Here is a 56208-nt window from a genome sequence, read left to right as displayed (position 1 = left end):
GCGCGCTGCACGGCGTGATCGTGCAGTTCGGCGGTCAGACGCCGCTGAAGCTCGCCAATGCGCTCGAAGCCGAAGGCATCCCGATCCTCGGCACCTCGCCCGACGCGATCGACCTCGCCGAGGACCGCGAGCGGTTCCAGGACCTGCTGCACCGCCTCGAGCTCAAGCAACCGGTCAACGGCATCGCCTCGACTGAAGAGCAAGCCATTGAAATCGCTGAACGTGTCGGCTTCCCGCTGGTGATCCGCCCGTCCTATGTTCTGGGCGGTCGCGCGATGGAAATCGTGCGCGACATGGATCACCTCAAACGCTATATCGCCACCGCCGTGGTGGTGTCGGGCGACAGCCCGGTGCTCTTGGACAGCTATCTGGCTGGCGCGATCGAGGTCGATGTCGACGCGCTTTGCGACGGCGAGACCGTCCATGTCGCGGGCATCATGCAGCATATCGAAGAGGCCGGCGTCCACTCGGGCGACAGCGCCTGTTCGTTGCCGCCCTACTCGCTCTCGCCCGAGATCATCGCCGAGCTGAAAGAGCAGACGGTGAAGATGGCGCTTGGCCTGAACGTGTGCGGCCTGATGAACGTGCAGTTCGCGATCAAGGACGGCGTGATCTACGTGCTCGAAGTGAACCCGCGCGCCTCGCGCACCGTGCCCTTCGTCGCCAAGGCGACCGACTCGGCCATCGCCTCGATCGCCGCGCGCCTGATGGCGGGCGAGCCGATGGCGAATTTCCCCGCGCGCGCGCCCTTCCCGGCCGAGCTGACCGCCGACACGCCGATCCCGCAGGCCGATCCGCTGACGCTCGCGGACCCGAACACGCCCTGGTTCTCGGTGAAAGAGGCCGTGCTGCCCTTCGCCCGCTTCCCGGGTGTCGATACGCTGCTCGGGCCGGAAATGCGCTCGACCGGCGAGGTCATGGGTTGGGATCGCAACTTCGCGCGGGCCTTCTACAAGGCGCAGCTGGGCGCGGGCACGCATCTGCCGACCGAAGGCCGCGTGTTCTTCTCAATCAAGGATGCCGACAAGTCGGCCGATCTGGCCGAGGCCGCGCGCGAGCTGATCGCGATGGGCTTTGCCCTCGTGGCGACCCGCGGCACCGCGAAATGGCTGGCCGAGAATGGCGTCGAGGCCGAGGCGGTGAACAAGGTCTACGAAGGCCGCCCGAACATCGTCGACCGGCTGAAGAACGGCGAAGTGCAGCTGGTGTTCAACACCACCGACGGCTCGCAGGCAGTGTCGGACAGCCGCGACATCCGCGCCGTCGCGCTTTACGACAAGATCCCCTATTTCACCACCGCCGCCGGTGCCATCGCCGCCGTGGCCGCGATGAAATCGGTCGCCGAAGGCGAGATCGAGGTTCGCAGCCTGCAGAACTGAGCCGCGCTCTGATCGGATGAATGAAAAGGCGGCCACGAGCCGCCTTTTTACTTGCCCCAATCCGTCGTAATGTGACGGGCATAATATTCCGCTTTTCAATGATTTGGCCGCAGCCTAGCCTTGCGCCATGACACATGATTTCCTGATTATCGGCGGCGGCATCGCGGGGATTTCGGCGGCGGCCCGGCTGGCGCCTCTGGGCTCGGTGCTTTTGCTCGAAGCCGAGACGAACCTTGCTTACCACGCCTCGGCGCGCTCGGCCGCGCTTTACGAGCCGCGCTATGGCAACCCGGCGGTGGTCGCCCTGTCCTTGGCTTCGGATGCCGAGTTTCAGGCCTCGGGCACGCTCAGCCCGCGCGGATTGATGATCGTGGACGCGCCCGATCAGCAGGCACGGTTCGAGGCCCATGCCGAGGCCTTCGAGCTTACGCCGCTCTCGATCCCAGAGGCACAGGCGCTGTTCCCGATCCTGAACCCCGAGACGGTGGGATTCGCGGCCCATGCGCCGCATGCCTGGGATATCGACACCGACCTGCTGATCCAGACCTACCTGCGCGAGGCGCGCGCCCATGGCGCCGAGATTCGCAGCGGCGCGCCGGTGACGCAGATCACGCGCCAGCCCCAAAGGTGGGAGGTCATCGCGGGCGGCGAGGCGCATCAGGCGCGGATCGTCTTCAACGCGGCGGGCGCCTGGGCCGACCCGATTGCCGAACTGGCCGGGATCGCCCCCAAGGGCGTGCAACCGCTGCGCCGCTCGATGGCGCGCCTGCCCGCGCCGGGCGGGCGCGACACCAGCCACTGGCCGATGGTTATCGGCGGCAATGAAGATTGGTATTGCAAGCCCGACGCAGGCGCCCTGATCGTCTCGCCCGCCGAAGAGGACCTGACCGAGCCCCATGACGCCTGGGCCGATGACATGGTTCTGGCCGAGGGGCTCGCGCGCTACGAAGAGATGGTCACCGAACCGGTCACCCGGCTGCTGGCCTCCTGGGCCGGGCTGCGCAGCTTCGCCCCCGACCGCGCGCCCCTGCTGGGCCCCGACCCGGCCGACCCCACGTTCTACTGGATCGCGGGGCAAGGCGGTTACGGCTTTCAGACCTGCCCCGCCGCCAGCGCGCTGATCGCCGATCTGGTCGCCGGGCGCCCCGGCGATCTGCCGCCCGAGACGCGGCATGCCGTCGCGCCATCACGCTTCGGTTGATGCAAATCAAAGTTGGCGCGCGGCCCATACGGCAGCATGCGCCATCCCTCGAACAGGAGAAGATCAATGAGCTACAAAGAAAAAATGGACAGCATGCGCGGCGAACTGCGGGTGATGAGCAAGGCCATCCCCGAAGCGATGCGCGGCTTTGGCGCGATGGAAAAAGCCATCGGCGAGGCGGGCGTGCTCGACAAACGCCAGAAGGAATGGGTCGCGCTTGGTATGGCGATCATCTCGCGCTGCGAGCCCTGCATCAACTTCCACGTCGGCGCGCTGATGAAGGCGGGCGGCTCGCGCGAGGAACTGGCCGATATCTGCGCCATGGCGATCCAGATGGGCGGCGGCCCGGGCATGATGTATGCCGGTCACGCGATGGCCTGCTGGGACGAACTCGCGACCGAGTGAGCCCTGCGACAAATTGGCAAGCCCCCGCCGGAGTGCGGGGGCTTTCGCGTTCTACCGACAGAACTCAACCAAAGAGGCCAGCCATGAAACGCCTTGCGACTTTCACCGCCCTTTTCACGCTTGCCGCCGGCACCCTCGCCGCGCAGGACATGCCGATTCCGGGCGAACAATTCATGCTGCAATGGGATCTGGACGGGAACGGTCAGGTGACCCGCGCCGAAGCGCGCGAACAGCGCCAGAACATCTTCTACATGTTCGATCAGGATAGCGACGGGAGATTCTCGGAAGAGGAACTGACCGGGATCGACGAGCATAAGGCGCTTGAGCGCGAGGCCGGGAAAGGCCCGGGCAGCCAGCGCCCCGAAGGCATGGGCCAGGGCATGGGCCCCGGTCAGGGCAAGGGGATGGGCCAAGGTAAAGGCCCCGGCCAAGGTATGGGCCAAGGTCAGGGGATGGGAAAAGGCATGGGCCAGGGCAAAGGCGGCGGCATGGGCCAGGGCATGGGTGCCGGGCGCGGCGGTGTGGCCTTCGGGTTTGACATGCCCGCTGGCGAGGGCATGCGCATGTTCGACGCCGACCGCAACGGCACGATTACCGAGCAGGAATTCGTGGACGGCTCCGATCTGTGGTTCGGGCAGCGCGATCGCAACGGCGACGGCGTACTGACCATCGAGGATTTCGGCCCCGGTCGCTAAGCAACGCGGCTTTTCGCTTACGGCCCTGTTGTCCGCGTGACAGCCGGGCCTTTTTGCGCGACTCTGGCCGTGGGCATAATTTCAGGGGCAGTCATGAAATTTTCAGCAAAACCATTTCTTTTCATCACCTTGTCTCTCGCCTTGCTGGGCTGTGGCCCCAGCGGCCCGAGCGAGCGACCGTTGATGGAGCCGGACTGGCTTGAAGTCTCAGACTTCATCGCTCCGGGCGTTCCCGCCGATTTTGGCGACACAGATCCACATCCCTGGGCGGGCGCCACGCCAGCGCATTACCCGATCCACGGCATCGACGCCGCGCGCTATCAGGGCCTGATCGAGTTTCGCGAGGCCCGCGCCGAAGGCGTGCGTTTCGCCTGGCTCAAGGCGACCGAGGGCGGCGATTTCGTTGATCCCGGCTTCCGCCCGAATTCTGCACGCGCCCGCGCCGCCGGCGTGCCGGTGGGCGGCTATCATTTCTACTATTTCTGCCGCTCGGCCGCCGAACAGGCCGAATGGTTCATCCGCAATGTGCCGAAAACCAAGGGCGACCTGCCGCCGGTTCTGGATATCGAGTGGAACCACACCTCGCCCACCTGCCAGAAACGCCCGCCAGCCGCGCTGGTGCAATCCGAGATGCGGGTGTTCCTCGAAACGCTGACCAAGCATTACGGCACGCGCCCGGTGATCTACACCACGATCGACTTCTGGCGCGACAACGCGCTGGAGGGGTTCGCAGGCTACGAGTTCTGGCTGCGCAGCGTGACCGCGCCCCCGTCCGAGCGCTACCCCGGCACGCATTGGACCTTCTGGCAATGGACCGGCACCGGCGTGGTGCCCGGCGTGCGCGGCACCTCGGACATCAACGCCTTCCGCGGTTCGCCCTCGGCCTGGCAGGACTGGCTTGCGCGCCGCAGCCAGAAGTGACGCGCGGGGGCTCTGCCCCCGGCCTGCGGCCTCCCCCGGGATATTTTCGGCAAAATGAAGGGCCGTCGCAGGGCCATAATCCCGGGAGGCCCCGAAATGAAAAAGGCCCGGAGCGGGGTGCGCTCCGGGCCAATCATGTTCCGGTCGGGATCAAACCATCCCCGGCACGACCAGATCCGGCGGCCGGTGACCATCGGCGAAGGTCTTGATGTTGATGATGACCTTTTCGCCCATCTCGGCGCGGCCCTCGACCGTGGCCGAGCCCATATGCGGCAGCACCACGACATTGGGCAGCTCGCGCAGCTCGGGGTTCACCTCGACGCCATATTCGAACACGTCGAGCCCGGCACCCGCGATCTCGCCCGCGCGCAGCCCGCGCACCAGAGCATTCTCGTCGATCACTTCGCCGCGCGAGGTGTTCACGATCACCGCGTCGGGCTTGAGCATCTTGAGACGCCGCGCGTTCAGCAGGTGGAACGTGGAGGGCGTGTGCGGGCAGTTCACCGAAATCACATCCATCCGCGCGACCATCTGGTCGAGGCTTTCCCAATAGGTCGCGCCGAACTCGGCCTCGATCTCGGGGCGCAGGCGGCGGCGGTTGTGATAGTGGATCTGCATGCCAAAGGCCGCGGCGCGGCGCGCCAGCGCCTGACCGATCCGGCCCATGCCGATGATGCCAAGGCGACGCCCGCCGATCCGGCCGCCGAGGAAGGCGGTGGGCGACCAGCCCTGCCATTCGCCCGACTGCATCACGGCCAGCCCCTCGGGGATACGCCGCGTGACGCCGAGGATCAGCGCCATCGCCATGTCGGCGGTATCCTCGGTGACCACGCCCGGCGTGTTCGACACCAAGACGCCGCGCTGGCGGGCGGACGCCACGTCAATATGGTCGACACCGGCGCCATAGTTGGCGATCAGCCGCAGCCGATCCCCCGCGCGCGCCAGCATGTTAGCGTCGATCTGGTCGGTGATGCAGGGCACGAGCACATCGGCCCGGGTCATGGCATCGACAAGCTCGTCGCGGCTCATGCGCGCGTTATCCGGGCGCAGTTCCACGTCGAACAATTCTTTCATTCGGCTCTCGACTGCTTCAGGCAACCGTCGCGTCACGACAACACTAAGCCGCGGTGCGGGCATGGGCCGACTCTCCTCTCTTCAAAGAAATTCCCTTTTGGTGCAAACTGCCCATCAACGGGGGGAGACACAAGACCCCCGAGCAATAAAAATGGCCACAATGGGCAGTTTCGCGTAACTTTCTTGCGCGCCCATTTTGTGCAGCCATGAAACGAGGCAGATAAAAATGCGTTTCGCAAGGTCAACGAGTGCGTTTGTGATCACATTCATGCTGGCATTGGGGGCGCGCCCCCTCTTCGCCGATACCGCGGCCGTCCAGAGCGAGTCTCTGGAGACCGTCACCGAGGCCGCGCAGCCCCCGGCCTTGCCCGGACGCGGGCCGGTGACGAATCTGCCTCTGCCGCGATTCGTCACGCTCAAGGGCAGCGAGGGCAACGCGCGGCGCGGGCCGTCGCTGTCGCACCGGATCGACTGGGTGTTCAAACATCCCGGCATGCCGCTCAAGATCACCGCCGAATTCGGCCATTGGCGCCGCGTCGAGGACCGCGACGGCGCGGGCGGCTGGGTGCATTACTCGCTGCTCTCTGGCGTGCGCAATGTGATCATCCAGCAAGATATGACCGAGCTGCATTCCCGCCCCGACACGGGAGCAAATGTCGTCGCCGTCGCCGAGGCCGGAGCGATCATGCGGCTCGGAACCTGCAAGCTGGACTGGTGCGAAGTGGAGCAGGACGGGGTCGACGGCTGGGCCGAAAAGGCCACGCTCTGGGGCGTCTTTCCCGACGAAACCCGCGACTGAGCCCCAAGACATTCGCCACCGCCGCTGTTAAATCGAAGCGATGCAGACACGTGATTCCCATCTTGGCCTGAACCTTTCGGCGGGCTTTGCCTCTGTCGCCGTGGCGCTGGTGCTGGTCGGGCTGAAGCTCTGGGCGCTGGCCTCGACGGGCGCGCTTTCGGTCGCGGCATCGCTGGCCGACAACGTGATGGACCTGCTGGTGTCCAGCGCGGGGTTGGGCGCGATCCTCTATGCCGCGCGGCCCGCCGATGACGACCATGCCTTTGGCCATAGTTCGATCGAAGACATCGCCTCGCTCGGGCAGGCGGTGCTGGTCTCGGTCTCGGCCTTCGTGATCGCGGGCGCGGCCAGCCTGCGCCTGATCTCAGCCAACCCGCCCGCGCTGGCCGCCGAGGGCGAGGGCATCGTGGTGATGCTGGTCTCGGTGGTGCTGACAGGCGCGCTGGTGCTCTGGCAGTCGCGCGTGGCCGCGCGCACCGGCAACAAGGTCGTGGCCGCCGACCGGCTGCATTATCTGGGCGACCTGTTCCCGACGTTGGGCGCGATCCTGGCGCTATGGCTCTCGGCGCGGTTCGGCTGGTCGCAGGTCGACAGCGTGATCGCGATTCTTGCCGCCGCCTACATGCTGCGCGGCGCGGCGGGCATCGGGCTCGACGCCTTCCACGCGTTGATGGACCGCTCCGCCAGCCCCGAGGTTCTGGCCGAGCTGGCGGAAATTGCGGCAAACCACCCCGGCGTTCTGGGCTTTCACGACCTCAAGACGCGCACGGCGGGGTCGAAACTGTTCGTGAACCTGCATGTGGAACTGGACGGCGCGCAAAGCCTTGACGCCGCCCATGCCATCGCCGCCGCGCTGAAGGCCCGGATGACCGAGGCCTTCCCGCGCTCCGAGATCATCATCCACCAGGATGTCTGGCGCGGCTGAGCCTCAGACCGGCTCCAGCAGCCCGCGCCCCTTCAAAAGCGGCTCGACCCCCGGCATCCGACCACGAAACGCGGTATACAGCTCTTCGGGCGGGCGCGAGCCACCGGCCGAGAGGATGAATTCCTCAAGCCGCTGCGCCGTGACGGGGTCGAAGGGGTCGCCCGCCTCTTCAAACGCCGCGAAGGCGTCGGCATCCATCACCTCGGACCACATGTAGCTGTAATAGCCCGAGGAATAGCCGTCGCCCGCGAAGACATGCGCGAAATGCGGCGTCGCATGGCGCATCCCGATCGCGGCGGGCATGCCGATCTCGGCCAGCACCTCGGCCTGTTTCGCCATCGGATCGGCGGGTGCAGCGCCCTCGTGGAAGGCCAGATCCACCAGCGCCGAGCCAAGGAACTCGACCGTGGCAAAGCCCTGATCATAGGTCGCCGCCGCCAGCAGTTTTTCCAGCAGCGCCTTCGGCATCGCCTCGCCGGTCTTGTAATGGCGGGCGTGTTTCTCAAGCACCTCGGGCACTTCCAGCCAATGCTCGTAAAGCTGGCTCGGCAGCTCGACGAAATCGCGCGCCACCGAGGTGCCCGAGATGAACTGATAGGTCACGTCCGACAGCATCTGATGCAGCGCATGGCCGAATTCATGGAACAGCGTGCGCGCGTCGTCATAGCTGAGCAGCGCCGGATCGCCCTTGGCGAAGTTGCACACATTCACAACGATCGGCCGCACCTCGCCGCCGAGCTTCTTCTGCGAACGCATCGCCGAGCACCACGCCCCCGAGCGTTTCGAGGCCCGCGCGAAATAATCGCCGAGGAAAACCGCGATATGGCGGCCCTTGCGGGTCACCTCCCAGCCGCGCACGTCGGGGTGATAGAACGGGCCCGCGATCTCGCGGAACTCGAGGCCGAACAGGCGCGTCGCGGTGTCGAACATCGCACCCAGCATCGCTTCGAGCGAGAGATAGGGCTTCAGCGCCGCCTCGTCGAAATCATGCTCGGCCACGCGGCGTTTCTCGGAATAATAGCGCCAGTCCCAGGGTTCGAGATCGCCATTGATGCCGTCTTCGTGCATCATCGCGGCCAGCACCGCGCCATCGGCCTCGGCCTTGGCGCGCGCAGGCTCCCAGACCCGCATCAGCAGCTCGCGCACCCGCGCGGGCGTCTTGGCCATCTCGGGTTCGAGCTTGAACTCGGCAAACGAGCCATAGCCCAAAAGCTTCGCGCGCTCGTCGCGCAGCGCCAGCGTCTCGGCGGCGATCGCGCGGTTGTCGGTGGCGCCCCCGTTCGCGCCCCGCGCCGCCCAGGCCCGCCAGGCGGTTTCGCGCAGGTCGCGGCGCGGCGAGAACTGCAGGAACGGCACGATGATCGAGCGCGACAGCGTCACCACCGGACCGGGGCGGTCACGCTCAGCGCCCGCCGCACGCGCGGCCTCGATCACGAACTCGGGCAGGCCTGCCAGATCGTCCTCGGCAAGGTCCATGAACCACTCGGATTCGTCCGCCAGCAGGTTCTGCGTGAATTCCGTGCCCAGAACGGCGAGGCGCTGCTTGACCTCGGCCATGCGTTTCGCCGCCGCCCCTTCCAGCCCCGCGCCCGCGCGCTGGAACATCTGGCGGTAAAGTTCGAGCACCCGCGCCTCTTCGGCGGGCAGGCCGTCACGCGCCGCCCAGACCGCCTCGACGCGCGCATAAAGCGCCGGGTTCATCAGCACCTCGGACGAGAAATCCGACAGTTTCGGCGCCAGATCGCGTTGCAGCGCCTGCCGCGCGGGCGTGCTGTCTGCGCCAGCAAGGTTGTAAAACAGCCCCGACACCCGGTCGAGCGCCGCCTCGGCCCCCTCCATCGCCGCGATCGTATTGGCGAAATCAGGCGCCTCGGGGTTGGTAGCAATCGCGGCGATATTCGCGCGCGCCTCGGCGAGGGCGGCATCAAAAGCGGGGGCGAAATCTTCGTCGCGGATCTGGCCGAAGGGCGGCAGGGCAAAAGGCCCTTCCCAGGCGGAGAGGATCGGATTGGTCATTCAAGAACTCCTTTGCCCGAAATCTAGGGGTGCGCGCAGGCAAGGGCCAGAGGCAGCGGCGCGCGGCGGGTCAAACTTCTGTGGCGGGGGCCGCGTGCTGCCCGCAAACCGGGCAATCGTCGCGGCGCTTGAGGCTAATCTGCCGGCTTTCGCCCCAAAGCATGTCATGGATCAGCAAGCGTCCGCGCAGATCCTGCCCCGCGCCGGTGATCGCTTTGATCGCCTCGCCCGCCATCATCGCCCCGATCACGCCCGGCAACGCCCCCATCACCCCGGCCTCCGCGCAAGAGGGCGCGAGCCCCGGCGCGGGTGCCTCGGGGAACACGCAGGCATAGCAGGGCGCACCCCGCGCCGGATCGTAAAGCGACAGCTGCCCCTCCCATTGTGAAATCGCGCCGGACAGAAGCGGTTTGCCCTCCGACACACAGGCCGCGTTCAGCAGGTAGCGGGTGGCGAAATTGTCGGTGCCGTCGATCACCAGATCATACTCGGCGATTAGCGCGCGGGCGTCATCCTCGCCCAGCCGACGGTTATAGGGGCGAATCTGGATGAACGGGTTGAGCGCGCGCATCGCGGCCTCGGCGGAAAACACCTTGGGTTTGCCGATATCCGCGTCGCGATGGATCACCTGCCGCTGCAGGTTCGAGCTGGAAACCACATCGTCATCCACCACCCCGATCCGGCCCACACCCGCCGCTGCCAGATACAGAAGCACCGGCGAGCCAAGCCCCCCCGCTCCCACCACCAGAACGCGCGCCCCCTTGAGCCTCTTCTGCCCCGGCCCGCCGATCTCACGCAGCATGATATGGCGCGCATAACGGTCCAGCTCGGCATCCGAAAAGCTGCCGGCGGGCGGCGGATTGGCCTGCACCGGGTCAGGCGCCCGCGCGCGCAACCGCTGCAACCCCGCGCGATAGGCCAGCACGATCACGACCACCACGCCAAGCCCAAGCCAGGCCGCCAAGCTGCCGCCGATCGCGCGCGGCAACGGGGCATGTCCACCGGGAAACAGCAGGTGCACCAACACGAAGCCCGCCCAGATCACCGCCATCACCAGCAAGACCAGCCGCGCAGGCAGCCTCATCACCAGCCCGAGCACAAGGACCCCGGTCAGCAGGAACAGCCCCAGCATGGCTCAGCCCCGCCCGGTCGAGCCAAAACCACCCGCTCCACGGTCGGTTTCGCTCAGCTCTGTACCCAATTCGTAACGCATCTGCACCACCGGCGCGATCACCGCCTGTGCGATGCGCTCGCCATGGGCGATGGTGAAGGGCTCGGTTCCGAGGTTGATCAGCAACACGCCCAGCGGCCCGCGATAATCGCTGTCAATCGTGCCCGGCGTGTTCGGCAGGCTGATCCCGTGCTTCAGCGCCAGCCCCGAGCGCGGCCGGATCTGCATCTCGTAGCTCGGCGGGATTTCAACGCGCAGCCCGGTCGGAATGATCGCCCGCTGCATCGGGTAAAGCGTGAACCCGCTCGCGCGGTCTTCGGGGCGCAGGTTCGCACGCAGATCCGCGCCCGCCGAACCCGGCGTCTCATAGGCGGGCAGCGCCACGCCCGGATCGGCCCATTCCTCGCGCTCGACCTTCACCACCAGATCCGTCATGGCTCACCCCTCTCCGTTTTCGGGCCTGCGGCCCGACCGCCTCCGGCGGACGCGTATTTCAGCCAAGAAGAAACAGCCGGCTTCTTCTTGGATCAAATACGCAGCCCCCCTCTCAGCCTTCGCCCAGCGCCGCAGCGATGCGCGCGGCGAGACGCCTCGCGACCTCGTCCTTACCCATGCGCGGCCAGCTTTCGGCGCCCGCGTCGTCGATGATCGTGACCGCGTTTTCCGCGCCGCCCATCACCCCCGAAGCAGGCGAGACGTCATTCGCCACGATCCAGTCGCAGCCCTTGCGCGCACGTTTCGCGGTGGCATGTTCGACGACCGTCTCGGTCTCGGCGGCAAAGCCCACGACCAGCGGAGGGCGCCCCTCGGCCATCTGCGAAACGGTGGCGAGAATGTCCGGGTTTTCCGCGAATTCCAGCGTCGGCAGCGTGCCCTTGCCATCCTTCTTCATCTTTTGGCCATTGGCATTGGCGACCCGCCAGTCGGCGACGGCGGCGGCGAAGACCGCGGCATCGGCGGGCAGCGCCTGCGCGACGGCCTCGGCCATCTCGCGCGCGGTCTGGACACGGGTCACGGTCACGCCCGAGGGCGGCGGCACATCGGCAGGGCCGGTGATAAAGCTCACCCGCGCGCCAAGGTCGCGCAGTGCCGCCGCGAGCGCCGTGCCCTGCGCCCCCGAGGAGCGGTTGGCGATATAGCGCACGGGGTCGATCGGTTCATGCGTCGGGCCCGAGGTGACCAGCACGTGCTTACCCGAAAGCGAGCCGCCCGACAGCTCGGCCTCGATCGCGGCGACGATCTCGGCGGGCTCGGCCATCCGGCCGGGGCCAAATTCACCGCAGGCCATGTCGCCCACGTTCGGCCCGACAAAGCGCACGCCATCCCCGGCCAGCTGCGCGCGGTTGCGCTGCGTCGCGGGGTGTTCCCACATCCGCACATTCATCGCCGGGGCGATCAGCACCGATTTGTCCGTCGCCAGCAGAAGCGTCGAGGCGAGATCATTCGCGAGCCCCTGCGCCATCTTGGCCATCAGATCCGCCGTGGCGGGCGCGACCACCACCAGATCAGCGGCGCGCGAGAGCTGAATATGGCCGATCTCGGCCTCGTGGGTCAGGTCGAAGAGGTCGCTATGGGCCACCTCATTGGCCACCGACGACAGCGTCAGCGGCGTCACGAACTCCGCGCCCGCCCGCGTCAGCACCGGCGTCACCGCCGCGCCCCGCCCCCGCAAGAGCCGGATCAGCTCGGGGCATTTATAGGCCGCGATCCCGCCGCCAATGATCAGAAGTATCCGCTTGCCCGCCAGCATGGCACCCTCCGCCGTTTTCAAATGCTTAGGCCGAGGGGGCCGCGCGCGCAAGACTCAGGGCTTGGTGAAGGCCGCGCAGGGGTCTTCACGCGGGGCTGCCTCGGTGACGATCCAGAAGTCGAAGGGCTGCGCGCCTTCAGGGGGCACGCCGTCGATCTTCTCCAGCTGACCAATCGACAGGAGCTTGATCCCCGGCGCAGCCTTGCGCAGCATCGCCGGCACGCCAAGATCGGTGCGCGCATGGCCCGAGCCGGTGATAAGCACGATCGGGCCTCCGGTGGTCTTGCGCGCCCGCATCAGCGACCGGGCAAAGGCCGCATCGCGCAGGCGCTGCGCCTCGACGATGCCGGGCAGCGCAGTTTCCGGCAGGGCATTGCAGTGATTGGCCTGCGCCTCGGCCTCCAGCTCGGCCTGAAGCTCGGGCGGATAGGGCTGGTCGATGCCAAAGGCCTCGGCATCCACGCCGAAATAGCGTTCGGCACCCTCTTCCATCACCTTGAACAGCTCTTCGCGCGGCAGCGCGGCCCCCATGATGAGCGCATCTGGCGCGGCCTCGAAAATCGGCGCGTAAATCGCGAAATCGGGCCAGCCGGCTTCTTCCCAGCCGATCTCCCTGGCCAAGGCCTCGGGGTCTGCGCGCAGCGCGGGCGTGATCCGCGCCGCCTGATCGGGGGTCAGCATCTCAAAGACCATCGCGCGCGGCTTCAGCGCGGCGACCGCCGCCGCCTGATTGAGATGATGGGCGGGGTTGTCATGCACCTCGCCCAGCACCGCGATATCGGGCTGGAAGGTCTGCACCATGACCGGCAGCATCTCGGCCTGAATTTCAGAGGCCGAACCGGGCGGGGCCCAAAGCGTCAGGAACGCTGCGGCGAAAGCGAGCTTCTTCATGCGAAGAAGTTCTGCACCTCACCGTCATGGCGTGCAAGGCTCTTGCGCATCTTGTTGAAGGCCTGCGCCTCGAGCTGACGGATGCGCTCTTTCGACAGGCCCAGCTCTTCGCCAAGGCTTTCCAGCGTCCGCGGCGCCTCATTCAGGCGCCTTTCGGCCACGATATAACGTTCGCGCTCGCTCAGATCGGCCATCGCCTCACCGAGCCATTCGCGCATCCGGGCGTGATCGTGACGATCTGTCACACGCTCTTCGGGGCTCGGGCCGTCATCCTCGATCGTATCGACCCAGGACCGGCCTTCGTCTTCGCCCGACTGCGGCGCATCGAGCGAGAAATCCGAAGCCGACAGCCGCCCCTGCATCATCTCGACATCACCGACCGGCACACCGATCACCTCGGCCACGCGCTGGCGCATCTGCGCGCCATCAAGAGTGATACCCTCGGCGCCGCTCTCGCGCTCGATCTGGGCTTGCACCCGGCGCAGGTTGAAGAACAGCGCCTTTTGCGACGAGGTCGAGCCGGTCCGCACCAGCGACCAGTTGCGCATCACGAAATCCTGGATCGCGGCCTTGATCCACCACACCGCATAGGTCGAAAACCGCACGCCGCGGTCGGGGTCGAACTTGTCGGCCGCCTTCATCAGGCCCAGCGAGGCCTCCTGGATCAGGTCATTCATCGGGGCGCCATAGCGGCGGTATTTCGACGCCATCGAGATCGCAAGGCGCATGTAGGCGGTGATCAGCCGGTGCAGCGCGGCCTCGTCGCGCTCATCACGCCATGCGCGGGCCAACGCGACCTCGGTCTCCGCGTCCAGGTACTCCGCCGCCATCATTTTGCGCGGAAGCGTCTCGTCAGTCATCCCATCCTGCGTCATTCGCTGTCTCCCGGGGGCTCCCACCCCATCACGTCGAATTTCTTGCCCTACTATGCGTGCTGTTGCGGGGCTTGTCTTGCGCTTTAGAATGATTCTCACAAAAATGTTCCATTCCAGATGTACATTTGCGCATCAGGGCACAGAGACCCCTGCACAGGTGCAGAAACGAGGCGATTCAGGTTTCGTTAACCCTTCATCAACCATCCCGCGCTAGCCGTTAACCAAACGGGCAATGAGGCAGGCGATGGTCGTCAAGACCTACACAGTGGCATTCGAGGGCGTCGAGGCGCGCGCTGTCGAGGTGCAATGCGCGCTCGCTGCGGGCATGCCCGGGTTCACCGTCGTCGGTCTGCCCGACAAGGCCGTATCCGAGGCGCGCGAGCGGGTGCGCGCGGCGCTGGCCGCGATGTCGATCGCGCTGCCGATGAAGAAGGTGACGATCAATCTCTCGCCCGCCGACCTGCCCAAGGAGGGGTCGCATTTCGACTTGCCGATCGCGCTGGCGCTGATGGCCGCGATCGGGGTGGTCCCGCCCGAAGAGGTTGAAACCTGCGTGGCCATCGGTGAGCTGGCCCTCGATGGGCGGTTGATCCCGGTGGTGGGGGCGCTGCCCGCCGCATTGGCCGCCGCCGCCGAGGATCGCGCCCTGATCTGCCCCGCCGGTTGCGGTGCCGAGGCCGCCTGGGTCGGCGCCACCTCGGTTTTCGCGCCACAAACCCTCGGCGAGGCACTGCGCCACCTCACCGGTCAATCCCCCCTGCCCGCCTCCCGTCCGGGCGAGGTCCATCGCCCCCCCACCACCCGCGACCTGCGCGATGTGAAAGGGCAGGAACGCGCCAAACGCGCGCTGGAAATCGCCGCCGCCGGGCGCCATCACCTGATCATGCTGGGCGCGCCGGGCTCGGGGAAATCCATGCTGGCTGCGCGCCTGCCCGGCATCCTGCCGCCGCTTTCGGCCGAAGAGGCGCTGGAAACCTCAATGATCCACTCGCTCTCGGGGCTGCTCAGCGAGGGCGGCATCTCGCGCGAGCGGCCCTTCCGTGAACCCCATCACACCGCCTCGATGGCGGCGATGATCGGCGGCGGGCGCGGCGCGCGGCCCGGCGAGGTGAGCCTCGCACATAACGGCGTGCTGTTCATGGACGAGTTCCCCGAGTTTCCGCGCACCGTTCTGGAAACCCTACGCCAGCCGATTGAGACCGGCGAGGTCGTGGTCGCCCGCGCCAATGCCCATGTCCGCTATCCCTGCCGCTTTCTGCTGATCGCCGCCGCGAACCCCTGCCGCTGCGGCTATCTGGGCGACCCGGCCCGCGCCTGCGCCAAGGCTCCCGCCTGCGGCAGCGATTACCTCGGGCGCATCTCGGGGCCGCTGATGGATCGCTTCGATCTGCGCATCGAGGTGCCCCCGGTCAGCTTCACCGATCTCGACTTGCCCGCCAGTGGCGACAGCTCGGCCACGGTCGCCGCGCGGGTCGCGGCGGCGCGCGCGCGGCAGGGCGAGCGTTTCGCGGATTATCCGGGCCTGCGTGTGAACGCCGAGGCCGAAGGGCGAATGCTCGAGGACATCGCCACGCCCGATACCGAAGGCCGCAGCCTGCTGACCCGCGCGGCCGAGCGCTTCGGGCTCTCGGCACGCGCCTATCACCGGGTGTTGCGGGTGGCGCGCACGATCGCCGACCTGGACGAGGCGGCCGACGTGCGCGCACCGCATATCGCCGAGGCGCTCAGCTACCGGCTGACCTCGGCGCCCGGGCTTTAACCCGCGCGCTTCGCCTCGATCACCTGCCAGATCTTTTCGGCAATGTTCACGCCATCGAACCGCTCCAGCTCCTGGATGCCAGTGGGCGAGGTCACGTTGATCTCGGTGAGCCACTCACCGATGACGTCGATACCGACGAAAATCTGCCCTTTTTCGCGCAGCAGCGGGCCGATCGCGGCACAGATTTCCTGGTCCCGCTCACTCAGGCCCACCTTCTCGGGGCGTCCGCCCACATGCATGTTCGAGCGCGTCTCGCCCTCGGCCGGCACGCGGTTGATCGCGCCGACGGGCTCGCCGTTCACGAGGATGATCCGCTTGTCGCCCTTGACCACGGCGGGCACATATTTCTGCGCGATCAGCGGTTCGCGGTTGATACCGGTGAACAACTCATGCAGCGAAGCGAGGTTGCGATCGTTCGGATCGAGCCGGAACACCCCCGCCCCGCCATTGCCGTAAAGCGGCTTGAGGATGATGTCGCCATGCTCCGCCTTGAACGCGCGGATGGCTTCAAGATCGCGCGCGATCAGCGTGGGCGGCGTCAGCTCCGGGAAATTCAGGACGAGCAGTTTCTCGGGCGAATTGCGCACCCAGAACGGGTCGTTGACGACCAGCGTCTGCGGATGAATGCGCTCGAGGATGTGGGTCGTGGTGATGTAACCCATGTCGAAAGGCGGATCCTGGCGCAGCCAGACCACGTCGTAATCCGACAGATCAACCTCTGCCTCATCCCCCAGCGTGGAATGGTTGCCCTTCACGCGCCGCACCGTCAGGGGCCAGCCCCGCGCCAGCACACGGCCTTCGCGATAGATGAGCTTGTCGGGCGTGTAATAGAACAGCTCATGCCCACGCGCCTGCGCCTCTTCGGCGATGCGAAAGGTGCTGTCGGCGTCGATATTGATCGACCCGATCGGATCCATCTGGATGGCAACTTTCAAACCCATGCGCGGTCTCCTCTGATCTCTCTGGCCCTTGATGCCCCCAAGCCGGAGGCGATGCAATGACCCGCGAAGGCTCAGTTAGTCCGTGCAGAAAGCGTTTTCCAGAACTTCGATCCGCCCGGCAGCATCGACCAGCGCCAGATCGAAGCGAATATCGGCATTGGCACACTCAGGATCCCGCGCAACGAACTCGCTGGCCGAGACAAAAATGCGCTCCATCTGACGTCGCGAAAGCCGTTCCGCGGCCCATGCATGGGTCTTGGCCCGTTTGACCTCGATAAAAATCACCGTATCGCCATCACGCGCGATCAGGTCGATCTCGCCGCCATAGCGGCCGCGCCAGCGATGCGCCGCGATTTTGCGGCCGGACTGGCGATAATGCGTCGCGACCTGATCCTCGGCCGCGAGCCCGGCATAATAGGAAACCGCGCCACTCATTCCTTGTCCTCCAGCGCAAGGCCCAACTGATACACATCCCGCTTCGGCAAGCCGAATTCCTCCGCAACCTCGCGCGCCGCGTCCTTGAGGCGCATCGTTTCAAGCCTCTGTCGCAGCGCCGCCTCAACCGCCGCCGGGTCCGCCTTGCGATTCCGTTCGCGATCGACCAGCACCACGATTTCACCTTTGACCGGCGCCTCTTCGAGACCCTGCAGCAGCTCTTGCAGGCTGCCGCGGCGCACCTCTTCGAAGCGTTTGGTCAATTCGCGGCAGAGCGCAGCCTGACGTTCTGGGCCCAATTCTTCCACCAGATCGCCTAACATTTCCCTAACGCGCTTGGGGCTTTCGTAGAAAATCAGCGTCGCCGGCACCGGGGCGAATTCGCGCAGCCACTTGCGGCGCGCGGATTGGGTATTGGGCGGGAAGCCCGCGAACAGAAACCGGTCCGACGGCAGGCCCGACACCGTCAGCGCACACAGCACCGCCGAAGGCCCGGGCGCGGCATGCACCGGAAACCCCGCCTCGATCGCCGCGCGCCCAAGCTGATAGCCCGGGTCGGCGACCAGCGGCGTGCCGGCTTCAGAGGCGTAAACCACCGTCTTGCCCTCTTCGAGGGCGCGCAGAATGCGCGGGCGGGCGGCCTCGCCGTTATGGTCGTGATAGGCGACCAGCGGACGCCCGGCCAGCGGCACGCCATGGATCTCCATCAGGTGACGCAACGTCCGCGTATCTTCGGCCGCAATCACATCCGCATCGCGCAAGATATCGAGCGCGCGCAAGGTGATATCGCGCGCCGCTCCGATCGGTGTGGCAATGAAATGCAGCCCCGGCGGCAAGGTTCCGCCCGCGCGTTCGCGATCGTGCATCTGCTGTCCTTTCTGACCCGGCTGTGTCGTTTACTTCGACGCGCGAAAGGCATAGGGTTCGCGCGTCTCGGGTCTTCCCGACGCCCCCTGAACCGTTCCAGAGGACGCCGTCATGTTTGCCATTTTCCGTATCCCTCGCAACCCTTTGCTGCGAATCGGCGCGCTTCTTTCGGCGGGCTGGCTTGCCGCCTGCCAGCCGATGGGGGGCTTTGGCCCCAATTCCGGCCCGAGCATCGACACCTCGGCCCCGGTGCCGGTCGCGCTGCTGGTTCCGGGTGGCTCCGGCAAGGAAGGCGAAGAGACCCTCGCGCGGGCTTTGCAGAATGCCGCGCAGATGGCAATCTCGGACCTGCAGGGCGTCAAGATCGACCTGCGCGTCTACCAGACCGGCGGCAATGCCCAACTGAGCGCGCAGATGGCCACGAAAGCCGTCGATGAGGGCGCCAAGATCATTCTTGGCCCTGTCCATGCCGAGAACGCCAATGCCGCAGGCGTTGCCGTGGCAAGCCGTGGCGTCAACGTGCTTTCCTTCTCGAACAACACCGCGATTGCAGGCGGCAATGTCTTTGTTCTCGGCTCGACCTTCCCGAACACCGCGAACCGCCTGATGCGCCATGCCGCGAGTCAGGGCAAGAAACGCACCATGATCGTCTCGGAAGAGACCACCGCCGGGCAGGTTGCCGCGCGCGCGATCGAGGGTGCGGCCGCGCGCGCGGGCGTGTCCATCGTGGGCCGCGCGAGCTACGCGTTTTCGCAGCAGGGTGTGGCGACGGCGGTGCCGCAGATCGCCGGCCGGATCAAGGCCGGGGATGTCGACAGCGTGATCCTGACGGCGGATGCCGCAGGCGCGCTTCCGCTGCTGGCGCAGATGCTCCCCGACAGCGGCGCCGGCCCCGACAAGGCGCAGTTCATCGGCCTCGCGCGGTGGGATATCCCCCCGGCCACGCTGAGCCTGCCCGGTCTGCAAGGCGGCTGGTTCACCCTGCCCGACCCGGGCCTGAGCCGCCAGTTCGAGGCGCGCTATCAGGCCGCTTATGGCGAGGCCCCGCATGTTCTGGCCGGGCTGGCCTATGACGGGGTGGCGGCGATCGGCGCACTGGTGCGCTCGGGCAACCCCGACGCGCTGACCAAGGCGGGCCTGACGCAGAGCCAGGGCTTCGCGGGTGTCAACGGCGTGTTCCGCCTGCTGCCCGACGGCACCAACGAACGCGGGCTGGCCGTGGCGCAGGTGCGCAACGGCGAAGCGATTATCGTCGATCCGGCCCCGCGCAGCTTCTCGGGGGCGGGTTACTGACCCGCCACCTTTCCTCGCCCATCGGACAGACCAGACGTGACGACCCAGACGCAGCCCTCCGCCCAGACCCCGCAATCGCACTCCGTTGCTTCGGAGGCCGGGCGGCTTCCGCTGCTGATGGAGCCCGAACGGCTCTTTGCCGCCCTTGATGCCTGCTGCACCGAAGAACATGACGAGCGCGACATCCGCCGCGCCGTGGTCACCTTTCTGAACGAGGAACGCACCAAGGCCACCGCCTATATCGAAGCCGATTTCCGCGGCCATCCGCGCGCCGCGCGCTCCACCGTGCGCGCCTATGCCGAGATGACCGACGGTCTGGTGCGCTCGGTTCTGCGAGTCGCGACCCAGCGGCTGCATCGCAACCCGAACCCGACCGAGGCCGAGCATCTTTCCGTGCTGGCGGTAGGGGGCTACGGCCGCGCCGAGATGGCGCCGCATTCCGATGTCGACCTGCTGTTCCTGACGCCCTACAAGATCACCCCCTGGGCCGAGAGCGTGATCGAGTCGATGCTCTATATGCTGTGGGACCTCAAGCTGAAGGTCGGCCACAGCTCGCGCACGCTCGACGATTGCATCCGGCTCGGCCGCGAGGATTACACGATCCGCACCGCGCTGCTGGAACATCGGATGATCGACGGCAACGAGGCCCTCGCCGCGACGCTGACCAAACGGCTGCGCAGCGAGCTGTTCAAGAACACCGGCGCCGAGTTCATCGAGGCGAAACTGGCCGAGCGCGCCGAGCGCCACCGCCGCCAGGGCGGGCAGCGCTATGTGCTCGAACCCAATGTGAAAGAGGGCAAGGGCGGGCTGCGCGACCTGCAGACGCTCTATTGGATCGCGAAATACATCCACACCGTCGAGCGTGCGCAGCAGCTTGTCGACCTGGGCGTGTTCACCAGGGAGGAATACGCCAATTTCCGTGACGCCGAAGATTACCTCTGGGCGGTGCGCTGCCATCTGCACCTGATCGCAGGGCGCGCCTCGGATCAGCTCAGCTTCGACGCCCAGGTCGAGGTCGCCGCGCGCATGGGCTATAGCGACACTGCCGGGCGCCGTGCCGTTGAGATCTTCATGCAGGACTACTTCCGCCACGCCACAGTCGTGGGCGAGGTTACGCGGATCTTCCTGACCAAACTCGAGGCCGTGCACGTCAAATCCGCGCCGGTCCTGCAGCGCTTCTTCCGCCGTCGAAAGAAACTGCGCCCGCCCTTCGCGGAAAAGAACGGCCGCATCAACGTCGGTGACGAAAAGGCGTTTCTGGCCGACCGCGTGAACATGCTGCGGCTGTTCGAGGAAGGGCTGCGCACGGGGATGCTCATCCATCCCGACGCGATGCGCCTTGTCACCGCCAATCTCGACCTTTTCGACGACGAGCTGCGCGAAAACCGCGAGGCGCGCCGGATCTTCCTCGATCTGCTGCTCAAGCATGGCAACCCCGAGCGCGCCTTGCGGCGGATGAACGAGCTGGGCGTGCTCTCGGCCTTCATCCCCGAGTTCGAACCGATCGTGGCGATGATGCAGTTCAACATGTATCACAGCTACACGGTGGACGAGCACACGATCCAGGTGATCTCGTCGCTGGCGCAGATCGAGCGCCACGAGCTGGTCGAGGAACTGCCGCTGTCCTCGGACATCCTCGACAAGGGCGTGAACCGCAAGGTGCTTTACGTGGCGCTTTTGCTGCATGACATCGGCAAGGGCCGCCCCGAAGACCATTCGATCCTCGGCGCGCAGATCGCCCGCAAGGTGGCGCCGCGGCTGGGGCTCACGGCCAAGGAATGCGAGCTGGTCGAGTGGCTGGTGCGCAACCACCTGCTGATGTCCGACGTGGCGCAGAAACGCGACCTCTCGGACCCGCGCACGATCCGCGATTTCGCCAAGCAGATGAAGTCGCGCGAGCGCCTCGACCTGCTGACCGTGCTAACCGTCTGCGACATTCGCGGCGTCGGCCCGAACGTCTGGAACAACTGGAAAGCGACGCTGCTGCGCAAGCTGCACACCGACACCGCGCAGGTGCTTGAACATGGCATGGAGGCGGTCAATCGCGAGCTGCGCTCAAACGAGGCCAAGAAAGAGCTGCGCGAGCGGCTGGCAAGCTGGGACCCGAAAGACCTGCGCACCGAGCTTGCGCGCCATTACGACCCCTATTGGCAGGGCCTCACCACCGAGGCGCACCGGGTCTTTGCCGAGCTTCTGCGTAACCTGTCCGATGACGAGATCCGCATCGACCTACACCCCGACCTCGATCACGACGCGACCCGCGCGGCCTTCGCGCTGGTCGACCATCCGGGTATCTTCTCGCGGCTGGCCGGCGCGCTGGCGCTCGTGGGCGCGAACGTCGTGGACGCGCGCACCTATACCTCGAAGGACGGTTACGCCACTGCCGTGTTCTGGATTCAGGACGCCGAGGGCCACCCCTACGAAGCCGCCCGCCTGCCGCGCCTGCGCACGATGATCGACAAGACGCTCAAGGGCGAAGTGGTCGCGCGCGACGCGCTGAAGGACCGCGACAAGGTCAAGAAACGCGAGCGCGAGTTCAGGTTCCCGACCCATATCACCTTCGATAACGAGGGCTCGGATCTCTACACGATCATCGAGGTCGATACCCGCGACCGCCCCGGCCTGCTTTATGACCTGACGCGGGCGCTGGCCTCGAACCACATCTACATCGCCTCGGCCGTGATCGCGACCTATGGCGCGCAGGTGGTCGACAGCTTCTACGTCAAGGACATGTTCGGGCTGAAACTGCACTCCAAGCCGAAGCGCGAGCAGCTTGAGAAACGCCTGCGCGAAGCGATTACCCGCGGCGCCGAACGGGCGGGCAACTGATGCAACCGATCCGCCTGATCAAGGGCTTCCTGACGGTCGGCATCTGGACATTGGCAAGCCGCATCCTCGGCTTCGCGCGCGACGTGATGATCGCCTCCTACCTCGGCGCGGGCCCGGTGGCCGAGGCCTTCCTGATCGCCTTCTCGCTGCCCAACATGTTCCGCCGCTTCTTCGCCGAGGGCGCCTTCAACATGGCCTTCGTGCCAATGTTCTCGAAGAAGCTCGAGGGCGGCGAGAACGCCGAAGGTTTTGCCCGCGAGGCGATGTCGGGGCTGGCCACGGTGCTGATCGGGCTGACGCTGGTGGCGCTGGCCGCGATGCCCTGGCTGGTGTTGGCGATGGCCTCGGGCTTTGCCGAAGACGAACGCTTTGCGCTGGCGACGGGCTACGGCCGCATCGCCTTTCCCTATATCCTGTTCATCTCGCTTGCGGCTTTGCTCTCGGGGGTGCTGAACGCCTCGGGGCGCTTTGCCGCCGCCGCTGCCGCACCGGTTCTTCTGAATGTGGTGTTCGTTGCCGCGATGGTCCTTGCTGATGCGGCGGGCTGGCCGATTGGCGACGCGCTGGCCTGGGCGGTGCCCGTCGCGGGCGTGGCGCAGCTGGCGCTGGTTTGGGTAGCCGCGAAACGCGCGGGGTTCACCATCCTTCCGGGCCGCCCCACGCTCTCGCCCGAGATGAAACGCCTCGCGCGCATTGCCGCGCCCGCGATGCTGGCGGGCGGCGTCGTGCAGATCAACCTGCTGGTCGGGCGCCAGGTCGCCTCGCATTTCGAGGGCGCCATCGCCTGGCTCAACTATGCCGACCGGCTCTATCAGTTGCCCTTGGGCGTAGTGGGGATCGCGATCGGCGTGGTGCTCTTGCCGGACCTCTCGCGCAAGCTGCGTGCGGGGGACGAGACCGGCGGGCGGCATTCGTTTTCCCGCGCGGGCGAGTTCGCGCTGGCGCTGACCGTGCCGTCTGCCGTGGCACTGGCGGCGATCGCTCTGCCGATTACCTCGGTGCTCTATCAGCGCGGCCAGTTCGGCGCCGAAGACAGCCTCGCCACGGCCTGGGCTGTCGCGATCTACGGCCTCGGCCTGCCCGCTTTCGTGCTGCAAAAGGTGCTGCAACCGCTGTTCTTTGCCCGCGAAAACACCCGCTCGCCCTTCTATTACGCGCTCATTGCAATGGTGGTGAACGCGGGCATCGCGATCGGGCTGGCGCCAGTGATCGGCTATCTCTCGGCGGCGATTGCCACAACGCTCGCCGGCTGGGCGATGGTGTTTCAACTCTGGCGCGGCTCGCGCACGATGGGCGAGGCCGCCCGCTTCGACACCCGTTTCCTGACCCGCCTGCCCCGGATCGTGGCGGCGGCGGCGATCATGGGCGCGGTGCTTTGGGCGGCGGCCTGGGCGCTTGAGGGTGCATTGCAGGCGCCGGGGCTGCGCTATCTGGCGCTGACCGGGCTGATCGTGCTGGGCATCGTGACCTATTTCGGCGCGGGCGGGCTGATCGGCGCCTTCCGGATGGCCGATTTCAAATCCGCCCTGAAACGCACGCCGCGCGGCTGATCCTAGCGGCGGCGCAGGCGTTCGAGCGCCCGCGTCCAGCCGCCGGGCGCGACCAGAAACGACAGCAGGAACCCCGCCGCAGCGCCCGCCACCTCGGCCATCCAGTCGGGACGCGCGCCGAAAATCAGCCCGAACACAAGCTGAATGAACAGCAAGAAGCCGATCAGGCTGAAGGCGCGCATCCGGCCCTCGCTGCGCTCGCCCAGGCGGGTCCAGAGGATCCAGGTAAAGGCCCCGACCAGCCCGTAAACCGCCGGGTAGCCGCCATAGATCGCCTGATCCTGCCCGAGCGCGGTATAGACCAGCGCCCCGATCACCGACGAGCCGAGGAACACCACCGCCACGGCCCAGCCGGCAAAGGCCTCGGCCACCATCTTGCCCAGCGCCAGAATGAACACCATCACCATCAGCGAATGCATGAAGCTCGCGTGGACAAAGGCGTAGGTCACGATCCGCGCGACCTGCTTCGGCGGCCAGGTGTTCTGCTCGATCATGGTGCGCAGGATGCCGGGATCAAAGGCGAAGCGCTGCAGCGCATCCAGCCGCCATCCCATCGCCAGATCGCCCGCCAGCCCCGAACCGCCCAGCGCGAACATCACCTCGCCGATCACGACCGGCGCCAGCAAAATCCACACGATCACGGGCAGCGGATTGATCGGTTGTTCGTTGAATCCCTCGCGCATGATGCCCCCGTGATCCCCGGGCATCGGTTGACGCCCCTCCGGCTTTAGCGATAAGCGAGCGGGAAGCAGATTTCCAGCCTGCACGACAGGAGCCCACGATGACCGACGCCCAGCCCAACCCCAACGCCAAGTTCAAACGCCGGATTTTCTCGGGGATCCAGCCCTCGGGCAACCTGACGCTGGGCAATTACCTCGGCGCGCTGCGGCGTTTCGTGGAGAAGCAGGATGAGGGGATCGAGACGATCTATTGCCTCGTCGACCTGCACGCGATCACCGTCTGGCAGGACCCCGACGCGCTGCGCCACCAGACCCGCGAGGCTGCCGCCGGCTTCATCGCCGCCGGGATCGACCCCGAGCGTTCGATCCTGTTCAACCAGAGCCAGGTCGGCGGCCATGCCGAGCTTGCCTGGCTGATGAATTGCGTGGCGCGGATGGGCTGGATGAACCGCATGACGCAATGGAAGGACAAGGCCGGCAAGAACGCGGAAAAGGCGAGCCTCGGGCTTTTCGCCTATCCGTCTTTGATGGCCGCCGACATCCTGCTCTATCACGCGACCGAAGTGCCCGTGGGCGAGGACCAGAAGCAGCATGTGGAGCTGACGCGCGACATCGCCGCCAAGTTCAACCATGACTACAAGGTCGATTTCTTCCCGCAGCCCGATTCGGTGATCGAGGGCGCCGCGACCCGCGTCATGAGCCTGCGCGACGGCACCAAGAAAATGTCGAAATCCGACCCTTCGGACGCGAGCCGCATCAACCTGACCGACAGCCCCGACGCGATCGCCAAAAAGATCCGCAAGGCCGTGACCGACCCCGAGCCCCTGCCCGAAACGCTTGAAGGCCTTGAAGGCCGGGCCGAGGCGCGCAACCTCGTCAATATCTACGCGGCACTGGCGGGCAAGACCCCGGCCGAGGTTCTGGGCGAATATGGCGGCGAGGGCTTTGGCAAATTCAAGCCCGCGCTGGCCGATCTGGCGGTCTCGGTGATGGAGCCGATCAACGCCGAGATGAACCGCCTGATGCAGGACCCCGCCGAGATCGACCGCATCCTCGGTCGCGGCGCCGAGCAGGCCGATGCCATCGCCCGCCCGATCCTCGAGAAGACCTACGAGATCATGGGCATGGTGCGCTCGCGCTGAGCGCGGGCGGTCCGGCGTGCGCCTCACGCGGATCTGCGCCGAGGGGCCGATCACGGTCGATTTTTGCGATGGCGTGGGCGGCGATCTGGTCATCGCCTTCGCCTCGGTCGGGCATGACCCGGGCCGCGCGCCCTCGCCCGAATTCGTGGCCACAGCCACCGGGCGCGGCACCGCAGCCGCCCCGCGCCGGGCGCTGTTTGTCTCGGACGCGAGCCGCAGCTGGGCCAATGCGCCCGAATTCGGCCCCGCGCTGATCGCGGCGCTGGGGCAGGTCACGGCCCGCGCGCCCGTTACCCGGATCGCCACGCTGGGCCTGTCGATGGGCGCCTATTGCGCGCTGGTCGCGGCGCAGATCCTGCCCGTGGATGTGGTGCTGGCCTTTTCGCCGCAGGTCTCGATCCGCCCCGGCGCCGTGCCGGGCGAGACCCGCTGGGCGCGCTGGACCAAAGCCTTGCCGCCGCTGCTCTGGCCTGACGCGCCGCTACCCGCGCGGGGCCATGCCTGCCTGTTTCACGGCGCCGCCGACGACCTGCCCCATGCGCTGCGGTTCGCCCCCAAGCCCGGCACCGACCAGTTGATCTTCCCGGGGCTCGGCCATTCCGATCTGGTGCCGCATCTGAAGGCGCGCGGCGCATTGGCGGGGCTTGTGCAGGCGGCGCTTGAGGGCGACCGGAGGCGGGTCTTGCGCATCACCGCCTCGGCCGGAGGCGTCCGGCGCGAGCGTTTCGCGCCCTAACCGCCCGCCTTCGCCTCGGCGCGCGGATAAAGCCGCGCCATGGTCAGCCCGCGCACCCCGTTCAGCACCATCAGCGCGGCCCAGAGCCCGTGATTGCCGAAGGCCGGGATCAGCACGACCAGCGCGCCCACATAAACCGCGACCGAAACCAGCATCGCGTTGCGCATCTCACGCGTGAGCGTCGCGCCGATGAAGATGCCGTCCAGCATCCAGCTCGCGATGCCGATCAAGGGCGCGACGATCATCCAGGGCAGGAAGGCCCGCGCGGTGTCGCGCACCTCGGGGGCGGTGGTCATCAGGTCGATGATCGCCGGGCCCGCCATCCAGAACACCGCACCCAAGAGCGCCGCGCCGCCCACGCCCCAATCCGTCGCGACCCGCGCCGCGCGCCGCAGCCGCGGAGCCGAGCGCGCCCCCACCGCCTGCCCGACCAGCGTCTCGGCGGCAAAGGCGAAACCGTCGAGCGCATAGGCGGTGATATTGAGGAATTGCAGCAGCACCTGATTGGCCGCGAGCGTCACATCGCCCTGACCCGCGCCAAGGAACAGGAAGGCGGTGAAGCTCGCCTGCAACAGCACCGAGCGGATCATGATGTCGGTGTTCACCCGGGCCATCTCGGCGAGGCGGCTGCGCTCCCAGATCGCGCGGGCGCGCCAGAGGCCGCCGGCGAATGCCCCCCGCGCCAGCCACAGCGCCAGCGCCGCGCCCGAAACCTCCGAGATCAGCGTCGCAACCGCCACGCCGGGCACGCCCCAGCCCAGCCCCAGCACGAACCACAGATCCAGCGCCACATTCAGCCCGTTCATCCAGAGCTGCACCACCAGCACCGCGCGGGTTCTTTCCTGCGCGATCAGCCAGCCGGTCAGCGCGTAAAGCGAGATCGTCGCGGGCGCGCCCCAGATGCGAATGGAAAGGTAGTCACGCGCCAGCGCCTCGACCTCAACGCTGGCAGACGCAAGCTGGAACGCGGTCCAGACCAGCGGGCCTTGCAGCACGATCAGCCCCAGCCCGGCCAGCCCCGCCACGATCAGCGCGCGCATCAGCCCGGCGGAAACCTCGCCTGCATCGCCCTGCCCATGCGCCTGCGCGACAAGCCCGGTGGTGCCCATCCGCAGGAACCCGAAAATCCAGTAGAGCGAGGCGAGGATCACCGCGCCGATACCCACCGCCCCGATCGGCGCGGCGGCGCCCAACTGGCCCACCACCCCGGTATCGACCGCGCCCAGAATCGGCACGGTCGCGTTGGAAATCACGATCGGCGCGGCGATGCGAAACACCCGCGCATGGGTGATCTCAGCCATTCGCTTCGGGTTCGGGCATCAGGAAATGCCCCGTCGCCTGCGCGAAAAGCCGCGAGCGATTGTCTTGCCAGGCCTCGACATGAACGGAGGCATAACGCCGCCCCGAGCGGTTCACCCGCGCCCGCGCATAGGCGTCGCGCGGCAGGCCCGAGCGCAGGTAATCGACGGTGAAGTCGATGGTCTTGGGCAGGCGCGGCAGGTGAAGCGGGTCGAGGCTCGCGGGGTCGATCCGCCTGGCCTCCATGTCTTCCCACAGGAACGACCAGCCCAGCTCGATGATCGCCGTCACCTCGAGGAAAGCCGCCGTCACCCCGCCATGGAGCGCGGGCAAGAGCGGATTGCCGATCAACTTCTCGTCGAAGGGCAACAGCCCGGTCAGCTCGTCGCCACGGCGCTCGAACTGGATACCGAGGAACTGGATGTAGGGCACGCCCGACACCAGCGCGCGCAAGGCCGCGTCACGGCGCTGCTTGACCTGCTGGACGGGCTCGGGCTTCGGGCGGTTCATTTCGCACCCCCTTTCGGACGTTCGACAGTGAAGGTGCCGACGGCGACAGCGACGGGCAGGCCTTCTTCCTCGTCATGGGCGGTGGCGCGCACGAAGGCAACGTTACGGGTGATGTGATGACATTCTGCGCGGGCGGTGATGCTCTGCCCCGGGCGTGCCGCGCGCATGTACTCGATGCGCAGGTCGATGGTCGCGGTACCCGCGGGCGCGTCGGGGTGGCTCATGACCGCAGCGCCGCAGCAGGTATCCAGCAACGCCGAGACCGCACCGCCATGAATGACTCCGGTACGCGGGTCACCGACCAGCCGCAGATCATAGGGCATCGAGATCGTCGCGCCGCCGTCGCCGATCGCGGCGAGATGCATGCCCAGCGCATGTGCATGCGGCACCGCCTCGATGAATTGCCGGGCGAACTCCAGTTTGCTCTCGTCCATGGCCTTCCCCTTGTGGAACGCGCCCCGCAGGGCTTTCCAGATCATTCCCCACCGCCCCGGCGCGCGCAAGCGGGCTAAATTCTGCCGTGGCGGCATTTCTTGCGAGAAAATGAAAGTGAACCGATTCGTGCAGTTGAAGCCCCGCGCCGTTCACGCTAGCTTCGCCTCAAGGAGAGACCCGCATGAACGATCGTCTGAGCTTCAAGGAGATGTGCGAGAAATTCGAGGTGACGCCCCGAACCTTGCGCTACTACGAGTATATCGAGTTGCTCTCACCTCAGAAGGAGGGGCGCGCGCGGTTCTACGGCCCGCGTGAAGTGGCACGGATGACGCTGATCCTGCGGGGGCGCCGGTTCGGGTTCAGCCTCGAAGAGCTGCGCCAGTGGCTGCTGATCTACGACCAGCAAGGCACCGAAGAGCAGAACCGCGTCTGGATCGAACTGGCGGACCGCCAATTGAGCATCCTGCAGCAGCAATATGATGAGCTGGGCGTGACCATCGCCGATCTGCGCCAATTGCGCGACCAGGTCGCCGAGACGATCTGAGACGCCCGTCTTTGGCCGTGTCGAATCTGTGAAACAGCGCCGCCCATCGGGCGGCGCAGGCATTTTTGGACTGTCGAAGCGTGAAACAATATTGCTTTACCTTACGGTAATTATCTCTGACATTACGTCAGGAAAGATATGACGCCACGTTATGATGACGCGAACGTAAACTTGGATTGTAATGTGAGGCAGATCAGTGATTTGCCTCTCTGCGTTACCCAAGGGAACACGAGGGGGTGAAAATGAGTGAAGAGGTAATGACGATCCGCGAGATGTGCGACGCCTTCGGCGTCACGCCACGCACCTTGCGGTTCTATGAATCGAAGGACTTGCTGTTTCCCATCCGGGAAGGGCAGAAGCGGTTGTTTACCCGGCGCGACCGGGCCCGGCTCAAGCTGATTTTGCGCGGCAAGCGCTTCGGCTTCAGCCTCGAGGATATCCGCCAGCTGCTTGACCTGTATGCGATGGGCGACCAGCAGAAGACACAACTGGCCGAGACGCTGCGCATCGCGCACGACCGGCTGAACGACATGACGCAGCAGCGCGATGAGCTGACGCAGGCCATCGCCGAGTTGCAGGAACAGATTGAATGGGGCGAGAAGGAGCTTATCGCGAAGGCGTGAGGCTACCGCCCCTGAAAAGGGAGAGAGACCATGCCGAGTTACACCGCCAACACCAAGGATATGCAGTTCCTGCTGCATGACCTGCTCAAGATCTCCAGTGCCGGCATCCCCGGTTACGAAGAGATGGAGCCCGACTTTACCGAAGCCGTCCTCGAGGCCGCCGGCAAGGTCGCTTCCGAAGTCCTGGCCCCGCTGAACGAAGTGGGCGACAAGGAAGGCTGTGTGCTGGAAAACGGCGTGGTCCGCACCCCGAAAGGCTTCGACGCGGCCTTCGAGGCGATGAAAGAGGGCGGCTGGACCGCGCTCGATTGCGACCCTGAATATGGCGGTCAGGGCATGCCCTACCTGCTGAACTGCGCCGTGGGCGAGATCTTTGTCTCGGCCAACATGGCCTTCAACATGTATCAGGGCCTGACGCATGGCGCCTATTCGGCGATCCACGCGCATGGCACCGACGAGCAGAAGGCCAAATACCTGCCCAAGATGGTGTCCTGCGAATGGACCGGCACCATGAACCTGACCGAGCCCCATTGCGGCACGGATCTGGGCATGATGCGCACCAAGGCCGACCCGCAGGCGGATGGCAGCTACAAGATCACCGGCCAGAAGATCTTCATCTCGGCGGGCGACCATGATCTGGCCGAGAACATCATCCACCTCGTGCTGGCCAAGGCGCCGGGCGGCGGCGAAGGCACCAAGGGCATCTCGCTCTTCATCGTGCCGAAGTTCCTGGTGAACGACGATGGCAGCCTCGGCGACCGCAACGCGGTCTCGGTCGGCAACATCGAAGAGAAGATGGGCATCCACGGCAACTCGACCTGCGTGATGAACTATGACGGCGCGACCGGCTGGCTCCTGGGCGACCTGCACAAGGGCATGCGCGCGATGTTCACCATGATGAACGAGGCGCGTCTGGGCGTGGGCCTGCAAGGCTACGCTGTGGCCGAGGCCGCCTATCAGAACGCCGTGGCTTACGCCAAGGACCGCCTGCAGGGCCGCGCCGTGACCGGCACCGAGAACCCCTCGGGCCCCGCCGATCCGCTGATCGTGCACCCCGACATCCGCCGCTCGCTGATGGATCAGAAATCCTTCCTCGAGGGCGCCCGCGCCTTCACCTTCTGGGGCGCGCATCTGATCGACCGCTCGCACAAGGCCGATGACGCGGCGGCCGAGGGGCTGATCTCGCTGCTGACGCCGGTGCTCAAGGGCTTCCTGACCGACAAGGGCTTTGACACCTGCGTGCTGGCGCAGCAGGTCTATGGCGGCCATGGCTACATCGAGGAATGGGGCATGTCGCAATTCACCCGCGACGCCCGCATCACCATGATCTACGAAGGCGCGAACGGCGTGCAGGCGCTGGATCTTGTCGGGCGCAAGCTCGCGCAGGACGGCGGCAAGCACGTGATGGCCTTCTTCGAGATGGTGAAAGCCGAGTGCAAGGCCCATGACGGCGACGACCGCATGAAGTCCTTCACCGACGCGCTGAAAGCGGCCTCGAAGCAGCTGCAGGCGGCGGGGATGTTCTTCATGCAGAACGGCATGACCAACCCGAACGCGGCGCTCTCCGGCAGCTATGACTTCATGCACATGATGGGCCATGTCTGCCTCGGCCTGATGTGGACCCGCATGGCGGCGGCGAGCTATGCCGCGCTGGATGCCGGCGCCTCGGACACGGCCTTCTACGAGACCAAGATCGCCACCGGCCGCTACTACATGGCGCGCCAGATGCCGGCCTGCGCGATGCACCTCGCGCGCATCGAGTCGGGCGCCGATCCGGTGATGGCCTTGGCCGCCGATCAGTTCTAAACTCTTCCGGGCGGAGCTCCCCCGCCCGGAGGTTTCGATGAACGACGCAAACAACTGGCAGCCCCTTCCCGCCTTCACCGGCAGTTGCCAATGCGGGGCCGTGCGCTACACCGTGGCGCCCGGCCCTTCCTTTGCCAGTATCTGCCATTGCCGGATGTGCCAGCGCGCCACCGGCAGCCCCTTCGCTGCACTGCTGAAGGTCGCCACTGATCGCGTCACCTGGCAGGGCGAGCCGGGCGTCTTCCAAAGCTCCGGCATCGCCGCGCGCGGGTTTTGTTCGGCATGCGGCACGCCCCTGTTTTACCGCAAGACCGGCTCCGACTGGATCGAGTTCACCTCGGGCTCGCACCCCGCCGACCTGCCCTTCACGCCAGTGCGCCAATGGGGCCTTGAGGCCCGCCACGACTGGCTCTCGGGGCTTGCCATTCCCGGCGCCGAGACCGTTGAGCGCGACCTGATTTCCTACCAATCCAAGGACGAGTGATGCCCAAACGCCTGCGCCTGACGCGCCGCTTTCCGGTGGCCATGACCAATGACGCCTACCGCCGCCTGCAAAGCTTTGCCCGCGAGGCCGAGCTGACCCAGGACGAGGCGCTGACCTTCCTGTTCGAACATTTCAACTCGGTCACGAACCACGAGAACCTGACCGCGCGGCTACGCCTGTTCAGGGCGGAACTCGAGGCGCGCAAAGCCTGAGCGCCGCGCCCGCGGCGGGGGCGGTATTCGCGTATTTTCGCCAAGAAGAAACAGGCGCCCGAAAAGGCCAGAAGGTGCGCCCCGGCTGACGGGGACCGGTCCGGTCCCGAAGGAAGCGCTTTCCACGCGCCGGGGCGGCTTCTCCTTGGGCGGTCATCGGCGCGCCCGCCTGTACCGCCCGCCGATCCTGACGCAGCGTCGTTAACAGGCCCCTAACGGCTGTTTCTTCTTGGCAAAAATACGCGATGCTCCACCATAGACGCGACGGAACGAGAATATGACGTTGCGCCATTACGGGCCCCGGCCCCTTACCTGCGCGTCAATTCATGGCATGATGCAGGCGTCTTGGGAGGACATCGATGACAGCGAAACTCTATTGCTTTGGCGAAAGCGGCAACGCCTATAAGGCGGCGTTGACGATGAGCCTTGCGGGCTACGACTGGGAGCCCGTCTTCGTCGATTTCTTCCGTGGCGAGACCCGCAGCCCCGACTACCTCGCGCTCAATGAAATGGGCGAGGCGCCGGTGCTGGTGGAGGGCGATCGGGTGATCAGCCAGTCGGGCGTGATGCAGATGATGGTGGCCGAAAAGACCGGCCGCTTCATGGGCCCGCCCGAGGATCGCGACGAGGTTCTGCGCTGGCTGTTCTGGGACAATCACAAGGGCTCGTCGCAATTCGGCGCGCTGCGGTTCCTGATGAACTTCCTGCCCGAGGACAAGCGCCCAGCCGCCGCCATCACCTGGCTTTCGGGCCGGGTGCAGGCCGCGCTCAAGACACTTGAGGCACATCTGCAGGGGCGCGACTGGATGGTGGGGCAAGGCCCCACGATCGCGGACTTCGCCTGCTGCGGCTATCTCTACTACCCCGAGCCCTTCGGGTTCGAGCGTGAGAATTTCCCCGCGATCAGCCGCTGGCTCGATCGCATCGCCGCCCTCGAGGGCTGGCGCCATCCCTACGACATGATGCCCGGAAACCCTTCGGACCGGGCCTGAGGAGGTAAGATGACTGAAGCTTATATCTACGATGCCTGTCGCACCCCGCGCGGCAAGGGGCGCCCCGACGGCAGCCTGCACGAGGTAACCTCGGTGGCGCTTTCGGCGCGGCTGCTGAACGCGGTGAAAGAGCGCAACGGGCTCGAAGGGCATGCGGTCGAGGACGTGATCTGGGGCAACGTGACCCAGGTGATGGAACAGGGCGGCTGCCTTGCGCGTTCGGCGGTGCTCTTGTCGGATCTGAATGAAAGCATCCCGGGGCTCTCGATCAACCGCTTCTGCGCGTCGGGCATGGAGGCGGTGAACCTGGCCGCCAACCAGGTGAAGGGCGGGGCCGGTCAGGCCTATATCGCGGGCGGCGTCGAGATGATGGGCCGCGTGGCGATGGGGTCGGACGGGGCGGCGATTGCCGTCGACCCGAGCCTGACCTTCAAGACCTATTTCGTCCCCCAAGGCATCTCGGCCGATATCATCGCGACCGAATATGGCTTTAGCCGCGAACAGGCCGACGCGCTGGCCGTTGAATCGCAGCGCCGCGCCGCCGAGGCCTGGGCCGAGAACCGCTTTGCGAAATCCATCGTGCCGGTCCTCGACCAGAACGGCCTGACCATTCTGGACCGCGACGAATACATGCGCCCGGGCACCAAAGTGGAAGACCTTGCCAAGCTGAAGGCCAGCTTCAAGGACATGGGCGAAATGATGCCCGGCTTCGACAAGGTGGCGATGCTGAAATACCCGCATCTGACCTCGATCAACCACATCCACCACGCCGGCAACTCGTCGGGCATCGTCGATGGCGCCGCCGCCGTGCTGATCGGCAACAAGGAATTCGGCGAGGCCCATGGCCTGAAGCCGCGCGCGCGCATCCGCGCCACCGCGAAAATCGGCACCGATCCGACGATCATGCTGACGGGCCCGGTGCCGGTGACCGAAAAGATCCTGAAGGACTCGGGCATGTCGATCTCGGACATCGACCTGTTTGAGGTGAACGAGGCCTTTGCCTCGGTCGTGCTGCGCTTCATGCAGGCCTTCGACGTCGACGCCTCGAAGGTCAACGTGAACGGCGGCGCGATGGCGATGGGCCACCCGCTCGGCGCCACCGGCGCGATCATCATCGGCACGCTGCTTGACGAGCTTGAACGGCGCGACCTGTCCACCGGCCTTGCCACGCTGTGCATCGCATCGGGCATGGGCGCCGCCACCATCATCGAGCGCGTCTGAGGGAGAGAAGAGAATGGCTGATTTTAAATACGAACTCGGCGCCGATGGCGTGGCCGTCATCACCTGGGACGTGCCGGAAAAATCTATGAACGTGATGAGCCTTGAGGGCTTCGCGCTGCTCGACAGCTTCATCGACAAAGCGCTGGCCGACGATGCGGTCAAGGGTGTGGTCATCACCTCGGGCAAGCCCGATTTCGCCGGCGGCATGGACCTGAACGTGATCGCCGAGATGCGGGCGGGCGGAGCGCAGGCGATCTTTGACGGCGTGATGCGGATGCACACGATCCTGCGCAAGATTGAACTGGCGGGCATGGACCCGAAAACCAAGAAGGGCGGCAAGCCGATTGCCACCGCCCTGCCCGGCACCGCGCTGGGGATCGGGCTGGAACTGCCGCTGTCGACGCACCGGATCTTTGCCGCCGATAATCCGAAGGCCAAGATCGGCCTGCCGGAAATCATGGTCGGCATCTTCCCGGGCGCGGGCGGCACCACGCGCCTCGTGCGCAAGATGGGCGCGATGGTCGCGGCGCCGTTCCTGCTGGAAGGCAAGCTGAGCGATCCGAAGAAGGCGCGCGCTGCCGGCATCGTCGACGAGGTGGTCGAAGACCCGCTGGCCGCCGCCAAGGCCTGGGTGCTGGGCGCGACCGACGCCGATCTGGTGAAACCCTGGGACGCCAAGGGCTACAAGATGCCCGGCGGCGCCCCCTATCACCCCGCGGGCTTCATGACCTTCGTGGGCGCTTCGGCGATGGTGCATGGCAAGACCATGGGCGTCTATCCGGCCGCGAAGGCGCTGTTGTCGGCGGTTTACGAAGGCGCACTCGTGCCCTTCGACCAGGCGCTCAAGATTGAGGCGCGTTGGTTCACCAAGGTGCTGATCAACCCCTCGGCAACCGCGATGATCCGCTCGCTTTTCATCAACAAGGGCGCGCTGGAAAAAGGCGCGAACCGCCCCGATGTCGCCGATCAACGCGTCAAGAAAGTCGGCGTTCTGGGCGCGGGCATGATGGGCGCGGGCATCGCGCTGGTCTCGGCGCTGGCCGGCATTCAGGTGGTTCTGATCGACGCCGCCCAAGAGGCCGCCGACCGCGGCAAGGCCTATAGCGCGGCCTATCTCGACAAGGGCATGGCGCGCAAAAAGGTGACGGCCGAGAAGAAAGAGGCCGTGCTGGGCCTGATCACCGCCACCACCGATTATGCCGCGCTGGACGGCTGCGACCTGATCGTCGAGGCCGTGTTCGAGGACCCGGGCGTCAAGGCCGAGGTGACCGCCAAGGCCGAGGCCGTGATCCCCGAGGACGCGATCTTTGCCACCAACACCTCGACCCTGCCGATCACCGGCCTCGCCAAGGCCTCGAAACGGCCCGAGCAATACATCGGCATCCATTTCTTCTCGCCGGTCGAGAAGATGCTGCTGGTGGAAATCATCAAGGGCCGCGAAACCGGCCCGGTCGCGGTGGCCAAGGCGCTCGATTACGTCCGCCAGATCAAGAAGACCCCGATCGTCGTCAATGACGAGCGCTTCTTCTACGCCAACCGCTGCATCATCCCCTATATCAACGAGGGCATCCGCATGGTCGCCGAAGGGGTGAACCCGACGCTGATCGAGAATGCCGCGAAGATGGTGGGGATGCCGCTCGGGCCGCTGCAGCTGGTCGACGAGACCTCGATCGACCTCGGCGTCAAGATCGCCAAGGCGACCAAGGCCGCGATGGGCGATGCCTATCCGGACGAGGCCGTGGACGAGGTGGTGTTCTGGATGGCCGATCAGGGCCGTCTGGGCCGCAAGACCAAGTCGGGCTTCTACGACTATGACGAAGCCGGCAAGCGTCAGGGCATCTCGGCGGTGGTGACCGATCACTACCCGCAGGCCACCGATCAGCCCGAATTGACCCATGTGCAGCACCGTCTGCTGATGGCGCAGGTGCTGGAAGCCGTGCGCGCCTTCGAGGCCGGTGTCCTCGAGGACATCCGCGAGGGCGACGTGGGCGCGATCCTGGGCTGGGGCTTTGCGCCCTGGTCGGGCGGCCCCTTCGCTTGGCTCGACATCATCGGCGCGGGCCGCGCGGTCGAGATCTGCGAGGCACTCACCGCCGAGTATGGCGCGCGCTTCGAGACGCCCGCGCTCCTGCGCGATCTCGCTGCAACCGGCGAGACCTTCTATGGCCGCTACGGCGAAGGTCAGGCGGCGACAGCGGCCTGACCTCCCCCGAAAACACAGAAACGCCGGACTTAAGGCCCGGCGTTTCCATTTGCCCCTGTGGGGCTTGCTCAACAGGTCGCTGCTTCTTCCTCGATCAGCGCCTCGACCACCATCCGCGCCGCCTCCCGCGGCAACAGCGGATAGGCCGGTGCCTCGACCTCGACCGGGGCGACCGCACCGCCGCCGCAGTGGATCAACCCAAAGCCATTCGCATAGACCACCTCGGGCGCCGCGAACTGCAGGCGGAAGATTTCAAGCTCGCGATCGGGCGCCACCGCCTCGATCCCGCGAAACCCTTCCAGAACCTCGGAGGGCACCAGCACGAAGGGGTCGCCAAACGCCGCCTCGGCCAGATTGCTTTCGACCATCACGCTCTGATCCCCCAGCAGCAACAGCGCCGTGGCATTGCCCAGCGCCTGCTGCGGCACAAGGATCGCGCGCGGCACAGCCCCCAGCCGGATCCGCTCGATATGCAGCACCTCCTGCACGCCATGATCGAAGGTCATCACCCGATCGCCCGGCGCCAGAGCCTCGACAGGGCGCCAGCCCGCTTCGGTGGCAATCCGGGTGCCCGCGACGATCCCGTCGGAGGGCAGCGCTTCGGCATAACTCTCCACGAGCGCATCAGCGGCAAGCGCCCCCTCGACAGGGCTTTTCCGCGCAGTCCAGAAGTCTTGCAGCTTGAGACCAAACATCGCACTTATCCCGTTTCAAACCCGTTGGCATTCCGCCCCACGCCCCACACACGGTTAAAGTTGGGACAGGAGTCGCGAAAAATTCGCGGCAAGATTGCGGCAACATCATGGCGTATCGCGCTGGCCCTCCAGCAATGGTGCCGAGGATGCCCGACTATCCCGCCTTACGAAACAATGTGCCGGCAAAGCATGGCGCATGAATGGCAAGAAGCGGACAAAAACCGCACAAATCGCAACACGCGTTAAGGTTGATTCGCGATTGCCCCGCTCCCCTCGACCTGCGGGCCAAGCCGGGCAATCGCCAAAATGTCACTGCTGCCCCCTTCCCTTTTCCCGCGCCCAAACAGATGATCGCGCCACCTGCGACCGAAGAGGAGGACATCATGGGTTGGCTGCCGGATGAAACAGGTCTTGAGAAATGCGCTGCGAATTACGTTCCGCTCACGCCGCTCTCGCATCTCAATCGCGCCCTTGAGGTCTTTCCCGAACGCACCGCCGTCATCTACGGCACGCGGCAAATCAATTACGTCGATTTCCATGCCCGCGTCAGCCAGCTCGCCTCGGCGCTCGCCGCGCGCGGCGTGAAGCCCGGCGATGTGGTGGCGACGATCCTGCCCAACACCCTGCCCCAGGTCGAGGCGCATTTCGGCGTGCCCGCCTGCGGCGCGATCCTGAACGCGATCAACACCCGCCTCGACAGCGACACCGTCGCCTATATCTTCGAACATGGCGGCGCGCGCGTGGTGCTCTGCGACACCGCCTTCCTGCCGCTCGCCGAAGAGGCGATCAAGAAGATGCACGGCCCCGCGCCGCAGATCATTGAGGTGGCCGACCCCGAGCACGGGTTCGAACCCGGCGGCCACTACCTCGAATACGAGGCGCTGGTGGCCGAGGGCGACCCGATGGCCGACTGGGTGATGCCCGAGGACGAATGGGAAAGCATCGCGCTGAACTATACCTCGGGCACGACCGGGCGGCCGAAAGGCGTGGTCTATCACCATCGCGGCGCGTACCTGACGACGATGGGCAACGCGATTTCCTGGCGGATGCAGCTGTACCCGGTCTATCTGACGATCGTGCCGCTGTTCCACTGCAACGGCTGGACGCATCCCTGGATGGTGCCGCTAATGGGCGGCACGACCGTGTGCTGCCGCGACATCACCGCCAAGGCGATCTATGACGCCATCGCCGACCATGGCGTGACCCATTTCGGCGGCGCGCCCATCGTTCTGAACACGTTGATCAACGCGAAACCCGAACACCGCCGCGACTTCGACCATATCGTCGAGGTCTTTACCGCAGGCGCCCCGCCCCCCGCCGCGACGCTCGCCGCGATCGAGCCGCTGGGCTTCAACGTGACCCAGGTCTACGGCCTGACCGAGGTCTACGGCCCCGCCACCGAATGTACCTGGAAACCCGAATGGGCCGGGATCGAAGGCGAGGCGCGCGCCGAACTCAAGGCCCGCACCGGCGTTCTGATGCCGATGATGGAGACCATCACCGTCCATGATCACGGCCACGAAGTCGCCCGCGACGCCCAGCACCTCGGCGAAATCGTGATGCGCGGCAACGGCACGATGAAGGGCTATTACAAGAACCCGCAGGCCACGCGCGAAGCCTTCCAGGGCGGCTATTTCCGCTCGGGCGACATCGCCTTCATGCACCCCGACGGTTACATCAAGATCACCGACCGCGCGAAAGACATAATCATCTCGGGCGGCGAGAACGTCTCTTCGGTCGAGGTCGAGGGCGTGATTGCCGCGCATCCTGCGGTGTCGCTCGCCTCGGTCGTGGCCAAGCCCGACGAGAAATGGGGCGAAATCCCCTGCGCCTTCGTCGAGCTCAAAGAGGGCGCCGAGGCCACCGAGGCAGACATCATCAAGTTCTGCCGCGAGCGCCTCGCCGGCTTCAAGACGCCCAAGCGCGTGATCTTCACCGACCTGCCGAAAACCTCGACCGGCAAGATCCAGAAGTTCGAGCTGCGCGCCGTGGCCAAGCTGCTCGACTGACCCTTTCATCGAGCGACAAATACTCTCGGGGGTCCGGGGGCAGACAGCCCCCGGCCTCTTCCATCCGCCGCGCCAGATTGACCAAGGGCGCGGATCGGCTATCCTGTTGCGATAACAGAACGAGCAGCCTTAACCAGTATGACCGCGCTTCCCGAATATCAGCGGCTCGAAGCCCAGGGCCTCTGGCGTGAAACCCCCGAGGCGCAGCGCCAGCAGGTGATCCTGTCCTTTGGCGATGCCACTTTGGTGATCTCGGACGATCGCGCGGTGAAGGCACTGGCGCATTGGTCACTGCCCGCGATGATCCGGCTCAACCCCGGCAAACGCCCCGCACTTTACGCCCCTTCCGACGAGCCTGGCGAAGAGCTGGAGCTGGACGACGACACGATGATCGCCGCGATCGAGAAGGTCCACGCCCTGATCGAGGCCCGCCGCCCCCATCCCGGGCGCCTGCGCACGGCACTGTTCGGAGGCTTGGGCGTTCTGGCGGCGCTCCTGATCCTGTTCTGGCTACCCGGCGCGCTGATCGACCAGGCCGCGCGCGTGGCGCCGCTACCCAAGCGCACCGAGATCGGCCGGGCGGTTCTGGCCGAGCTGACGACGCTGACCGGCGCGCCCTGCCGCAGCCCGGCGGGCAATTCCGCCCTGCGCGCGCTGGCGCGGCGGCTGAATGGCGCCAATGAAATCGTCGTCCTGCCCGGCACGCTGCGCGGCGCGCGACTTTTGCCGGGACGGATCGCGGTGATCGGCGCCGATGCGATCGAGGGCCCCGACACGCCCGAGGTCGCCGCCGGCCAGTTGATCGCGCTGCATCTGGCCAGCGCCGGGCGCGACCCGCTGCAAGACCTTCTGGACTGGGCCGGGCCGCTCGCGGCGCTGCGCCTGCTGACCACGGGCAACCTTTCACCCGAGTATCTCAAGGGCTATGGGCGCGAGCTTTTGGAAACGCCGCCCGCGCGCCCCGCCGACGAGCCCTTGCTGCAGGCCTTCGCCGAAGCGGGCGTCTCGGCCACGCCCTACGCCTTCGCGCTAGATCCGTCCGGCGAGAGCGTGCTCGGCCTGATCGAGGCCGACCCGTTCAAGGGCGCCCCCGCCCCCGAACCGGTTCTGGCCGACGGCCAATGGGTCGCGCTGCGCGACATTTGCAGCGACTGAGCCGTTATTTCGTGCCGAACATCCGGTCGCCCGCGTCGCCCAGACCCGGCACGATATAGCCATGCTCGTTCAGGTGATCGTCGAGAGCGGCGGTGACGATCGGCACATCGGGATGCGCCTCCTGCATCCGCGCCACGCCTTCGGGCGCGGCCAGCAGGCACAGGAACCGGATGTCGCGCGCGCCCTTGGCCTTCATCAGGTCCACCGCCGCGACCGAGGAATTCCCCGTCGCCAGCATCGGATCCACGAGGATCGTCAGCCGCTCCTCAAGCCCCTGCGGCAGCTTGCAGTAATATTCCACGGGCGTCAGCGTCGCCTCGTCACGGTAAAGCCCGACAAAGCCCACCCGCGCCGAGGGCACCAGCTCCAGCACCCCGTCCAGAAGCCCGTTCCCCGCCCGCAAGATCGACACCAGCGCCAGCTTCTTGCCGCCAAGAATCGGCGCCTCCATCTCGCACAGGGGCGTCTCGATGCGCTTCGTCGTCATCTCGAGCCCGCGCGTGACCTCATAGGCCAGCAGCAGGCTGATCTCGCGCAGGAGCCTTCGGAACGTCGCGGTCGAGGCATGTTTCTCACGCATCAAGGTCAGCTTGTGCTGCACCAGAGGGTGATCGACGACGGTCAGCTGCGGGATCATGGCGTACTCCCAGATTCGGTTGCAAGAAGGTCGCGGCCCGGCCCCCGTTCGGGCAGGCCGAGATGGGCGGCGACGGTGGCCGCCACGTCGACAAAGGCGCATTGGCCCAGCGCGCGCGGCGAAGCACCCGGCATCGCGCCCAGCACCGGCACGCGTTCGCGCGTGTGATCGCCGCCGGTCCAGGTCGGATCGTTGCCATGGTCGGCGGTGAAGATGGCAAGGTCTCCGGGACGGAGCCGGGCCAGAAATTCCCCCGCCTGCCCGTCAAACCATTCCAGCGCGCGCGCATAGCCCGAGACATCGCGGCGGTGGCCGTAGAGGCTGTCGAATTCGACGAAATTGGCAAAGGTCAGGCTGCCCTCTTCGGCCTCCTCCGCCAGCCGGATCAGATGCGCGGCCAGATCGGCGTCGCCCTTGCCCTTGTGCAGCGCGCCGACGCCGCGATGGCTGAAGATATCCCCGATCTTGCCGATTGCATGGGTCATCCGCCCCGCCTCCGCCGCCCAATCCAGAAGCGTCGGCGCGGGCGGCGCGATGGCGAAATCGCGCCGGTTCGGCGTGCGCGCGAAATGGCCCGGCGTGCCAAGGAAGGGACGCGCGATCACGCGACCCACCCGCATACCATGCAGAAGCGGCGCGATGTCCTGACAGAGCCGCAGCAGGCGATCGAGCCCGAAGGCCTCTTCGTGGGCGGCAATCTGCAGCACGCTGTCGACCGAGGTGTAACAGATCGGCCAGCCGGTGCGCAGGTGCTCGGCGCCCAGATCCTCGATGATCTGCGTGCCCGAGGCGTGGCAATTGCCCAAGATCCCCTCGGTCCCGGCGGCGGCCTTGATCGCCGCGACCACCTCGGGCGGGAAACTGTTGGTCAGGTCGGGGAAATAGTGCCAGTCCCAGGGCACGGGCACCCCGGCCAGCTCCCAATGGCCCGAGGGCGTGTCCTTGCCTTTTGAGACCTCGGTCGCGGCACCCCAGAGGCCTTTCGGCGCAGCACCCAGCCCAGGCGGCGCCAGCCCCGAGGCCAGCTGCACCGCCGCGCCAAACCCCAGCGCGTCCAGATGCGGCAGGCGCAGGGGCCCCAAGCGGCCCTGCTCCGCGCGACCCGCAGCACAGGCCTCGGCGATATGGCCCAGCGTGTTGGCGCCGGTATCGGGCGTGGTGCCGTTAAAGAAGCGGTCAGCATCCGGCGCGCCGCCGATGCCCACGGAATCCATCACGATCAGGAAGGCGCGCGCCATCAGCCCAGCCTTTCCACGATCAACTCGGGCGGTGAAACCGGCCCCTCGGTCAGTTCATAGGCCGCGATCACCTCGGCCGCCGCGCGCTCGGCCGCCGCCGCATCGGCGGCATGGACCAGCGCAAGCGGCGCGCCCGCCTCGAACGTCTCGCCAATCTTGGCCAGATGCGACAGGCCGACCGAAGGGTTCACCTTATCGCTGCCAACAAGCCGCCCGCCGCCCAGCCGCACCACCGTAAGCCCGAGGCTTTCCGCATTCACCCCCGAAACGATCCCCGCCCGCGGCGCGGCCACCAGATAGGTCACCGGCGCCGAGGGTAGCCTATCGGGATATCGTTCAACGAAATCCATCGGCCCGCCCAGCGCCGCGACCATCCGCCCGAAAACCTCAGCCGCGCGCCCCGATTCCAGCGCGTTGTCGATACGCGCGCGCCCCTCGTCGGCATCGCCCGCCAGCCCCGCCAGCACCAGCGCCTCGCCGCCCAGTGCCGAGGTCACCGCCCAGAGATCGGGGTTCACCTCGGAGCCGGTCAGCAGTTCGAGCACCTCCATCACCTCCAGCGCATTGCCCGCCGTGCGCCCCAGCGACTGGTTCATGTCGGTGACCAGCGCGACCGTCTTGCAGCCCGCACCATTCGCCGTCTCGACCAGCGCCTGCGCAAGATCATGCGCCGCGGCGCGGGTCTTCATGAAGGCGCCCGTGCCCCATTTCACATCGAGCACCAGCGCCTCCAGCCCGGCCGCCAGCTTTTTCGACAGGATCGAGGGGGTAATCAGATCAATGCTCTCGACCGTGCCCGAGATATCGCGGATGCCGTAAAGGCGACGGTCGGCAGGCGCAATGTCATCGGTGGCGCCGATGATCGCGCAGCCCACATCCCGCACCACCTTGTGCAGAAGCTCCGGATCGGGCGCGGTGCGATAGCCGACGATCGCCTCCATCTTGTCGAGCGTGCCGCCGGTGTGGCCCAGCCCGCGCCCCGAGATCATCGGCACATAAGCGCCGCAAGCCGCCAGCGCCGGCGCCAGCAGCAAGGACACCGAATCTCCGATGCCGCCCGTCGAATGTTTGTCGATCACGGGGCCGGGCACGTCCCAGCGCATCACCTTGCCGGAATCGCGCATCGCCTCGGTCAGCGCGACGCGCCCCTCGCGGCCAATGCCGCGCAGAAACACCGCCATCGCGAAGGCCCCCGCCTGCGCGTCCGAGACCGAACCATCCGCCAGCCCCCGCGCAAACCAGCGCGCGGCCTCGGGGGTAAGCCCCTTGCCGTCGCGCAAGGCCGCGATGATCGCCCGTGCTTCCATCAAGCCTTGTCCATATGCGACATGTCGAACCGACCCGGCAGCAGATCACCGATCGTGGTTTCAAGCCGGTCGCCATCAGTCGTGGCCAGCGTCACCGGCGTTTCGGCGCGGCCAAACTCGGCCAGCTTCTGGCGGCAACCGCCGCAGGGCGGCACTGGCGTCGGGCTGTCGGCGATCACCGCGACCTCGATCAGCTCGGTCTCGCCCGCCGCGATCATCGCCGCGATCGCGCCCGCTTCGGCGCAGGTGCCTTCGGGATAGGCCACGTTCTCGACATTGACCCCGCGATAGATCACGCCCGAGGCGCCGCGCACCGCCGCGCCGACCTTGAACTTCGAATAAGGGGCATAAGCATTCTCGCGCACCTCGCGCGCCGCCTTCAGAAGGGACATCGCTTCCTCCGTTGGTTGCGACCGTGTTTTGTCCATCCGGTCGATTTTTCTCGATCCTGCGCCGGGATCACGCGCGATGCAAGAGGGCCACGACCGGCCCTTTTCCGCCGAAAACCGAGGTGGTGGCGCAACCAGCCCCTTCAAACCGGATTCGATATAGTTTAAAGCTAAACCAGTTTCGGGAGGGCCAGATGGACGAAGCAAGACAGGACAGCGCGCGTCAAGCCGCACTTGATTATCACGAATTCCCCAAGCCGGGAAAACTCGAGATCCGCGCCACCAAGCCGCTGGCGAACGGCCGCGACCTGAGCCGCGCCTATTCCCCGGGCGTCGCTGAGGCCTGTCTTGAGATCAAAGCCGACCCGACCGCCGCCGCCCGCTACACCGCGCGCGGCAACCTCGTTGCGGTGGTCTCGAACGGCACCGCGGTGCTGGGGCTGGGCAATATTGGCGCGCTGGCCTCGAAGCCCGTGATGGAGGGCAAGGCCGTCCTGTTCAAGAAATTCGCCAATATCGACTGTTTCGACATCGAGCTGAACCAGCCCGACCCGGTCAAGCTCGCCGAGATCGTCTGCGCGATGGAGCCCTCGTTCGGCGCGATCAACCTCGAGGACATCAAGGCCCCCGACTGCTTCATCGTCGAACAGATCTGCCGCGAGCGGATGAACATTCCGGTCTTCCACGACGACCAGCACGGCACTGCCATCGTGGTGGGCGCGGCGGCGACCAACGCGCTGCATCTGGCTGGCAAGAAATTCGACGAGGTCAAGATCGTCTCGACCGGCGGCGGCGCGGCGGGCATCGCCTGCCTGAACATGCTGCTCAAGCTGGGCGTCAAACGGGAGAATGTCTGGCTCTGCGACATTCACGGGCTGGTCTACGAGGGCCGCGAAGTCGACATGAACCCGCAAAAGGCGGCCTATGCGCAGAAATCCGACCTGCGCACGCTGGACGAGGTGATCGACGGCGCCGACATGTTCCTCGGCCTCTCCGGCCCGGGCGTGCTCAAGGCCGAAATGGTCGCGAAAATGACCCCGCAGCCGATCATCTTCGCGCTGGCGAACCCGACCCCGGAAATCCTGCCCGACGAGGTGCGCACCGTCGCCCCCGACGCGATCATCGCCACGGGCCGCTCGGATTTTCCGAACCAGGTCAATAACGTGCTCTGCTTCCCCTTCATCTTCCGCGGCGCGCTCGACGTGGGGGCCACGCAGATCAACGACGAGATGCAGCTGGCCTGCATCGACGGCATCGCGGCACTGGCCCGCGCCACCACCTCGGCCGAGGCGGCGGCGGCCTATCGCGGCGAAAAGATGACCTTCGGCGTCGATTACCTGATCCCGAAACCCTTCGATCCGCGGCTGATCGGCGTGGTCTCGTCCTCGGTGGCGAAGGCCGCGATGGACACCGGCGTCGCTACCCGCCCGATCGAGGACCTCGCCGCCTACAAACGCAAGCTCGACGGCTCGGTGTTCAAATCGGCCCTGCTGATGCGCCCGGTTTTCGAGGCCGCCGCCACCGCCGAGCGGCGCATCATCTTTTCCGAGGGCGAGGACGAGCGCGTGCTGCGCGCCGCCAACGCGATGATAGAGGAAACCACCGACCGCCCGATCCTGATCGGCCGCCCCGAGGTGATCGAGCACCGCTGCGAACGCGCGGGCCTGCCGCTGCGCCTGTCGGACCTGGAAATCGTCAACCCCAACGACGACCCGCGCTATCGCGACTATTGGGGCACCTACCACGAGCTGATGGCGCGCCGTGGCGTGACGCCTGACCTCGCCCGCGCGATCATGCGCACCAACACCACCGCGATCGCCGCCGTGGCCGTGCATCGCGGAGATGCCGACAGCATGATCTGCGGCACCTTCGGGCAGTATCTGTGGCACCTCAGCTATGTCCGCCAGCTGCTGGCGCGCGGCGGGCTGCACCCGGTCGGCGCGCTCAGCCTGATGATCCTGGAAGACGGGCCGCTGTTCATCGCCGACACCCATGTCCACCATGAGCCGACGCCCGAGCAGATCACCGAGACCGTGCTCGGCGCCGCGCGCCACGTGCGCCGCTTCGGCCTGCAGCCCAAGATCGCGCTCTGTTCGCACAGCCAGTTCGGCAACCTCGACACGGATTCGGGGCGCCGGATGCGCGCCGCGCTCGAGATGCTCGACATGCGCCAGCCCGATTTCGCCTATGAGGGCGAGATGCATATCGACGCGGCGCTGGACCCGAACATCCGTGAACGGCTCTTGCCGAACTCGCGCCTCGACGGTCCCGCGAACGTGCTGGTCTTTGCCAATACCGATGCCGCCTCGGGGGTGCGCAACATCCTCAAGGCCAAGGCCGGCGGGCTCGAGGTCGGGCCGATCCTGATGGGAATGGGCAACAAGGTGAATATCGTCACCCCCTCGATCACCGCGCGCGGGCTTCTGAACATGTCCGCGATCGCCGGCACGCCGGTCGCGCATTACAGCTAAAGCCACCGCCTGCGTCTCCGACCGGGGCGCGCAGGCGGCATTTTGCAAAGATCGCAAATTCTCCAGAGAATTTTGAATACGCGCCGACACTTTGCAAACATTTGCACGGCAATTTTACGCCGATATGCAAATTTCTTACCGATCGCCGGGATTCAATCTTGTAACAATCTTGCGAGAATCTTTCAGCCTGCCTAACAAGCATGCAAGCATGGAGGAGGCACACATGTCGTATGATCAGGTTTATTCCGCCTGGAAGGCGGATCCGAATGGGTTCTGGATGGATGCTGCCAAGGGCATCGACTGGGACCAACAACCCTCGAAAGCGCTGTTCGAAGAGAACGCTCCGCTTTACGAGTGGTTCTCGGACGGCATGGTGAACACCTGCTGGAACGCGGTTGACCGCCACGTCGAGGCCGGTCGCGGCGACCAGATCGCGATCATGCACGAAAGCCCGATCACCCATTCGACCAAGGGCATCACCTATCGCGAACTGCGCGACCGTGTTGCCTCGCTCGCCGGTGCGCTGCGCATGCGCGGCGTCGAAAAGGGCGACCGCGTCATCATCTACATGCCGATGATCCCCGAGGCGCTCGAAGCAATGCTCGCCTGCGCCCGGATCGGCGCGATCCACTCGGTGGTGTTCGGCGGTTTCGCCGCGCATGAGCTTGCCGTGCGCATCGACGACTGCCAGCCCAAGGCAATCATCGCGGCGTCCTGCGGCCTCGAGCCGAACCGCGTCGTGCATTACAAGCCGCTGCTCGATGCCGCCATCGAACAGGCCGAGCACAAACCCGAATTCTGCGTCATCTTCCAGCGTGAGCAGGAAGTGGCGAAACTGGTCGAAGGCCGCGACTTCAGCTGGCACGGCTTCCAATACGGCGTGAAGCCCGCCGAATGCGTGCCGGTCGAGGGCAACCATCCCGCCTATATCCTTTACACCTCGGGCACCACCGGCCAGCCGAAAGGCGTCGTGCGCCACACCGGCGGCCACCTCGTGGCGCTGCACTGGTCGATGAAGGCGATCTACAACATCGAGGCGGGTGACCGCTTCTGGGCCGCCTCGGACGTGGGTTGGGTCGTGGGCCACAGCTACATCTGCTACGGGCCGCTGCTGGCCGGCGCGACCACCGTCGTGTTCGAAGGCAAGCCCGTCGGCACGCCCCACCCGGGCGTGTTCTGGCGGATCATCCAGAACCACCGCATCAAGTCCTTCTTTACCGCACCGACCGCTCTGCGTGCGATCAAGCGCGAAGACCCGACCGGCGAATGGATCAAGCGCTACAAGCTGCATGACCTGCAGGCGCTGTTCCTCGCGGGCGAGCGCGCCGACCCCGACACCGTGAAATGGGCGCAGGAGCACCTGGGCGTGCCGGTCGTCGACCACTGGTGGCAGACCGAGACCGGCTGGGCCATCGCCGCGAACCCGATCGGGATCGAAGTGCTGCCGACCAAGATCGGCTCGCCGACCGTGCCGATGCCGGGCTATGACGTGCAGGTCCTGGACGAGGGCGGCCACCCGGTCGAGCCGGGCCAGTTCGGCGCCATCGCGATCAAGCTGCCGCTGCCTCCGGGCACGCTGCCGACGCTGTGGAACGCCGAGGCGCGCTATCGCAAATCCTACCTTGAGCATTTCCCCGGCTATTACGAGACGGGCGACGCGGGCTACATGGATGAAGACGGCTATGTCTACATCATGGCGCGCACCGATGACGTGATCAACGTCGCGGGACACCGCCTTTCGACCGGCGCGATGGAAGAGGTTCTGGCCTCGCATCCCGACGTTGCCGAATGCGCCGTGATCGGCGTATCCGACGACCTCAAGGGCCAGTCGCCGGTGGGCTTTGTCTGCCTCAACAAGGGTGCGACGCGCGCCCCGGCCGATGTGGTCAAGGATTGCGTGAAGCTGGTGCGCGACCAGATCGGCCCGGTTGCGGCCTTCAAGCTGGCCGTCGTCGTCAACCGCCTGCCGAAAACCCGCTCGGGCAAGATCCTGCGTGGCACGATGGTGTCGATCGCCGACAACAAGCCCTACAAGATGCCCGCGACCATCGACGATCCGGCGATCCTCGACGAAATCAAGGTTGCGCTGCAGTCGATCGGCTACGCCAAGGGCTGATCACGCACCTAAGAACTGAAAAGGCGGGGGCCGGGCGACCGACCCCCGCCTATTTTCTTGCGCGATCCCACCAAAGCCTTATAAACCTTAGGCATTATACCAATCCTTTTTGTTGAATCCATTTTCAGTTCGACCCTTTGATCATGACCCCCAGCAACGCCGAGACAGACGACCCACCCCATAGAGGCAGCCCGCTCGGGCTCTTTTCGCAACGGCAGCACGCCCGCCACCAGACACCGACAGACAGCACCGCGGCGCGACCACAGCGCAAAGCTTCGGTTCAAATACATATTCTCGCTTTTCAGCCGCGTTTCAGACATGATGCGCCGATGAGGACCGACGCGCTGGAAAGGATATCGTGATGTTCGGTCAGAACGATCCACGATACCCGCTGCCTGATCTGGATGTGCTGCTTGTCGAAGATGCCGCGAGCCTTCGCGCCATCTACGAACCGCATCTGCGCCGCGCAGGCCTCGACACCCATTGCGCCGCCACCGCGTCAGACGCCCTTTCGCTGTTTCAGCGCCACCGCATGAAGTTGGTGCTGATTGACCTGTCGCTCCACGACCGCGACGGCTTTGACCTGCTGGCCGATATTCTGGCGCTTCAGCCCGAGACCGCCGTGGTGGTCATCGCCGCCGAGCGCTCGACCGAGCAGGCCGTGCGCGCGATGCGGGCCGGCGCGCTGGATTTCCTAGTGAAGCCGATCAGCGAAGAGCGGCTGGGCGAAGTGATCGAGACCGCGCGCCAGCTTGCCCAGCAACGCGCGGATCTCGACAGCCGGTCGGGCGGCGCCCCGCTTGGCGAATTCATCGGGCGCTCGCCCCGGATGCAGCAGGTCTATGGCCATATGCGCGCCGCCGCCCGCTCGCAGGCGCCGCTACTGATCTCGGGCGAGATCGGCACCGGCAAGAAGCTGGCCGCACAATGCATCCATGCCCTTTCGGCCTATGGCTCGGACGGGTTCCAGGCGCTCGATTGCGCCGCGCTCACCCCCGAGCTGCTGGAAGAGGCGACGCTGACGGCTCCGCGCGCCCAACGCCCGGATGGGGTCGGCCTGATCGGCGGGACACTGTTTCTCGATAATATCGACGAGATGAGCGCCCCGACCCAGTCGCGCCTGCTCGACATCATGCAGAACCATGGCGACGGCAAGACCGGCCTGCCCCACGGGCGGCGGCTGATCTCGGCCTGCGCGGCATCGCCGACGGCGCTGGTCACGGAAGCCGGGCTGCGCCGCGACCTGTTCTACCGGCTCAACGTGCTGACGCTGACGATGGTGCCCTTGCGCCTTCGCCGCGAGGATATCACCCCGATCGCGCGCACCCTGCTGCATCGGATCGCCATGCAGGAAGGCCGTCCTAGCATGGAACTGTCCTCCGCGGCCGTCAACGCGATCGAGGCCTATGACTGGCCCGGCAACGTGCGCGAGATGATCAACGCGCTGCGCTCAGCGCTGGTGCTGAATGACGGCCCCGAACTGACGCCCGAGATGCTGCCCGGCGAGATCGGCAACATGCCCGCGCACCCCTATCCCGAAACTCCGGCGCATAAATCGCTCTCGGGCCTGACGCTGGCTGAGGTCGAAAAGCTCGCGATCCGCGACGCGCTCGCACGCCATAATGGCGCGGTGGCCAAGGCGGCGGCCGAGCTGGGCGTGGCCCCCTCGACGATCTATCGCAAACTTGGGGACTGGCGCAAAGCCTGAGCGATCAGGCGAATTGCTCGCGCATCAGGCGCTCTTCGAGCCCGTGGCCCGGGTCGAAAAGGATGCGATGCTCAACGCCCGGCTCCGAGCGCACCTCGACCCAGCGCACCGGCTTGACCGAACGCGAATCCGCATCCGCCATGACCGGGCGTTTTTCCGGATCGAGCACGTCGAACCGAACCAGCGCGGAATTCGGAATGATCGCGCCCTGCCAGCGCCGTGGGCGGAAGCTCGCGATGCCAGTCAGCGCCAGCACATCCGAGCCGATCGGCAGGATCGGCCCATGCGCCGAGTAATTATAGGCGGTCGAGCCCGCCGGCGTCGACAGGATCGCGCCGTCGCAGACCAGTTCTTCCATCCGCAGCTTGCCGTTGATCGAGATCTGAAGCTTCGCCGCCTGAGGCCCGGCACGCAGCAGCGACACCTCGTTGATCGCCAGAAGCTCGTGAATCTCGCCATCCATCGTCTCGGCGCGCATCGCCAGCGGGTTGATCACCGCCTCTTCGGCGCCCGCCAGCCGCTCGGGCAGGTCCTTGGGCTCGTAATCGTTCATCAGGAAGCCGATCGTGCCGCGGTTCATGCCATAGACCGGCAGGCCGGAACCGTCGTGCAAAGTCTGCAGCATGAAGCCATCGCCGCCGAGCGCCACGATCACCTCGGCGGATTCGCGCGGCACCTGGCCGTAGCGCCGCACCAATTGCTCCAGCGCGATCTGCGCGCTCTCGGCGTTCGACGCGGCGAAATGGATCAGCTTTCCCTTGCCCACGGCCCGATTTCCCTTCGTTTTCCAAGATGTGACAAGCACGGCCCCGAAACACAAGCGTCGATCCCCGCGAAATGGCGCGCCAAAATGCCCGTTCGTCGTTTTGAACGCTTTCAGAGCCGCAAATTCTGCGATAAACGACCGACAAACCCCATGCCGCACCTTGCAGGAGACCGCCACATGACCGGCCAGCGCGACGAAGGCTTCTTCACCGAGAAACTAGCCACCCGTGACCCCGAGCTTTGGGGCTCGATCACCGATGAACTCGGTCGCCAGCGCGACGAGATCGAGCTGATCGCCTCGGAAAACATCGTGTCCGCCGCGGTGATGGAAGCCCAAGGCTCGGTGCTGACCAACAAATATGCCGAAGGCTACCCGGGCAAGCGCTATTATGGCGGCTGCCAGTTCGTCGATGTCGCCGAGAACCTCGCGATCGACCGTGCCAAGCAGCTGTTTGGCTGTGACTTCGCCAACGTGCAGCCGAACTCGGGCTCGCAGGCGAACCAGGGCGTGTTCAACGCGCTCCTGCAGCCGGGCGACACCATCCTCGGCATGTCGCTCGACGCGGGCGGCCACCTGACCCACGGCGCCAAGCCGAACCAGTCGGGCAAGTGGTTCAACGCGGTCCAGTACGGCGTGCGCAAACAGGACTCGCGCCTCGACTACGATCAGGTCCGCGCGCTGGCGCAAGAGCACAAGCCGAAGCTGATCGTGGCTGGTGGCTCGGCCATCCCGCGCCAGATCGACTTTGCCGAATTCCGCAAGATCGCGGATGAGGTCGGCGCCTGGCTGATGGTCGACATGGCGCATTTCGCGGGCCTCGTGGCCGGCGGCGCGCATCCCTCGCCCTTCCCCTATGCCGACGTGGCCACCACCACCACGCACAAGACCCTGCGCGGTCCGCGCGGCGGCATGATCCTGACCAACAACGAAGAGATCGCGAAAAAGGTCAACTCGGCGATCTTCCCGGGCATTCAGGGCGGCCCGCTGATGCATGTGATCGCGGCCAAGGCCGTGGCCTTCGGCGAAGCGCTGCGCCCCGAGTTCAAAGTCTATGCGAAACAGGTCATCGCCAACGCGCAAGCGCTGGCCGACGAGCTGATGAAGGGAGGCCTCGATATCGTCACCGGCGGCACCGATACCCACGTGATGCTGGTCGACCTGCGCCCGAAAGGCGTGAAGGGCAACACCACCGACAAGGCACTGGGCCGCGCGCACATCACCTGCAACAAGAACGGCATCCCCTTCGATCCGGAAAAGCCGACCGTGACCTCGGGCATCCGTCTGGGCACGCCCGCCGGCACCACCCGCGGCTTCAAGGAAGAAGAGTTCCGTCAGATCGCACGGATGATCATCAAGGTCGTCGACGGTCTGGCCGCGAATGGCGAAGACGGCAATGACGCCGTCGAGGCCGAGGTGCGCGCCGAAGTGGCCGCGCTCTGCGCCAGCTTCCCGCTCTACCCGAACCTTTGATTTCGCAAAGGCTTGCGCTATCTCAAGGGGGCCGCGAGGCCCCCTTTCGCTTGGAGAGACTATGCTCAACCTGATCGACCAAGGCAGCCACCCCGCGCAGCCGCCGCTCCTGATCGCGCCCGGCCTGTTCGGCTCGGCCCGCAACTGGGGCGTGATCGCGAAGCGTCTGTCGCAGGACCGCCGCGTGCTGTCTCTGGATATGCGCAACCACGGCGACAGCTTCTGGTCGGACGATCACAGCTATGCCGCGCTGGCGGGCGACCTGGCCGAGGTGATCGAGGCCAATGGCGGGCGCGCCGATGTGATGGGCCATTCGATGGGCGGCAAGGCCTCGATGGTGCTGGCGCTGACCCGGCCGGATCTGGTGCGCAAACTGGTCGTGGCCGATATGGCGCCGGTGCGCTACGGCCATGCCGCCACACATGGCGGGCTGATCGCGGCGATGCAGGCGCTCCAGATCGACGACCTGACCTCGCGCTCCGAGGCCGACCGGCGCTTTGCCGAAAGCGTCGCCGATCCGGGCACCCGCGCTTTTCTGCTGCAATCGCTGGAGTTGCGCGACGGACCTGTGCGCTGGAAGTTCAACCTCGATGCGCTCAAGGCCAATCTCGAAGGCATCCTCGGCTGGCCCGAAGACCTGCCGTTTGCGCCGTTCGAAGGCCCGGCGCTCTTCGTGCATGGCGCGAAATCGCCCTATGTGAAGGACGAGATGCACGCGCGCATCCGCGGTCTCTTCCCGGAGGCCGAATTCACCGCGATCGAAGGCGCGGGCCATTGGCTGCATGCCGAACGCCCCCGCGAATTCGAGACCGTCGTCGCCGAGTTTCTCGCGCGCGACTGAACCCGCAAAAGGCAAAGCCCAATCCCCCGTGGGGATCGGGCCTCGCAAGACGTGCTGATCCGGTCAGGCGTTCTCGTTAATCATCTTGGCGACATACCAAGAGATCGGCAGCGCGACGACAAAGCCGATCGCGGCGGTGACGATCATTGCCTTGACCGTGAACATGTTCATCACCAGCGCGGCGGTGATCAGGATGCCCGCAAGGGTCGGGCCGGCGAGAGCATAGATGATACTCATCAGGCGGATCATAGGGTCCTCCGAAGGATTAAGACGCGTTCGCAGGCAAGGGACACCCTTTCCGATCACCAAACCTTGATCTGCATCATATCTTTGCTCCAGCAGGGCGCGGCGGGTTGTCGCGGTCAGCAGGACATTTTGAAACGCGCCTCGCCGGTATCGCCGGGCAGCGAGGGCGAGGCCCAGAGCCCACGCGCGGGGCCCGCGACGGCACACCCCGCCGCCGTTTCCGCCGCACGGATCATCAGCGGCGGCACCCGGTCACGCTCGGCGCGGGAGAGGTACCCGTGCCGGATCACCTCCGCCTGCCCGTCCTTTAAAAACACGGTGAAATCAATACCTTCGATAATCATGTCGTGACGCTCGGCGCCAAAGAACTGTGGCGCTGGCGAAGCCCCACAGGCGGCGAGCACGAGGGCAAGGCTCAGAGCAAGACGGGGGGCGTGCGGTCTGGTCATGAAATCAGCGTGGTGGGCTTTGATTAACGAAGCGTTAAAATCCAGCTTTCGTCTGGTTTTTCGTCTGTTTCACGCCCGATACCTCGCCCCCGCACGGCGCATGAAAAAGTGCTTAACGCCCTCCGCGCAAGACTGCCCCAAACGGAACATTCCAGACCGGAGACCACCATGCCCAACCCGAACCGCCCGCTGACCGCCTCGCAGCGCGAACACCACTACTACATGGCCGATGCCATCCGCCGCCTGGAATGGGACCTGCACAACACGATCGACGTGGGCGGACGGATCCCGGCGGAATGGCACGAGATCGCCCGCGCGCGGCGCCCCAGGCGCAAGGTGAAGGTGACGCTGTGGCTCGATGAGGCGGTGCTGCGCTTTCTGAAATCGCAAGGGCGCGGCTATGGCGAGCGGGCGAATGCCGTGCTGGAAGCCTTCATGCATGCGCGGTTGGCCGGGCTGGTGAAAGGCGCGGACACGATCGACCCCTATCGCGACAACGGCTTCGACGCGCCCGAGCGCCCAGCCTGGGGCCTGACCGACCATGAGATGACGGGCGGAGACGGCCCGGCGCCAAGGATCGGGGCGAAGGAACGGATAAGGATCAAGCGGCGGTGACGGGGCGTGGTGACGGGGCGCGGCGCGGCGGCGCTCGGGAAGGTGGAGCGCTCTATGGCCGCCAGATCCGCGAAAGGCCGGAGCGAGACGCTTTCCACTCCCGCGGGGAAGGGACAGCTTGCAGGGAAAGCGAACCCGCTAAGAAATTTGGCCAGAAATCAATCGATCAATTTTTACTGCATAGCGATCAGTCATCCCCGAAACATAATCAGTCAAAGCGTGCGCTGCCGAATACGGATCAGATACATCCCGCAGATCAATTTGCGTCATCCCAACGAGCTGCCTGTGATATTCTGAGAGTTTGGACTTGTCCCATTTCTTTTCTTGCAACTCCTCGAAAAGAGGAAGAAGCCCCGACAAAACCCTGTGCAAAATTGCACGTCCAGCAACATCAAGTTTCGTTTTTCTGGGAGCAGTAAAAATTTGATCCCGAGCAACGCCTTTAATGTCTCTAAACTTCTCAGAGAGATTGCTGGCAGATACAAGAGACGCAGAAAATTCTCCACGCATGATCTTATCATAGTTACTCTTAAATGCTTCAACGCAGGCGGGGATCGCGGCGTTTATTGCACGCGCACGATAATAGGAAACTTCTTCATTCCTTGAATCAAAAGTCTGATTTGATCCCCCAAACAAATCCGAGAGAAGATCCTTGACCGCCTCAAAAGGCAAGTCACCCGCCGTATAGGCATCCTCCAAGTCCATGATATTATAGCAAATATCATCAGCAGCCTCGACCAGAAAAACCAGCGGGTGTCGACACCACCAGATTTCGCCGTCGGCATCGCCCCCCACCAAGAGTCCTAGCCTTTCCGAAATCTTCTTAAATATATCATACTCGGATATAAATACCCCGAACTTATCAAGGCCTTTGTATACATTGCCGCCAATTTTTTCGGCCGCATCCTTTTCTCTTTTCGACGAGATTGCAAGGGCAGGATACTTCGTGAACGCCCCATAGGTTGCATGCGTCAAGCGCATCCCACCGTCGCTGCGATACATTTCGAGGCGCGCAAGCAAACGGAAACCCTGCGCATTCCCTTCAAACTTCTTCAGCTCCTCTTTCTGAGCATCGGTGAGGTCGGAGAACATACTCCGGGAGTTGTCGAGTTCTTTAGAGAACCACCCTCCAATCGCGTTTTCTCCTGAATGCCCGAAAGGAGGATTTCCAATATCATGCGCCAGAGCCGCAGCCTGCACGACTCCGGACACGACATGACGTTTTCCTTTTTCTATAAATTCCTTTTCCTCGAGCCAGTGACCGACCGCCAACCCTAATGAGCGCCCGACACTACTGGTCTCGATGGGCATTGTTGCAGAACTCTGGCTGCGAAGGATTCACATCGCGAATCCATGCAGTTAGACGCGTGGTATGAGCAAGCCCAAGCCCGCCCGCTATCGCACGACGAACTGGTCCGACTACAACGCTGCGC

The 56208-nt window shown here is 65.7% G+C and carries 52 protein-coding genes (1 of these 52 only partly in view); 29 read left to right on the top strand and 23 right to left on the bottom strand.

The features are described 5' to 3' along the window. The 5 genes from carB to CLN94_RS09995 all read left to right on the top strand — a co-directional run. On the top strand, positions 1 to 1379 hold the 3' portion of the coding sequence (gene carB, locus CLN94_RS10015) for a carbamoyl-phosphate synthase large subunit (protein WP_096433771.1). 1954 nt of this gene lie to the left of the window's left edge; only the last 1379 of its 3333 coding nucleotides appear in the window; its start codon lies off the left edge, out of view; it ends in the stop codon at positions 1377 to 1379. 127 nt (positions 1380 to 1506) lie between these two features. Further along, positions 1507 to 2580, top strand: a complete 1074-nt coding sequence (locus CLN94_RS10010; RefSeq protein ID WP_096433769.1) for an NAD(P)/FAD-dependent oxidoreductase — start codon at positions 1507 to 1509, stop codon at positions 2578 to 2580. 66 nt (positions 2581 to 2646) lie between these two features. Further along, positions 2647 to 2985, top strand: coding sequence for a carboxymuconolactone decarboxylase family protein (locus tag CLN94_RS10005; RefSeq protein ID WP_096433767.1), 339 nt, complete (start codon positions 2647 to 2649; stop codon positions 2983 to 2985). A gap of 83 nt (positions 2986 to 3068) precedes the next feature. Then, positions 3069 to 3680 carry a penta-EF hand family protein gene (locus tag CLN94_RS10000; protein ID WP_096433765.1) on the top strand — a complete coding sequence of 204 codons (612 nt, stop codon included), beginning with the start codon at positions 3069 to 3071 and terminating at the stop codon, positions 3678 to 3680. Positions 3681 to 3773: 93 nt separating this feature from the next. Continuing rightward, the gene (locus tag CLN94_RS09995) at positions 3774 to 4601 is read left to right on the top strand and encodes a glycoside hydrolase family 25 protein (protein ID WP_096433763.1); all 828 of its coding nucleotides are present in this window, start codon (positions 3774 to 3776) and stop codon (positions 4599 to 4601) included. Positions 4602 to 4751: 150 nt separating this feature from the next. Here the strand turns inward: CLN94_RS09995 and CLN94_RS09990 are convergent, their stop codons facing one another. Then, the gene (locus tag CLN94_RS09990) at positions 4752 to 5738 is read right to left on the bottom strand and encodes a 2-hydroxyacid dehydrogenase (protein WP_096433761.1); all 987 of its coding nucleotides are present in this window, start codon (positions 5736 to 5738) and stop codon (positions 4752 to 4754) included. A 193-nt stretch (positions 5739 to 5931) separates the two neighbouring features. Between CLN94_RS09990 and CLN94_RS09985 the strand changes: the two genes are divergently transcribed. Beyond that, entirely contained in the window at positions 5932 to 6474 is a 543-nt protein-coding gene (locus CLN94_RS09985) for an SH3 domain-containing protein (protein WP_245845188.1), read from the top strand. A gap of 40 nt (positions 6475 to 6514) precedes the next feature. After that, entirely contained in the window at positions 6515 to 7399 is an 885-nt protein-coding gene (locus tag CLN94_RS09980; RefSeq protein ID WP_096433757.1) for a cation diffusion facilitator family transporter, read from the top strand. A gap of 3 nt (positions 7400 to 7402) precedes the next feature. Here CLN94_RS09980 and CLN94_RS09975 read toward each other — a convergent pair whose 3' ends face one another. The 6 genes from CLN94_RS09975 to CLN94_RS09950 form a co-directional block, all read right to left on the bottom strand. Beyond that, a complete protein-coding gene (locus tag CLN94_RS09975) occupies positions 7403 to 9415 on the bottom strand; it encodes a M3 family metallopeptidase (RefSeq protein ID WP_096433756.1) in 2013 nt (670 codons plus the stop codon). Between the two features lie 70 nt (positions 9416 to 9485). Next, positions 9486 to 10547, bottom strand: coding sequence for a HesA/MoeB/ThiF family protein (locus CLN94_RS09970; RefSeq protein ID WP_096433754.1), 1062 nt, complete (start codon positions 10545 to 10547; stop codon positions 9486 to 9488). 3 nt (positions 10548 to 10550) lie between these two features. Then, the gene (gene dut / locus CLN94_RS09965; RefSeq protein WP_096433752.1) at positions 10551 to 11021 is read right to left on the bottom strand and encodes a dUTP diphosphatase; all 471 of its coding nucleotides are present in this window, start codon (positions 11019 to 11021) and stop codon (positions 10551 to 10553) included. Between the two features lie 112 nt (positions 11022 to 11133). Continuing rightward, a complete protein-coding gene (gene coaBC / locus CLN94_RS09960; RefSeq protein ID WP_096433750.1) occupies positions 11134 to 12336 on the bottom strand; it encodes a bifunctional phosphopantothenoylcysteine decarboxylase/phosphopantothenate--cysteine ligase CoaBC in 1203 nt (400 codons plus the stop codon). Between the two features lie 54 nt (positions 12337 to 12390). Beyond that, positions 12391 to 13227 carry a ChaN family lipoprotein gene (locus CLN94_RS09955; RefSeq protein WP_245845186.1) on the bottom strand — a complete coding sequence of 279 codons (837 nt, stop codon included), beginning with the start codon at positions 13225 to 13227 and terminating at the stop codon, positions 12391 to 12393. Next, a complete protein-coding gene (locus CLN94_RS09950; RefSeq protein ID WP_096433748.1) occupies positions 13224 to 14102 on the bottom strand; it encodes an RNA polymerase factor sigma-32 in 879 nt (292 codons plus the stop codon). The genes CLN94_RS09955 and CLN94_RS09950 overlap by 4 nt, the downstream gene beginning before the upstream one ends. 244 nt (positions 14103 to 14346) lie before the next feature. Here CLN94_RS09950 and CLN94_RS09945 point away from each other — a divergent pair, with 244 nt between their 5' ends. After that, positions 14347 to 15861: a YifB family Mg chelatase-like AAA ATPase gene (locus tag CLN94_RS09945; protein WP_096433746.1), complete on the top strand. Its 1515-nt coding sequence runs from the start codon at positions 14347 to 14349 to the stop codon at positions 15859 to 15861. Here the strand turns inward: CLN94_RS09945 and gshB are convergent. The 3 genes from gshB to rsmI form a co-directional block, all read right to left on the bottom strand. Further along, complete coding sequence (gshB, locus tag CLN94_RS09940) at positions 15858 to 16802, bottom strand: glutathione synthase (RefSeq protein WP_096433744.1); 945 nt, start codon at positions 16800 to 16802, stop codon at positions 15858 to 15860. The two genes, CLN94_RS09945 and gshB, sit on opposite strands and share 4 nt — an antisense overlap. A gap of 75 nt (positions 16803 to 16877) precedes the next feature. Continuing rightward, the gene (locus CLN94_RS09935) at positions 16878 to 17237 is read right to left on the bottom strand and encodes a YraN family protein (RefSeq protein ID WP_096433742.1); all 360 of its coding nucleotides are present in this window, start codon (positions 17235 to 17237) and stop codon (positions 16878 to 16880) included. After that, entirely contained in the window at positions 17234 to 18103 is an 870-nt protein-coding gene (rsmI, locus tag CLN94_RS09930; protein WP_096433740.1) for a 16S rRNA (cytidine(1402)-2'-O)-methyltransferase, read from the bottom strand. Before rsmI ends, CLN94_RS09935 begins: the two co-directional genes overlap by 4 nt. A 112-nt stretch (positions 18104 to 18215) precedes the next feature. On the opposite strand from rsmI, the gene CLN94_RS09925 reads away from it, so the two are divergent. From CLN94_RS09925 to murJ, 3 genes are all read left to right on the top strand, one after another. Beyond that, the gene (locus CLN94_RS09925) at positions 18216 to 19397 is read left to right on the top strand and encodes a penicillin-binding protein activator (protein ID WP_096433738.1); all 1182 of its coding nucleotides are present in this window, start codon (positions 18216 to 18218) and stop codon (positions 19395 to 19397) included. Between the two features lie 117 nt (positions 19398 to 19514). Continuing rightward, a complete protein-coding gene (locus CLN94_RS09920; RefSeq protein ID WP_096433924.1) occupies positions 19515 to 22226 on the top strand; it encodes a [protein-PII] uridylyltransferase in 2712 nt (903 codons plus the stop codon). Then, positions 22226 to 23776 (top strand): murein biosynthesis integral membrane protein MurJ, encoded by a 1551-nt coding sequence (gene murJ, locus CLN94_RS09915; RefSeq protein ID WP_096433736.1) that lies wholly within the window; start codon positions 22226 to 22228, stop codon positions 23774 to 23776. Before CLN94_RS09920 ends, murJ begins: the two co-directional genes overlap by 1 nt. Positions 23777 to 23778: 2 nt before the next feature. Here the strand turns inward: murJ and CLN94_RS09910 are convergent, their stop codons facing one another. Beyond that, positions 23779 to 24459 carry a rhomboid family intramembrane serine protease gene (locus tag CLN94_RS09910; RefSeq protein WP_096433923.1) on the bottom strand — a complete coding sequence of 227 codons (681 nt, stop codon included), beginning with the start codon at positions 24457 to 24459 and terminating at the stop codon, positions 23779 to 23781. Between the two features lie 98 nt (positions 24460 to 24557). On the opposite strand from CLN94_RS09910, the gene trpS reads away from it, so the two are divergent. Further along, a complete protein-coding gene (trpS, locus tag CLN94_RS09905) occupies positions 24558 to 25598 on the top strand; it encodes a tryptophan--tRNA ligase (protein WP_096433734.1) in 1041 nt (346 codons plus the stop codon). A 16-nt stretch (positions 25599 to 25614) separates the two neighbouring features. Continuing rightward, a complete protein-coding gene (locus CLN94_RS09900) occupies positions 25615 to 26334 on the top strand; it encodes a hypothetical protein (protein WP_096433732.1) in 720 nt (239 codons plus the stop codon). Here the strand turns inward: CLN94_RS09900 and CLN94_RS09895 are convergent. The 3 genes from CLN94_RS09895 to CLN94_RS09885 are packed head-to-tail and all read right to left on the bottom strand — an operon-like array spanning position 26331 to position 28577. Next, positions 26331 to 27635, bottom strand: a complete 1305-nt coding sequence (locus CLN94_RS09895) for an MATE family efflux transporter (RefSeq protein ID WP_096433730.1) — start codon at positions 27633 to 27635, stop codon at positions 26331 to 26333. The two genes, CLN94_RS09900 and CLN94_RS09895, sit on opposite strands and share 4 nt — an antisense overlap. After that, positions 27628 to 28143 carry a PaaI family thioesterase gene (locus tag CLN94_RS09890; protein WP_096433728.1) on the bottom strand — a complete coding sequence of 172 codons (516 nt, stop codon included), beginning with the start codon at positions 28141 to 28143 and terminating at the stop codon, positions 27628 to 27630. Before CLN94_RS09890 ends, CLN94_RS09895 begins: the two co-directional genes overlap by 8 nt. Next, on the bottom strand, positions 28140 to 28577 hold the full coding sequence (locus CLN94_RS09885) for a PaaI family thioesterase (RefSeq protein ID WP_096433922.1): 438 nt from the start codon (positions 28575 to 28577) through the stop codon (positions 28140 to 28142). The genes CLN94_RS09890 and CLN94_RS09885 overlap by 4 nt, the downstream gene beginning before the upstream one ends. A gap of 182 nt (positions 28578 to 28759) precedes the next feature. Here CLN94_RS09885 and CLN94_RS09880 point away from each other — a divergent pair, with 182 nt between their 5' ends. From CLN94_RS09880 to CLN94_RS09845, 8 genes are all read left to right on the top strand, one after another. After that, the gene (locus CLN94_RS09880) at positions 28760 to 29122 is read left to right on the top strand and encodes a MerR family transcriptional regulator (RefSeq protein ID WP_096433726.1); all 363 of its coding nucleotides are present in this window, start codon (positions 28760 to 28762) and stop codon (positions 29120 to 29122) included. Positions 29123 to 29364: 242 nt separating this feature from the next. Further along, complete coding sequence (locus CLN94_RS09875; protein WP_096433921.1) at positions 29365 to 29745, top strand: MerR family transcriptional regulator; 381 nt, start codon at positions 29365 to 29367, stop codon at positions 29743 to 29745. A 30-nt stretch (positions 29746 to 29775) separates the two neighbouring features. Next, positions 29776 to 31551, top strand: a complete 1776-nt coding sequence (locus CLN94_RS09870; protein WP_096433724.1) for an acyl-CoA dehydrogenase C-terminal domain-containing protein — start codon at positions 29776 to 29778, stop codon at positions 31549 to 31551. 37 nt (positions 31552 to 31588) lie between these two features. Further along, complete coding sequence (locus CLN94_RS09865) at positions 31589 to 32035, top strand: GFA family protein (protein ID WP_096433722.1); 447 nt, start codon at positions 31589 to 31591, stop codon at positions 32033 to 32035. Continuing rightward, the gene (locus tag CLN94_RS09860; protein WP_096433720.1) at positions 32035 to 32247 is read left to right on the top strand and encodes a hypothetical protein; all 213 of its coding nucleotides are present in this window, start codon (positions 32035 to 32037) and stop codon (positions 32245 to 32247) included. Before CLN94_RS09865 ends, CLN94_RS09860 begins: the two co-directional genes overlap by 1 nt. A gap of 359 nt (positions 32248 to 32606) precedes the next feature. Further along, positions 32607 to 33239, top strand: coding sequence for a glutathione S-transferase family protein (locus tag CLN94_RS09855; protein WP_096433718.1), 633 nt, complete (start codon positions 32607 to 32609; stop codon positions 33237 to 33239). A 9-nt stretch (positions 33240 to 33248) separates the two neighbouring features. Next, positions 33249 to 34460: an acetyl-CoA C-acetyltransferase gene (locus CLN94_RS09850; RefSeq protein WP_096433716.1), complete on the top strand. Its 1212-nt coding sequence runs from the start codon at positions 33249 to 33251 to the stop codon at positions 34458 to 34460. Positions 34461 to 34473: 13 nt separating this feature from the next. Further along, positions 34474 to 36663, top strand: a complete 2190-nt coding sequence (locus tag CLN94_RS09845; protein ID WP_096433714.1) for a 3-hydroxyacyl-CoA dehydrogenase NAD-binding domain-containing protein — start codon at positions 34474 to 34476, stop codon at positions 36661 to 36663. Between the two features lie 68 nt (positions 36664 to 36731). On the opposite strand, the gene CLN94_RS09840 is transcribed toward CLN94_RS09845, so the two are convergent. Next, positions 36732 to 37358, bottom strand: coding sequence for a Hint domain-containing protein (locus CLN94_RS09840; protein ID WP_096433712.1), 627 nt, complete (start codon positions 37356 to 37358; stop codon positions 36732 to 36734). 383 nt (positions 37359 to 37741) lie between these two features. Between CLN94_RS09840 and CLN94_RS09835 the strand changes: the two genes are divergently transcribed. After that, on the top strand, positions 37742 to 39367 hold the full coding sequence (locus CLN94_RS09835; RefSeq protein ID WP_096433920.1) for an AMP-binding protein: 1626 nt from the start codon (positions 37742 to 37744) through the stop codon (positions 39365 to 39367). A 138-nt stretch (positions 39368 to 39505) separates the two neighbouring features. After that, positions 39506 to 40522 carry a hypothetical protein gene (locus tag CLN94_RS09830; RefSeq protein WP_096433710.1) on the top strand — a complete coding sequence of 339 codons (1017 nt, stop codon included), beginning with the start codon at positions 39506 to 39508 and terminating at the stop codon, positions 40520 to 40522. 4 nt (positions 40523 to 40526) lie between these two features. Here the strand turns inward: CLN94_RS09830 and upp are convergent, their stop codons facing one another. The 4 genes from upp to CLN94_RS09810 are packed head-to-tail and all read right to left on the bottom strand — an operon-like array spanning position 40527 to position 44132. After that, complete coding sequence (upp, locus tag CLN94_RS09825; RefSeq protein WP_096433708.1) at positions 40527 to 41159, bottom strand: uracil phosphoribosyltransferase; 633 nt, start codon at positions 41157 to 41159, stop codon at positions 40527 to 40529. Next, the gene (locus CLN94_RS09820; RefSeq protein ID WP_096433706.1) at positions 41156 to 42397 is read right to left on the bottom strand and encodes a phosphopentomutase; all 1242 of its coding nucleotides are present in this window, start codon (positions 42395 to 42397) and stop codon (positions 41156 to 41158) included. The genes upp and CLN94_RS09820 overlap by 4 nt, the downstream gene beginning before the upstream one ends. Further along, positions 42397 to 43704, bottom strand: a complete 1308-nt coding sequence (locus CLN94_RS09815) for a thymidine phosphorylase (RefSeq protein WP_096433704.1) — start codon at positions 43702 to 43704, stop codon at positions 42397 to 42399. The genes CLN94_RS09820 and CLN94_RS09815 overlap by 1 nt, the downstream gene beginning before the upstream one ends. Continuing rightward, positions 43704 to 44132, bottom strand: coding sequence for a cytidine deaminase (locus tag CLN94_RS09810; protein WP_096433702.1), 429 nt, complete (start codon positions 44130 to 44132; stop codon positions 43704 to 43706). The genes CLN94_RS09815 and CLN94_RS09810 overlap by 1 nt, the downstream gene beginning before the upstream one ends. A gap of 155 nt (positions 44133 to 44287) precedes the next feature. On the opposite strand from CLN94_RS09810, the gene CLN94_RS09805 reads away from it, so the two are divergent. The 3 genes from CLN94_RS09805 (at position 44288) to CLN94_RS09795 (ending at position 50388) form a co-directional block, all read left to right on the top strand. Beyond that, positions 44288 to 46564, top strand: a complete 2277-nt coding sequence (locus CLN94_RS09805; protein ID WP_096433700.1) for an NADP-dependent malic enzyme — start codon at positions 44288 to 44290, stop codon at positions 46562 to 46564. 223 nt (positions 46565 to 46787) lie between these two features. After that, on the top strand, positions 46788 to 48680 hold the full coding sequence (locus tag CLN94_RS09800; protein ID WP_096433919.1) for a propionyl-CoA synthetase: 1893 nt from the start codon (positions 46788 to 46790) through the stop codon (positions 48678 to 48680). Positions 48681 to 49041: 361 nt separating this feature from the next. Further along, positions 49042 to 50388, top strand: coding sequence for a sigma-54-dependent transcriptional regulator (locus tag CLN94_RS09795; RefSeq protein ID WP_096433698.1), 1347 nt, complete (start codon positions 49042 to 49044; stop codon positions 50386 to 50388). 4 nt (positions 50389 to 50392) lie between these two features. Here CLN94_RS09795 and CLN94_RS09790 read toward each other — a convergent pair whose 3' ends face one another. Continuing rightward, a complete protein-coding gene (locus CLN94_RS09790; RefSeq protein ID WP_179300284.1) occupies positions 50393 to 51154 on the bottom strand; it encodes an NAD kinase in 762 nt (253 codons plus the stop codon). Positions 51155 to 51331: 177 nt separating this feature from the next. On the opposite strand from CLN94_RS09790, the gene glyA reads away from it, so the two are divergent. Beyond that, complete coding sequence (gene glyA, locus CLN94_RS09785) at positions 51332 to 52624, top strand: serine hydroxymethyltransferase (RefSeq protein WP_096433917.1); 1293 nt, start codon at positions 51332 to 51334, stop codon at positions 52622 to 52624. A 61-nt stretch (positions 52625 to 52685) separates the two neighbouring features. After that, on the top strand, positions 52686 to 53465 hold the full coding sequence (locus CLN94_RS09780) for an alpha/beta fold hydrolase (protein ID WP_096433696.1): 780 nt from the start codon (positions 52686 to 52688) through the stop codon (positions 53463 to 53465). A 63-nt stretch (positions 53466 to 53528) separates the two neighbouring features. Here CLN94_RS09780 and CLN94_RS09775 read toward each other — a convergent pair whose 3' ends face one another. Further along, positions 53529 to 53714 carry a CTP synthetase gene (locus tag CLN94_RS09775; RefSeq protein ID WP_096433694.1) on the bottom strand — a complete coding sequence of 62 codons (186 nt, stop codon included), beginning with the start codon at positions 53712 to 53714 and terminating at the stop codon, positions 53529 to 53531. Between the two features lie 113 nt (positions 53715 to 53827). Next, positions 53828 to 54160: a hypothetical protein gene (locus tag CLN94_RS09770; RefSeq protein WP_143598903.1), complete on the bottom strand. Its 333-nt coding sequence runs from the start codon at positions 54158 to 54160 to the stop codon at positions 53828 to 53830. A gap of 168 nt (positions 54161 to 54328) precedes the next feature. Between CLN94_RS09770 and CLN94_RS09765 the strand changes: the two genes are divergently transcribed. Then, the gene (locus CLN94_RS09765; protein ID WP_096433690.1) at positions 54329 to 54775 is read left to right on the top strand and encodes a BrnA antitoxin family protein; all 447 of its coding nucleotides are present in this window, start codon (positions 54329 to 54331) and stop codon (positions 54773 to 54775) included. Positions 54776 to 54913: 138 nt separating this feature from the next. On the opposite strand, the gene dgt is transcribed toward CLN94_RS09765, so the two are convergent. Beyond that, the gene (gene dgt, locus CLN94_RS09760) at positions 54914 to 56086 is read right to left on the bottom strand and encodes a dGTP triphosphohydrolase (RefSeq protein WP_096433688.1); all 1173 of its coding nucleotides are present in this window, start codon (positions 56084 to 56086) and stop codon (positions 54914 to 54916) included. Positions 56087 to 56208 lie beyond the last annotated feature (122 nt).

Origin of the sequence: Pseudothioclava arenosa (assembly GCF_002358085.1) — a bacterium.
GTDB classification, from domain to species: Bacteria; Pseudomonadota; Alphaproteobacteria; order Rhodobacterales; family Rhodobacteraceae; genus Pseudothioclava; species Pseudothioclava arenosa.
Note: the sequence above shows the minus strand (reverse complement) of the source record. Positions and strands in the feature narration are given on the sequence as shown.

Bases quoted from the DNA above. Each gene is read 5' to 3' on its own strand.
- CLN94_RS10010 (WP_096433769.1), top strand. From the start codon at position 1,507: ATGACACATGATTTCCTGATTATCGGCGGCGGCATCGCGGGGATTTCG.
- CLN94_RS10005 (WP_096433767.1), top strand. From the start codon at position 2,647: ATGAGCTACAAAGAAAAAATGGACAGCATGCGCGGCGAACTGCGGGTG.
- CLN94_RS10000 (WP_096433765.1), top strand. From the start codon at position 3,069: ATGAAACGCCTTGCGACTTTCACCGCCCTTTTCACGCTTGCCGCCGGC.
- CLN94_RS09995 (WP_096433763.1), top strand. From the start codon at position 3,774: ATGAAATTTTCAGCAAAACCATTTCTTTTCATCACCTTGTCTCTCGCC.
- CLN94_RS09990 (WP_096433761.1), bottom strand. From the start codon at position 5,738: ATGCCCGCACCGCGGCTTAGTGTTGTCGTGACGCGACGGTTGCCTGAA.
- CLN94_RS09980 (WP_096433757.1), top strand. From the start codon at position 6,515: ATGCAGACACGTGATTCCCATCTTGGCCTGAACCTTTCGGCGGGCTTT.
- CLN94_RS09975 (WP_096433756.1), bottom strand. From the start codon at position 9,415: ATGACCAATCCGATCCTCTCCGCCTGGGAAGGGCCTTTTGCCCTGCCG.
- CLN94_RS09970 (WP_096433754.1), bottom strand. From the start codon at position 10,547: ATGCTGGGGCTGTTCCTGCTGACCGGGGTCCTTGTGCTCGGGCTGGTG.
- dut (WP_096433752.1), bottom strand. From the start codon at position 11,021: ATGACGGATCTGGTGGTGAAGGTCGAGCGCGAGGAATGGGCCGATCCG.
- coaBC (WP_096433750.1), bottom strand. From the start codon at position 12,336: ATGCTGGCGGGCAAGCGGATACTTCTGATCATTGGCGGCGGGATCGCG.
- CLN94_RS09955 (WP_245845186.1), bottom strand. From the start codon at position 13,227: ATGAAGAAGCTCGCTTTCGCCGCAGCGTTCCTGACGCTTTGGGCCCCG.
- CLN94_RS09950 (WP_096433748.1), bottom strand. From the start codon at position 14,102: ATGACGCAGGATGGGATGACTGACGAGACGCTTCCGCGCAAAATGATG.
- CLN94_RS09945 (WP_096433746.1), top strand. From the start codon at position 14,347: ATGGTCGTCAAGACCTACACAGTGGCATTCGAGGGCGTCGAGGCGCGC.
- gshB (WP_096433744.1), bottom strand. From the start codon at position 16,802: ATGGGTTTGAAAGTTGCCATCCAGATGGATCCGATCGGGTCGATCAAT.
- CLN94_RS09935 (WP_096433742.1), bottom strand. From the start codon at position 17,237: ATGAGTGGCGCGGTTTCCTATTATGCCGGGCTCGCGGCCGAGGATCAG.
- rsmI (WP_096433740.1), bottom strand. From the start codon at position 18,103: ATGCACGATCGCGAACGCGCGGGCGGAACCTTGCCGCCGGGGCTGCAT.
- CLN94_RS09925 (WP_096433738.1), top strand. From the start codon at position 18,216: ATGTTTGCCATTTTCCGTATCCCTCGCAACCCTTTGCTGCGAATCGGC.
- CLN94_RS09920 (WP_096433924.1), top strand. From the start codon at position 19,515: ATGGAGCCCGAACGGCTCTTTGCCGCCCTTGATGCCTGCTGCACCGAA.
- murJ (WP_096433736.1), top strand. From the start codon at position 22,226: ATGCAACCGATCCGCCTGATCAAGGGCTTCCTGACGGTCGGCATCTGG.
- CLN94_RS09910 (WP_096433923.1), bottom strand. From the start codon at position 24,459: ATGCGCGAGGGATTCAACGAACAACCGATCAATCCGCTGCCCGTGATC.
- trpS (WP_096433734.1), top strand. From the start codon at position 24,558: ATGACCGACGCCCAGCCCAACCCCAACGCCAAGTTCAAACGCCGGATT.
- CLN94_RS09895 (WP_096433730.1), bottom strand. From the start codon at position 27,635: ATGGCTGAGATCACCCATGCGCGGGTGTTTCGCATCGCCGCGCCGATC.
- CLN94_RS09890 (WP_096433728.1), bottom strand. From the start codon at position 28,143: ATGAACCGCCCGAAGCCCGAGCCCGTCCAGCAGGTCAAGCAGCGCCGT.
- CLN94_RS09885 (WP_096433922.1), bottom strand. From the start codon at position 28,577: ATGGACGAGAGCAAACTGGAGTTCGCCCGGCAATTCATCGAGGCGGTG.
- CLN94_RS09880 (WP_096433726.1), top strand. From the start codon at position 28,760: ATGAACGATCGTCTGAGCTTCAAGGAGATGTGCGAGAAATTCGAGGTG.
- CLN94_RS09875 (WP_096433921.1), top strand. From the start codon at position 29,365: ATGAGTGAAGAGGTAATGACGATCCGCGAGATGTGCGACGCCTTCGGC.
- CLN94_RS09870 (WP_096433724.1), top strand. From the start codon at position 29,776: ATGCCGAGTTACACCGCCAACACCAAGGATATGCAGTTCCTGCTGCAT.
- CLN94_RS09865 (WP_096433722.1), top strand. From the start codon at position 31,589: ATGAACGACGCAAACAACTGGCAGCCCCTTCCCGCCTTCACCGGCAGT.
- CLN94_RS09860 (WP_096433720.1), top strand. From the start codon at position 32,035: ATGCCCAAACGCCTGCGCCTGACGCGCCGCTTTCCGGTGGCCATGACC.
- CLN94_RS09855 (WP_096433718.1), top strand. From the start codon at position 32,607: ATGACAGCGAAACTCTATTGCTTTGGCGAAAGCGGCAACGCCTATAAG.
- CLN94_RS09850 (WP_096433716.1), top strand. From the start codon at position 33,249: ATGACTGAAGCTTATATCTACGATGCCTGTCGCACCCCGCGCGGCAAG.
- CLN94_RS09845 (WP_096433714.1), top strand. From the start codon at position 34,474: ATGGCTGATTTTAAATACGAACTCGGCGCCGATGGCGTGGCCGTCATC.
- CLN94_RS09840 (WP_096433712.1), bottom strand. From the start codon at position 37,358: ATGTTTGGTCTCAAGCTGCAAGACTTCTGGACTGCGCGGAAAAGCCCT.
- CLN94_RS09835 (WP_096433920.1), top strand. From the start codon at position 37,742: ATGGGTTGGCTGCCGGATGAAACAGGTCTTGAGAAATGCGCTGCGAAT.
- CLN94_RS09830 (WP_096433710.1), top strand. From the start codon at position 39,506: ATGACCGCGCTTCCCGAATATCAGCGGCTCGAAGCCCAGGGCCTCTGG.
- upp (WP_096433708.1), bottom strand. From the start codon at position 41,159: ATGATCCCGCAGCTGACCGTCGTCGATCACCCTCTGGTGCAGCACAAG.
- CLN94_RS09820 (WP_096433706.1), bottom strand. From the start codon at position 42,397: ATGGCGCGCGCCTTCCTGATCGTGATGGATTCCGTGGGCATCGGCGGC.
- CLN94_RS09815 (WP_096433704.1), bottom strand. From the start codon at position 43,704: ATGGAAGCACGGGCGATCATCGCGGCCTTGCGCGACGGCAAGGGGCTT.
- CLN94_RS09810 (WP_096433702.1), bottom strand. From the start codon at position 44,132: ATGGACAAAACACGGTCGCAACCAACGGAGGAAGCGATGTCCCTTCTG.
- CLN94_RS09805 (WP_096433700.1), top strand. From the start codon at position 44,288: ATGGACGAAGCAAGACAGGACAGCGCGCGTCAAGCCGCACTTGATTAT.
- CLN94_RS09800 (WP_096433919.1), top strand. From the start codon at position 46,788: ATGTCGTATGATCAGGTTTATTCCGCCTGGAAGGCGGATCCGAATGGG.
- CLN94_RS09795 (WP_096433698.1), top strand. From the start codon at position 49,042: ATGTTCGGTCAGAACGATCCACGATACCCGCTGCCTGATCTGGATGTG.
- glyA (WP_096433917.1), top strand. From the start codon at position 51,332: ATGACCGGCCAGCGCGACGAAGGCTTCTTCACCGAGAAACTAGCCACC.
- CLN94_RS09780 (WP_096433696.1), top strand. From the start codon at position 52,686: ATGCTCAACCTGATCGACCAAGGCAGCCACCCCGCGCAGCCGCCGCTC.
- CLN94_RS09775 (WP_096433694.1), bottom strand. From the start codon at position 53,714: ATGATCCGCCTGATGAGTATCATCTATGCTCTCGCCGGCCCGACCCTT.
- CLN94_RS09770 (WP_143598903.1), bottom strand. From the start codon at position 54,160: ATGACCAGACCGCACGCCCCCCGTCTTGCTCTGAGCCTTGCCCTCGTG.
- CLN94_RS09765 (WP_096433690.1), top strand. From the start codon at position 54,329: ATGCCCAACCCGAACCGCCCGCTGACCGCCTCGCAGCGCGAACACCAC.
- dgt (WP_096433688.1), bottom strand. From the start codon at position 56,086: ATGCCCATCGAGACCAGTAGTGTCGGGCGCTCATTAGGGTTGGCGGTC.